This is a genomic window from Bradyrhizobium sp. HKCCYLRH3073 (assembly GCF_051167995.1).
Lineage (GTDB): Bacteria > Pseudomonadota > Alphaproteobacteria > Rhizobiales > Xanthobacteraceae > Bradyrhizobium.
Genome location: NZ_JBNPUD010000011.1, coordinates 168091 through 217147, shown reverse-complemented (window position 1 = coordinate 217147; position 49057 = coordinate 168091). Strand labels below are relative to the sequence as shown.

Annotated in this window: 40 protein-coding genes (1 of these 40 cut by a window edge); 27 read left to right on the top strand and 13 right to left on the bottom strand. The window is 64.8% G+C overall.

Translation table 11 applies throughout. The features are described 5' to 3' along the window. Positions 1–95: 95 nt before the first annotated feature. Entirely contained in the window at positions 96–896 is an 801-nt protein-coding gene (locus ACQR1X_RS24820; protein WP_434899754.1) for a GNAT family N-acetyltransferase, read from the bottom strand. Positions 897–1162: 266 nt separating this feature from the next. On the opposite strand from ACQR1X_RS24820, the gene ACQR1X_RS24815 reads away from it, so the two are divergent. Further along, the gene (locus tag ACQR1X_RS24815; protein WP_434899753.1) at positions 1163–1438 is read left to right on the top strand and encodes a hypothetical protein; all 276 of its coding nucleotides are present in this window, start codon (positions 1163–1165) and stop codon (positions 1436–1438) included. Between the two features lie 115 nt (positions 1439–1553). Here the strand turns inward: ACQR1X_RS24815 and ACQR1X_RS24810 are convergent, their stop codons facing one another. Beyond that, positions 1554–1808: a hypothetical protein gene (locus ACQR1X_RS24810; protein WP_434899752.1), complete on the bottom strand. Its 255-nt coding sequence runs from the start codon at positions 1806–1808 to the stop codon at positions 1554–1556. Positions 1809–2453: 645 nt separating this feature from the next. Between ACQR1X_RS24810 and ACQR1X_RS24805 the strand changes: the two genes are divergently transcribed. After that, positions 2454–3872: an ABC transporter substrate-binding protein gene (locus ACQR1X_RS24805; RefSeq protein WP_434899751.1), complete on the top strand. Its 1419-nt coding sequence runs from the start codon at positions 2454–2456 to the stop codon at positions 3870–3872. 4 nt (positions 3873–3876) lie between these two features. On the opposite strand, the gene ACQR1X_RS24800 is transcribed toward ACQR1X_RS24805, so the two are convergent. Next, positions 3877–4935 carry a LysR family transcriptional regulator gene (locus tag ACQR1X_RS24800; RefSeq protein ID WP_434899750.1) on the bottom strand — a complete coding sequence of 353 codons (1059 nt, stop codon included), beginning with the start codon at positions 4933–4935 and terminating at the stop codon, positions 3877–3879. A 236-nt stretch (positions 4936–5171) separates the two neighbouring features. On the opposite strand from ACQR1X_RS24800, the gene ACQR1X_RS24795 reads away from it, so the two are divergent. Then, positions 5172–5990, top strand: a complete 819-nt coding sequence (locus tag ACQR1X_RS24795; RefSeq protein ID WP_434899749.1) for an alpha/beta fold hydrolase — start codon at positions 5172–5174, stop codon at positions 5988–5990. Between the two features lie 182 nt (positions 5991–6172). On the opposite strand, the gene hyi is transcribed toward ACQR1X_RS24795, so the two are convergent. The 3 genes from hyi to ACQR1X_RS24780 all read right to left on the bottom strand — a co-directional run bounded on the left by hyi (position 6173) and on the right by ACQR1X_RS24780 (position 10756). After that, positions 6173–6964, bottom strand: a complete 792-nt coding sequence (hyi, locus tag ACQR1X_RS24790) for a hydroxypyruvate isomerase (RefSeq protein WP_434899748.1) — start codon at positions 6962–6964, stop codon at positions 6173–6175. A 33-nt stretch (positions 6965–6997) separates the two neighbouring features. Further along, a complete protein-coding gene (gene gcl / locus ACQR1X_RS24785) occupies positions 6998–8785 on the bottom strand; it encodes a glyoxylate carboligase (RefSeq protein WP_434899747.1) in 1788 nt (595 codons plus the stop codon). Positions 8786–8953: 168 nt separating this feature from the next. Next, positions 8954–10756 (bottom strand): adenine deaminase, encoded by a 1803-nt coding sequence (locus tag ACQR1X_RS24780; protein WP_434899746.1) that lies wholly within the window; start codon positions 10754–10756, stop codon positions 8954–8956. Between the two features lie 423 nt (positions 10757–11179). Between ACQR1X_RS24780 and ACQR1X_RS24775 the strand changes: the two genes are divergently transcribed. Then, complete coding sequence (locus ACQR1X_RS24775; RefSeq protein ID WP_316182750.1) at positions 11180–11665, top strand: hypothetical protein; 486 nt, start codon at positions 11180–11182, stop codon at positions 11663–11665. A gap of 120 nt (positions 11666–11785) precedes the next feature. Here ACQR1X_RS24775 and ACQR1X_RS24770 read toward each other — a convergent pair whose 3' ends face one another. Both ACQR1X_RS24770 and ACQR1X_RS24765 read right to left on the bottom strand, forming a co-directional pair. Next, positions 11786–12619 (bottom strand): IclR family transcriptional regulator, encoded by an 834-nt coding sequence (locus ACQR1X_RS24770; protein WP_434899745.1) that lies wholly within the window; start codon positions 12617–12619, stop codon positions 11786–11788. 124 nt (positions 12620–12743) lie between these two features. Next, positions 12744–14885 (bottom strand): acetate--CoA ligase family protein, encoded by a 2142-nt coding sequence (locus ACQR1X_RS24765; RefSeq protein WP_434899744.1) that lies wholly within the window; start codon positions 14883–14885, stop codon positions 12744–12746. A 189-nt stretch (positions 14886–15074) separates the two neighbouring features. Here ACQR1X_RS24765 and ACQR1X_RS24760 point away from each other — a divergent pair, with 189 nt between their 5' ends. The 4 genes from ACQR1X_RS24760 to ACQR1X_RS24745 all read left to right on the top strand — a co-directional run bounded on the left by ACQR1X_RS24760 (position 15075) and on the right by ACQR1X_RS24745 (position 19872). Beyond that, positions 15075–15806: a GntR family transcriptional regulator gene (locus ACQR1X_RS24760; RefSeq protein ID WP_315805168.1), complete on the top strand. Its 732-nt coding sequence runs from the start codon at positions 15075–15077 to the stop codon at positions 15804–15806. 61 nt (positions 15807–15867) lie between these two features. Then, complete coding sequence (oxc, locus tag ACQR1X_RS24755; RefSeq protein WP_434899743.1) at positions 15868–17601, top strand: oxalyl-CoA decarboxylase; 1734 nt, start codon at positions 15868–15870, stop codon at positions 17599–17601. A gap of 65 nt (positions 17602–17666) precedes the next feature. Further along, a complete protein-coding gene (gene frc / locus ACQR1X_RS24750; RefSeq protein ID WP_315805096.1) occupies positions 17667–18944 on the top strand; it encodes a formyl-CoA transferase in 1278 nt (425 codons plus the stop codon). A gap of 592 nt (positions 18945–19536) precedes the next feature. Then, a complete protein-coding gene (locus ACQR1X_RS24745) occupies positions 19537–19872 on the top strand; it encodes a hypothetical protein (protein WP_315805095.1) in 336 nt (111 codons plus the stop codon). Between the two features lie 197 nt (positions 19873–20069). Here the strand turns inward: ACQR1X_RS24745 and ACQR1X_RS24740 are convergent, their stop codons facing one another. Continuing rightward, entirely contained in the window at positions 20070–20546 is a 477-nt protein-coding gene (locus tag ACQR1X_RS24740; protein WP_434899742.1) for a peptidoglycan-binding domain-containing protein, read from the bottom strand. 451 nt (positions 20547–20997) lie between these two features. Between ACQR1X_RS24740 and ACQR1X_RS24735 the strand changes: the two genes are divergently transcribed. From ACQR1X_RS24735 to ACQR1X_RS24700, 8 genes are all read left to right on the top strand, one after another. Further along, complete coding sequence (locus ACQR1X_RS24735; protein WP_315805093.1) at positions 20998–21135, top strand: hypothetical protein; 138 nt, start codon at positions 20998–21000, stop codon at positions 21133–21135. Positions 21136–21523: 388 nt separating this feature from the next. Then, positions 21524–22522 carry a Bug family tripartite tricarboxylate transporter substrate binding protein gene (locus tag ACQR1X_RS24730; RefSeq protein ID WP_434899741.1) on the top strand — a complete coding sequence of 333 codons (999 nt, stop codon included), beginning with the start codon at positions 21524–21526 and terminating at the stop codon, positions 22520–22522. 9 nt (positions 22523–22531) lie between these two features. After that, entirely contained in the window at positions 22532–23026 is a 495-nt protein-coding gene (locus ACQR1X_RS24725) for a tripartite tricarboxylate transporter TctB family protein (protein ID WP_434899740.1), read from the top strand. A gap of 39 nt (positions 23027–23065) precedes the next feature. Next, complete coding sequence (locus ACQR1X_RS24720) at positions 23066–24565, top strand: tripartite tricarboxylate transporter permease (RefSeq protein ID WP_434899739.1); 1500 nt, start codon at positions 23066–23068, stop codon at positions 24563–24565. A 218-nt stretch (positions 24566–24783) separates the two neighbouring features. After that, positions 24784–26070, top strand: coding sequence for an oxalate/formate MFS antiporter (gene oxlT / locus ACQR1X_RS24715; RefSeq protein ID WP_315716169.1), 1287 nt, complete (start codon positions 24784–24786; stop codon positions 26068–26070). 242 nt (positions 26071–26312) lie between these two features. Beyond that, entirely contained in the window at positions 26313–27626 is a 1314-nt protein-coding gene (oxlT, locus tag ACQR1X_RS24710; protein WP_315805089.1) for an oxalate/formate MFS antiporter, read from the top strand. Between the two features lie 211 nt (positions 27627–27837). Further along, entirely contained in the window at positions 27838–28257 is a 420-nt protein-coding gene (locus ACQR1X_RS24705) for a CBS domain-containing protein (protein WP_172114347.1), read from the top strand. Between the two features lie 138 nt (positions 28258–28395). After that, positions 28396–29364, top strand: a complete 969-nt coding sequence (locus ACQR1X_RS24700; protein ID WP_434896322.1) for a zinc-binding dehydrogenase — start codon at positions 28396–28398, stop codon at positions 29362–29364. A gap of 74 nt (positions 29365–29438) precedes the next feature. Here the strand turns inward: ACQR1X_RS24700 and ACQR1X_RS24695 are convergent, their stop codons facing one another. Then, positions 29439–29567: a hypothetical protein gene (locus tag ACQR1X_RS24695; protein ID WP_315716165.1), complete on the bottom strand. Its 129-nt coding sequence runs from the start codon at positions 29565–29567 to the stop codon at positions 29439–29441. Between ACQR1X_RS24695 and ACQR1X_RS24690 the strand changes: the two genes are divergently transcribed. The 6 genes from ACQR1X_RS24690 (at position 29548) to ACQR1X_RS24665 (ending at position 37669) form a co-directional block, all read left to right on the top strand. Continuing rightward, the gene (locus ACQR1X_RS24690; RefSeq protein ID WP_315805086.1) at positions 29548–30861 is read left to right on the top strand and encodes a cation diffusion facilitator family transporter; all 1314 of its coding nucleotides are present in this window, start codon (positions 29548–29550) and stop codon (positions 30859–30861) included. The genes ACQR1X_RS24695 and ACQR1X_RS24690 overlap by 20 nt on opposite strands. A 207-nt stretch (positions 30862–31068) precedes the next feature. Next, positions 31069–33393 carry a sensor histidine kinase gene (locus ACQR1X_RS24685; protein ID WP_315805085.1) on the top strand — a complete coding sequence of 775 codons (2325 nt, stop codon included), beginning with the start codon at positions 31069–31071 and terminating at the stop codon, positions 33391–33393. 1193 nt (positions 33394–34586) lie between these two features. After that, positions 34587–35927, top strand: coding sequence for a hypothetical protein (locus ACQR1X_RS24680; protein ID WP_315805084.1), 1341 nt, complete (start codon positions 34587–34589; stop codon positions 35925–35927). Positions 35928–36026: 99 nt separating this feature from the next. After that, positions 36027–36365 carry an antibiotic biosynthesis monooxygenase gene (locus ACQR1X_RS24675; protein ID WP_315805083.1) on the top strand — a complete coding sequence of 113 codons (339 nt, stop codon included), beginning with the start codon at positions 36027–36029 and terminating at the stop codon, positions 36363–36365. 335 nt (positions 36366–36700) lie between these two features. Further along, entirely contained in the window at positions 36701–37213 is a 513-nt protein-coding gene (locus ACQR1X_RS24670; RefSeq protein WP_434899738.1) for an isoprenylcysteine carboxyl methyltransferase family protein, read from the top strand. Positions 37214–37327: 114 nt separating this feature from the next. Continuing rightward, on the top strand, positions 37328–37669 hold the full coding sequence (locus ACQR1X_RS24665) for an antibiotic biosynthesis monooxygenase (RefSeq protein WP_434899737.1): 342 nt from the start codon (positions 37328–37330) through the stop codon (positions 37667–37669). 57 nt (positions 37670–37726) lie between these two features. On the opposite strand, the gene ACQR1X_RS24660 is transcribed toward ACQR1X_RS24665, so the two are convergent. Then, positions 37727–38620, bottom strand: coding sequence for a LysR family transcriptional regulator (locus tag ACQR1X_RS24660; RefSeq protein ID WP_315805080.1), 894 nt, complete (start codon positions 38618–38620; stop codon positions 37727–37729). A gap of 262 nt (positions 38621–38882) precedes the next feature. Here ACQR1X_RS24660 and ACQR1X_RS24655 point away from each other — a divergent pair, with 262 nt between their 5' ends. The 5 genes from ACQR1X_RS24655 to ACQR1X_RS24635 are packed head-to-tail and all read left to right on the top strand — an operon-like array spanning position 38883 to position 44899. Then, on the top strand, positions 38883–39359 hold the full coding sequence (locus ACQR1X_RS24655; RefSeq protein WP_316182799.1) for a formate dehydrogenase subunit gamma: 477 nt from the start codon (positions 38883–38885) through the stop codon (positions 39357–39359). Continuing rightward, positions 39356–40912 (top strand): formate dehydrogenase beta subunit, encoded by a 1557-nt coding sequence (locus ACQR1X_RS24650; protein ID WP_315805079.1) that lies wholly within the window; start codon positions 39356–39358, stop codon positions 40910–40912. The genes ACQR1X_RS24655 and ACQR1X_RS24650 overlap by 4 nt, the downstream gene beginning before the upstream one ends. A gap of 25 nt (positions 40913–40937) precedes the next feature. Then, positions 40938–43817: a formate dehydrogenase subunit alpha gene (gene fdhF / locus ACQR1X_RS24645; RefSeq protein ID WP_434896064.1), complete on the top strand. Its 2880-nt coding sequence runs from the start codon at positions 40938–40940 to the stop codon at positions 43815–43817. A gap of 1 nt (position 43818) precedes the next feature. Then, a complete protein-coding gene (fdhD, locus tag ACQR1X_RS24640; RefSeq protein WP_434899736.1) occupies positions 43819–44667 on the top strand; it encodes a formate dehydrogenase accessory sulfurtransferase FdhD in 849 nt (282 codons plus the stop codon). After that, the gene (locus ACQR1X_RS24635; RefSeq protein WP_315777578.1) at positions 44657–44899 is read left to right on the top strand and encodes a formate dehydrogenase subunit delta; all 243 of its coding nucleotides are present in this window, start codon (positions 44657–44659) and stop codon (positions 44897–44899) included. Before fdhD ends, ACQR1X_RS24635 begins: the two co-directional genes overlap by 11 nt. Positions 44900–44928: 29 nt before the next feature. Here the strand turns inward: ACQR1X_RS24635 and ACQR1X_RS24630 are convergent, their stop codons facing one another. Both ACQR1X_RS24630 and ACQR1X_RS24625 read right to left on the bottom strand, forming a co-directional pair. Beyond that, complete coding sequence (locus ACQR1X_RS24630; RefSeq protein ID WP_434899735.1) at positions 44929–47886, bottom strand: bifunctional [glutamine synthetase] adenylyltransferase/[glutamine synthetase]-adenylyl-L-tyrosine phosphorylase; 2958 nt, start codon at positions 47884–47886, stop codon at positions 44929–44931. Beyond that, positions 47883–49057, bottom strand: the 3' portion of a protein-coding gene (locus ACQR1X_RS24625) for a sensor histidine kinase (protein ID WP_434888122.1). 286 nt of this gene lie beyond the right edge of the window; the window shows 1175 of its 1461 coding nt (coding positions 287–1461); its start codon lies beyond the right edge, outside the window; the stop codon is at positions 47883–47885. The genes ACQR1X_RS24630 and ACQR1X_RS24625 overlap by 4 nt, the downstream gene beginning before the upstream one ends.

Genomic DNA, 49057 nt, shown 5'->3' with positions numbered 1-49057 from the left:
TAGTCCTGCCAACTAGACGGACTGAATCATCGATCTCTCTGCGTCGCAACTGCCGACTTTTTCAACGGAATCGACCCGTTGCGGACCTTCCGATCTCAACTGCTGTTGGGTAATCTTCGCACCCAGGTTCGGGCAAGCATTACGGGCTTGAAGCCCAGACGAGCGTACAGGTGCTTCGGTTGTTCCGTGGCCAGCGCCCCAAGAAAAATGGTGTGGCAACCACCGGCGCGCAGGCGCTCGGTGAATGCGGCTATGATGGCACTCGCGATGCCCCGCCGCCGTGCAGATTGCAGGGTGAACAGATCCTCGATCATGCCGACGCCATTCGGCGCAGCAGCGTGGGCACCGTACGCAACCGGAACACCGTTCTGCTCCGCAATATGGAAACGGTACGTGCCGCTCTTGGCGCGGTAGCCGGCCACGATGCCGGCACTGACCTCCGGCAGCACGTGAGTGTTGCTAGTGCGCCGCCCCTCGGCATGGTCGGCGAGGACGAGTTGTAGCAATATCTGCCAATCAGCATCGTTAATGACAGGCCGCAACTCGACCGATGTCTCCCGGTTGGCGAGATCGCCTTGTAAGGCCATCTGGATGGTGACGGGACGTTCTTCGAAATCGTCGAGGGCGAGGCGGGCGAGAAACGCATCGGGTGTGAAGCAATCAGTGTGGATCACGCGCCAAGGAGTGTGATTTAGATGTTGATCCATAGCCGCGAAAACCGCGTCGATCCCGGCGTCAGTCTGAGCGGTGACCTCGTCAGCATGATTAGAATCCCACACATCCGGATGTGCTGGATCGGCCACAAGGTGGCAAGCCGGTCCCATGATCTGCGCGTTACCGAGCCGGCGCTGCCACCGGTAAGCGTCGGCGATCCTCTGAGCCAAACCGGTGGTCATATTTTATGTCCTGAAATCGGATTGAATGTTCCGTCTAAGACATTTGGCCTCGAAAGTCAGCAGTTGGCCAGGAACGTAAGTGCCGGACCGCACGGGGCATTTCCGGAGCTGGGGGAAGTCCGGCTGTGTCGTCCGCCTGCCGCCGACAGCCGCCCTTGACCCGCAGCAGACTAGGAGTTGAGAGGGAGCATCGCAAGCTCGCGGATGGACACTTGGCTCAAGGCTGTGCCATATTTGTTGCACAACCGCCGAAATGAGGCCGCTCGATGAATAGCCTGCCGATGGTTCTGAACAATGTTTTGTGGGTTGTACTCGGTCTTATTCCGATCCTTCTTTGGCAAGGACAACCCACCAGCGCAATTCTCTTTTCGTGTTTGCTCGCGTCCGTTCTCTCGACATTGATTATCGTCGGCCGTTTGCGTTGGTTAGGGCTGCCGCTCAATGCAACGCTTGGCGAATGCAATGAACGAGCGACGCTTCTGCGCAATCAAGTGACGCGAATTTCGACCGGTAGTGACGCCTCTTCGGTTAAAGTTCACTAACTGCCTGCGCATCATTTGGGATACTAACGGTCTCTACGATGTCCGGCACTGGCCGGACATGTGTCTCGGGATGCCCGACCGCCGGTTATGACCTTTAGCTGAACAAGAACGACCATTAGTTTGCTGATGCGATTGCCCTAAGCCGCTTTTTGGCAAACCGAGCCAGAAGGAAAGATGCGCCCGTCAAGGCCAACATCAAGATCAGGATGGCCGTCACCCTTGCGTCGAGATTGGACACGTCTCGACTATAGAGGACATATACCCAGGTCAGGCTGGCCCCGATGCCAAAACAGAAACTTAACACCGCCAGAACCAACATCGTTCGGTAGCAAAGCGTCGCCGTCATCCGGTCGCTAAGGATTGCTGTCATCTCATTCTCCAAGGCCGCCTCAGCTCGCAGCGTCTTTCATATTAGGCGAGAAACGGAATGTCGCCTATTGGCCCAAAGCCGACGTCTGGGCCCGACCGACGGATCCGGTCCTGACCCTTGGCTGACCGAATACGACCACGACTGACTTGGGCCTGTGGTACGTTATTTTGCGGATGCGATTGTCCTGAGCCGCCTTCGGGCAAACCGAGCCAGAAGGAAAGACGCGCCCGTCGAAGCCAACATCAAGATCGGGATGGCAGCCACCCTTGAGCCGAGGTCGGGTACCTGTCGACTAGAGAGGACAACTGCCCAAGCCAGGCTGGCACCGATGCCACAACAGAAACCAAACACCGCCAGAACCAACATCGTTCGGTAGCGAAGGGTCGCCGTCATCCGGTAGCTAAGAATTGCTGTCATCTCGTTCTCCAGGACCGCCTCAGCTCGCAGCGTCTTTCATATCAGGCGAAAAACGGAATGTCGGCCAATGACTCAAAGGACCTCGAGGAGCTTTAGGACCGCCCCTGCACAGCCATTCGCCTTTGTGAACTCGCCAAGGGTGGCGGAACATTGCGCGCCGAGATCGGTTCCCCCAAGTTCCCATAGCGCTTGTAACCCTGCAGGCGGTTGCTCTCAGAGGGTCTGCTGATGTCATCGCTCGATCCCGTCAAAAGTGCTCACGATGGTCGTCAACGAAGGTTGCTGATCGTGTTGGCTTTGGGATTTGTTGCGTTTGGCGCCGCCGCGGCGGCCCTCTTCTACGTGTTGCAGCCCGAGACCCTCCGGATCGCCGTTGGACCGGCCGGCAGCGACGACCACCGGGTGGTCCAAGCCATGGCCGACGCTTTCGGCGAGGAAAGCAGGACAGTCAGGCTGTCCCCGATCACGACCGGGGGAGCCGCTGAATCTCTCGCACTCCTGGCCGCCGATAAAACTGACCTCGCGGTCGGCCGCGGCGATCTCAGCATGCCGCCCGATGCGCAGACATTGGCGGTCCTGCGGAAGAACTACGTCGTCCTGTGGTCTCCCTCGGGACGGCGCGGCAGCGATTCCAAGAAGAAGGGTACCGGCACTATCAAAGAGATCGCCGGTCTGGCGGGTCATAAGGTCGGGATTATCGGGAAGACCGGGGCAAATGTCGCAGTCCTCCAGGCCATTCTGGAGGGCTCCGGCGTGCAGCCCGACAAGGTGGCCACGGCTCAATTCGGGACAGATGAGATCCAAAAGCTTGCGCAAGATCCCACCCTCGATGCGTATCTCGCAGTCGGTCCGCTCGACAGCAAGATCACCGCGGACGCAATCACCGCCACCTCCCGAGGGCGCGGAGCTCCCACGTTTCTTCCGATCGATGCATCCGAGGCTATTGCCCTGAAGCACCCGCGCTACGAGGCCGAGGAGATCCCGCCGAGCGTCTTCAGCGCGAGACCGGCCTGGCCGGAGGACAAGATCGACACTGTCAGCGTCAGTCATCTGATCCTGGCAAGAAAGGAACTCTCCGAGGCCAAGGCGGCGGCGTTCTACCGGCAGCTGTTTGCGGTCCGCGACACGATCACGCAAGGCACAGCCGGCGCTTCGCGCATCATGAAGCCCGACACGGAGAAGGAGACCGAACCTTCCGTGCACCGGGGCGCCGCGGCAGTGATCAACGGCACGGAGCGAACCTTTCTGGACAAGTACAGCGACTACTTCTGGTTTGCCTTGCTTGCGCTTTCCGGCATCGGCTCGGCCGCCGCCTGGCTGCGTCGCTATCTGAATCGGGACGAAACGAACGACAGCACCAGTTGCCGCAGCCGCGTTCTCGAGGCCATGTCGGAGGTTCGCAATGCCGGGTCCGAACAGGATCTGCTGACATGGCAACGGGAGGTCGACGCGATCATCGGCGAAACTCTCAAGGGCTATGACGATGGAGCCATCGAGCCAGAGGACCTGTCCGCATTCGGTCTCGCCGTTGAATTGTTCAACCATGCCATTGCCGAAAGGCGAACAGCGCTGCAGGGCGGTGCCACCGATCAACCGCGAACGACAGGTAACCCTCGGCTCTCTTCGATAGGCGCGCCCGGCCAATGAGTCCTCATCGGCGCCTCGGGTTGCAGCGAGCGCTGCAAGTTCCTGCCCCATTGGGCGCCCGATATGTCCGTTCAGGGAGCGAGCGGACGTAAGCGGCCCGACAGCCGAATGGCCGTCCCTGCCGTCCATCGTCCCCGCTATTCGGCTTCAACATAGCGAATGATGCTCTGGTTCTGAACGTTTGCGACCAGCTCGTCGGCGCGCGACAACAGCCGGCGGAGCAAGGGCGATTGGTTTGACCGATTGTATCCCAGGGCCAAATCGACCGTCGGGGTGCCGCCCTCGAGCGCCCGCGCGACGACGTTGGGGGCGAGCATGTTCTGCGCATAGAGCGGAACGAGGCTGTGATGCCGCCGGTCGATGCCACCAGCGACATCGCGGACGATATGTTCTCGCCTGCGTACTTTGCCTCCAGGGTGATGCCGACCCTGGAGGCATAGTCCTGGATGACCTCCTGCAACACGGGGGAGGTTCGCGCCGAACTGACATAGATTTCGCGGGCGAGATCCTGCGGCCGAATCTTCTTGCGCGAGGCCAGACGATGATCGGCGGGCAGCACCGCGATCAACGGCTCCTTCGCCAGCACTTTGAAGACGACACCCTCGTTGTCTTTCTCGGGACGGAGAAAGGCGATGTCCAGCTTCCCTCGCATCAATGCCAGCGCGAGCTCCGGCGAGGATTGCGTGCTGAGCGTGACCTCGACGTCCGGGGCTTCCTCGCGCAGGATGCGCAAGAGTTGCGGCAGCCACATGACCTCCAGCCCGACGAGGAATCCCATCGAAAGGAGAGGCTTTTGCGGGCGAGCCGTCTGCCGGGCCCCCTCGGTCGCCGCCTCGACCTGAAGCAGCGCCAATCGCGCGTGATCGAGAAACACGCGTCCGGCGGAGGTCAGCGCCACGCCGCGGGCCTGGCGCTCCAACAGCGGAACGCCGACTTCGGACTCCAGATCGCGGATCTGCCGGCTCAGGGAAGGCTGTGAAGTGTTGAGGCGCCGCTGGGCAGCGGTCAAAAAGCTACCTTCCTCCGCAACGGCAACGAAATATCGCAAATGCCGAAGTTCCATTCGCCCTCAATATGCTTCCAAGGCATAGATCGAAGCCTACAAGGTATTTGTAGCTGACGGAAGCAAGAATTACCTTCGCAAACGGCAACGCGTTGGCGGACAGGTGTTGCCAAGGCAAGGGCCTGCTTGGGCCTCGGCTCCAAGCTCGGCCAGCGAACCTGAGTAACACGTCGCTCAATGGATCAAATTGATCGGCGTCCTGTGAAAATATCTGACAGCACGGATGGAGCGGCACGATGCCCACGATGACGACTGACGATGGCGTCAACATCTACTACAAGGATTGGGGATCAGGTCAGCCGATCGTCTTCAGCCACGGATGGCCGCTGACCGCGGACGACTGGGATGCCCAGATGATGTTCTTCCTGCAGCAGGGTTTCCGCGTCATCGCGCATGACCGTCGCGGGCACGGACGGTCCGACCAGCCCAGCACCGGCAACGACATGAATACTTGGGCTGCAGACCTTGCGGATCTGACCAAGCACCTCGACCTGCGCGACGCGATCCACATCGGTCACTCCACAGGTTGCGGAGAGGTCGCTCGGTATGTCGCGCGCCACCACGAGCGCGTTGCGAAGGCGGTCCTGGTCGCTTCCCTGACGCCGAACATGTATCGCAGCGACGAAAACCCGTCCGGTCAACCGCCGGAATGGTTCGAAGGGGTTCGTGCAGGCATGCTGGGCAACCGGTCGGAGTTCTATCGGTTCGTCCCGGAGAACCCGTTCTACGGTTACAACCTGAACGGGGCCAAGCCTTCGGAGGCCATCATTGCCAACTGGTGGCGTCAGGGCATGACCGGTGGGGCCCTGGCTCACTACGCAACTGTCGAATCCTGGTTGGAAGACTATACTGAAGACCTGAAAAAGATCACCGTGCCGGTGCTGATCATGCATGGCGAGGCCGATCAAATCGTCCCCTTCGCAAGTACGGTGCCGCGTGCGGTCAACCTGCTCAAGAACGGATCGCTGAAAACCTATCCGGGCTACCCCCATGGCATGCTCACCACGCATGCAGACGTCCTCAACCCCGACCTGCTCTCCTTCATCAGGTCTTGACGGCATATCTCCTTGAATATCGCCTTCCCCCGCACAAAGGAGATGCCGCTCGCAAGGCGGCATCTTCTTCCCATTCAAGACAGCGGCTTCCTATCGTTTCGGACTCTCCCATCTTCAACCGCGATGCCTGCTCTCGGGACGAGCCGGAAGACAGCTGTCGGACCGAGTGGCACCCACGAACCTCAACCCGCCGGAACGACCGCGTAGTCCGCCAGCCACCCCAGCCCGTCAACGGTCCCTGCCCTCGGCTTATATTCGCAGCCGATCCAGCCGGAATAGCCGATGGCGTCGAGGTGGCGGAACAGGAAGGGGTAGTTGATCTCGCCGGAGCCCGGCTCGTGGCGGCCGGGATTGTCGGCGAGCTGGATGTGGGCGATGCGGGCGAGATGCTTCTGCATCGTGCGGGCGAGATCGCCCTCCATGATCTGCATGTGGTAGATGTCGTACTGCACGAACAGATTGTCGGACTCGACATCTGAGATCAGCTGCAGCGCCTGGGCAGTGCGGTTGAGGAAGAAGCCGGGGATGTCGGGCGTGTTGATCGGCTCGATCAGCAGCTTGATGCCCTGCGCCTTCAGCGCTATCGCGGCAAAGCGCAAATTGCGCACCAGCACCTGGTTGAGCTCGCGCGGATCGGCATCGTCGGAAGCGATGCCGACGAGGCAGTTGAGCTGGCGGCAGTCGAGCGCCCGCGCATACTCGATGGCGCGGCGCACGCCGTCGCGGAAATCGTCGACACGATCGGGCAAGATCGCGATGCCGCGCTCGCCGGCCGCCCAGTTGCCGGCGGGCAGATTGTGCAGCACCTGGGTCAGGCCGTGGCGCGCGAGCTGCTCGCGCAGCTCGGCCTTGTCGAACTCGTAGGGGAACAGATATTCGACGCCGCTGAAGCCGGCGGCCTTGGCGGCGGCGAAGCGCTCCATGAACGGCAGCTCGTTGAACAGCATCGTGAGGTTGGCGGCAAAGCGCGGCATGGCGTGATCCTCGATGATCGGAGTGCGCTGAGATCAAGCCGGCAGCAAAGTGCGCGCCGGCTCCGCCGGCGTCTCGTCCACCGGCAGATCGAGCACCTCCTCGAACTCCACGACATTGTCGATCTCGGTACCCATCGCGATGTTGGTGACGCGCTCGAGCACGAACTCGACCACGACGGGCACTTGGTACTCCGCCATCCATTCGCGCGCGGTCGCGAACGCCGCCTGGGCCTGGCGCGGATCGGTGACGCGGATCGCCTTGCAGCCGAGCCCTTGCGCGACCGCGACATGATCGACGCCGTAGCCGCCGACCTCCGGCGCGTTGATGTTCTCGAACGACAGCTGCACCTGGTAGTCCATCGAGAAGCCGCGCTGCGCCTGGCGGATCAGGCCGAGATAGGCGTTGTTCACGACGACGTGGATGTAGGGCAAATTGAACTGGGCGCCGACCGCGAGCTCCTCGATCAGGAACTGGAAGTCGTAGTCGCCCGACAGCGCGACGATCTCGCGCTTGGGATCGGCGGCGCGGACGCCGAGCGCGGCCGGCAGGGTCCAGCCGAGCGGGCCCGCCTGCCCGGCATTGATCCAGTGGCGCGGATGGTTGACGCTGAGGAACTGCGCGCCGCCGATCTGCGACAGGCCGATGACGCTGACATAGCAGGTGTCGCGGCCGAACGCCTTGTTCATCTCGTGATAGACGCGCTGCGGCTTGATCGGCACCTGGTCGAAATCGCTGCGCCGGAGCATCGTGCGCTTGCGGTCCTGGCACGCCGCCGGCCAGGCCTGTCGCTCGCGCAGCTTTCCCGCCTTTCGCCACTCGCGTGCGACCGTGATGAACAGCTCCAGCGCGGCCTTGGCATCGGAGACGATGCCGAGGTCGGGATTGAAGACGCGGCCGATCTGGGTGGGCTCGATGTCGACATGCACGAAGCTGCGGCCCTTGGTGTAGGTCTCGAGCGAACCGGTGTGGCGGTTGGCCCAGCGGTTGCCGATGCCGAGGACGAAATCGGACTCCAGGAAATTGGCATTGCCGTAGCGATGGCTGGTCTGCAGGCCGACCATGCCGGCCATCAGCACATGATCGTCGGGAATGGTGCCCCACCCCATCAGGGTCGGCACGACAGGCACGTTGACGGTCTCGGCGAAGGTGACGAGGAGATCGCTGGCGTCGGCGTTGATGACGCCGCCGCCGGCGACGATCAGCGGGCGCTCGGCGGCGTTGAGCATCTCCAGCGCCTTCTCGATCTGCTTGCGGCTCGCCGCGGGCTTGTAGACCGGCAGCGGCGTATAGGTCTCGTCGTCGAACTCGATCTCGGCGAGTTGCACGTCGAGCGGCAGGTCGATCAGCACCGGTCCCGGCCGGCCCGAGCGCATGATGTGGAAGGCCTGGCTGAACACGCGCGGCACGAGGCCAGGCTCGCGCACCGTCACCGCCCATTTCGTCACGGGCTTGGCGATCTGCTCGATGTCGACAGCCTGGAAATCCTCCTTGTAGAGCCTGGCGCGCGGCGCCTGGCCGGTGATGCAGAGGATCGGAATCGAATCCGCGATCGCCGAATACAGCCCGGTGATCATGTCGGTGCCGGCCGGCCCCGAGGTGCCGATGCACACGCCGATATTGCCGGCCCTGGCGCGGGTGTAGCCCTCGGCCATGTGCGAGGCGCCCTCGACGTGACGGGCGAGAATGTGGCGGATCGAGCCGCGGCGTTGCAGCGCGGAATAAAGCGGATTGATCGCGGCGCCGGGAACGCCGAAGGCGCAGGTGACGCCCTCCTTCTCCAAGATCCGCACCGCAGCATCGATCGCCCGCATCTTCGCCATCTCGCGCCTCCCGCTTGTTTGATGCGCGAGCTTCGCTGCTGACGGATGCGATCTCAATTCAGTCGTCGATTTTTCCCACGATGCGGCACGCTCGGCAAAACACCGGCGGCCTCAATTAGTTAGGACAGAACGACACTGACATGTCCTAACAGGATGAGACGCGAGTAGTTATTCGAACAGCGGCGCCAGTTCCATCTGCGGCACGAGCACGAGGCCCTTGTCGGTGATGCGAATTTCCGGAATGACCGATAGAGGAATCAAATTGAAGCCCATGTAGGGAATGGTGCAGCCGGCTTCCGCCCACTCTTTCTTCAACAGCTTTACCTCCTCGGCGACCTCGGTGACGCGCTTGTCCGACAAGAGTCCCGCGATCGGCAAGGGAACCATCGCCCTCACCTCGCCGTCGGCGACCACGCAGACGCCGCCCTGGTGCTGGCCGATCGCGGCGACCGCGGCCTGCATGTCCGCCTCGTTGGTGCCGGCGACGATGATATTGTGGCTGTCATGGCCGACGCTGGAGGCGACGGCGCCGCGCTTCAGGCCAAAGTCCTTCAACAGGCCATGCGCGACGTTCCCCGCCGACTTGCCGTGGCGCTCGATCACGGCGACGAAGCAGAGACCATGGCGCGCGAACAGCGTCTCCCAATCGTTGGCCGGCTCGATCGCGACCTTGTCGTGGATCAACGTGATGCCCGGCAGCGCCGTCTTGATCGCGTTGACGGTGCAGGCCTTGGTGGGAAGCTGCGGCGTCAGCGTCATCTGCGCCGGCAGCTTCACGGTCGCATAGGCCGCCTTCGGATATTGATAGCGCTGCGACAGCGCCTGATCGAGCCGCGCGGTGATCTTGCCGTTGTCGACGACGAGCTCGCCGCCATACCAGGTCGATTGCGGCTTCAGGCCGTCGTCGAGCAGCACGAGGTCGGCGCGGCGGCCGCCGCCGAGGCCGCCGATCTCGCCGTCCATGGCAAAGCGCGTCGCGCCGTGCAGCGAGCCCATCGACCACGCCTGCTCCGGCGACATCCCCGCCTTGACCGCCTCGCGCACCACCCAGTCCAGGCCGAACAGCATGAGATCGTCGGCATCGCGGTCGTCGGTGCAGACGGCCGTGCGCTTGTGCGACGCGCCGAGCTCGGTGATGGTGCGGATCGCCTGCGGCAGGCTGTGCCACGGCGTGGTCGGTGGCCCACCGCGCAAAAAAATCCAGACGCCGGCATCGAGCAGATCGTCGGCGATGTCGCGGTCGATCGCCTCATGCGTGTCGGTGACGCCGCTCGCGGCATAGGCCGCGACGAACTCGCGGCCATAGACATGGCCCGACACCGGCCGCCCGCGCTGCAAAGCCGCTGCAAGGATGGCGTGGCTGCGCTCGTCGCCCATGCAGACCGGCACGAAATCCATCTTCTCGCCGAGCGCCACCGCCTCCGGCCAGCGGTCGAACAGGCCGGCGATCTTGTCCGGCGTGAGATCGCCGCCGGCGGTTTCCAACGCGGCCGACGTGGCCGGCACCGTCGAGGGCACGGTGAGGAAGATCGACAGCGGCGCCTGCCGCGCATCCTCCAGCATCGCCTCGACGCCGGCGACATCCATCACATTGCCGATCTCGTGGCTGTCGCAGAAGATCGTCGTGGTGCCGTTGAGCAGCGCGGCCTCGGCATAGGCGCAGGCCGTCACCATCGAGGATTCGATGTGGATGTGCGGATCGACCAGCCCCGGCGCGATGATGCCGCCTGCGGCGTCGTAGACCGCAAAGCCGCTGGGAAGTGACTTGTGCGCACCCGCCGGCTTCACAGCCGCGACGCGTCCGCCGGTGATCCAGAGCTCGCGGTTGGGGAGAATGCGCTCCGAATAGGTCGACAGCACCCGCGCGCCTGTGATCACGAGATCGGGCGCGACCCGGCCCGAGGCGACGTCGGCCAGCCGCCGCGTCATGCTGTGCAGAGGAGCGACCGAGAAGCGGGTGAGTTTGGACATGGCACAACTCGCTGGACGTGTTCAGGTGATCCGCCACGATCGTTGCGCGCGATGCAGGCGACGGCAAGCCCAAATAGGGCGGCGCAGCTGACTACGGCTTGGGCAGCGAAGCTGGCTGCCGATCTCCCGCTTCAGCGGCAGCGCGGCGCCACGGTCGCTTTGCAGCCATCCGTCGCAGCGACCGCCTGCGGCAGGTCTGATGACGAGGCGTGCTCGGGCAATCGGACTGCGCGAAAGCTCTCCGCCTGCTGATGCCCATGCAAGCTCGGTCGCCCGCAGGCGCAGGACGATGACCAGGACTGACCTGCAGCGTTCTTCTTCCGGTTGATAGAGATCAAAACCACACTTTGGATTCTAGTGTTATTTTGTCGAGACCAGAGCGCGTTCGGCGACCGCTCGGACGAGCCTGCCGAGGAGGCGTCCATGCGCAACACCATCTTGATCCTGGCCTGTTCCATTCTCGCCGCGAGCGCCACAGGGTCCGCAGCGCGCGCCGGCATGATCGCGCATTACGAATGCACGGTGGTCGGCTTCCCCTTTCCCGAGCCGGTCGGCGATCGACCCGATCACAACCTCCTGACGGTCGAATATTCCTGCCTCGGCACCGACGGCGTGCTGAAGGGCGCTGTGTATACGGCCTCGAACACGGTCGAGTGGGATGGTGCCAAAGGAACGTTCTTGATCGGCGGCGGCGTCCACCGCATCCCCGGCGGGCGCGCGGTGACGCAGGCGACCGAAGGGACCGCATCGCCGGTGATGCGGGACGGCAAGCCGGTGGGCAACGAGACCTCCGGAACAGGCATCATCAAATTCGCATCGGGCTCGCTGGCGGCGTTGGCCGGCAAGACGATCCATTTCGTGACCAAGCCCATCAGCCCGATCCGCTTCACCATCGATTTCACCGACTGACCTGACTGAGTCTCGCTCGGACCACATCGCGATGCGTGGACCGGCCATCCCGCCACAGCGGCTGGTTTCCCCTTGTCGGCTGCTGCGCCGATCTCGCACGCATCTGCCGCTGTTGCTGCATCACTCCGCAAGGTCAGCCGCCGGCTTGGGACCGCCCAGCGCCACCGTCAGCTCCGCCGCAATATCCCGCACCATGCCCCCGACCACAGGCACCCGCTCCTCGGTCAGCCGGCTCGCCAGGCCGGACACCGAAATCGCCGCCAGCGGCTCGCGGCAGGAATCGTGAACGACGGCGGCGATGCAGCGCAGGCCGAGGCGGGCTTCCTCGTCGTCGACGGCGTAGCCCTGGCGGCGGATGGTCTCCAATTCGCGGAACAGGTCGCTGGCGCGGATGATGGATTTCTCGGTCAGGCGCGGCATGCCCTGGCGGTGGATGATGCCGTTGACGTCGTCGTCGGAATAGGTCGCGAGCACCGCCTTGCCCATGCCGGAGGCGACCATGGCGAGGCGGCCGCCGACCTTGGTCAGCGAGCGCATGATCTCGCGGCTGTCGAGCCGCAGCAGCACCATCAGCGATTCATCATCGACGACGGCGAGATTGGCGGTTTCGCGCGACTGATCACGCAAGCGCCGCAGATAGGGAATGGCGAGCGCGACGAAATTGCGCCGGCGGGTGAAGGTCGCGCCGACCGCAAAGCTCTGCGCGCCAACGTGCCATTTCGATTCCATGCGATCGAACTGGACAAAGCGGCGCTTCTCCAAAGTCGTCAGCAGGCGATGGACGGTGGAGGTGGAGAGCCCGGCACGGATGGCGAGATCGCTCAGGCGATAGCCTTCGTCGTCCTCAGCGAGAATTTCCAGAATTTGGAGAGCGCGGCCGACGGATTGCACGCCGCCGTCGCGGGGCTCGGCCGCAGCATCCGCGCGTGGCTCGATCGTCTTGCGACGGATCACGTGGCGCCTCTCTGCACCGCCATCGCAGGCGGCGCCGTTGCAGGACGGACGGATCTTGCTACGTCACGCTATCAAAGAAAGTGCCGCCCCGGCCAGGGCCGGAGCGGCAATCGCGTCAGATCAATCAGAGCAGGCCCGCGCCGCGCGCCCACTTGTACTTGGCGCCGAGCACCTCGACCGGCAGCTCGGTCGAATAGGCATAGGCCGGGATGCCGTTCTGGTAGAGATATTCGGCGGCCTCCTCGACCTCGACGTCGCCGGCGAGCGAGGCGACGATCGGCTTGACGAAGCCCTTGGCCTCCATCTCCTTCTTCACCTCGACCATGTTGCGCGCGAACACCATCGGCGGCGTCACGATCGTGTGCCAGTAGCCGAGGATCAGCGCGTGGATGCGGTCGTCCGACAGGCCGAGCTTGACCGTGTTCACATAGGTGATCGGCGGCTCGCCACCGGTGATGTCGACAGGATTGCCGGCGGCACCGAACGGAGGGATGAACTTGCGGAAGGCGGCATCGAGGTCGGCCGGCATGGCCATCAGCGACATGCCATTGTCGACGACGGAGTCGGACAGCAGCACGCCCGAGCCTCCCGCACCGGTGATGATGACGACGTTCTCACCCTTCGGCGTCGGCAGCACCGGCACGCCGCGGGCGAACTCGAGCAGCTGGCGCAGCGAGCGGGCGCGGATCACGCCGGACTGCTTCAGCACGTCCTCATAGATCTTGTCGTTGCCGGCGAGCGCGCCGGTATGCGACGAGGCGGCCTTGGCGCCGGCCGAGGTGCGGCCGGCCTTGAGCACGATGACCGGCTTCTTCTTGGAGACGCGCTTGGCGGCTTCCGCGAAGGCGCGGCCGTCCTTGAGGTCCTCGCAGTGCTGCGCGATCAGGTTCGTGTTCGGATCCTGCTCGAAGAAGGCGAGCAGATCGTCCTCGTCGATGTCCGACTTGTTGCCGAGGCCGACGATCGCCGACACGCCCATCTTGGCCGAGCGCGAGAAGCCGATGATCGCCATGCCGATGCCGCCCGACTGCGACGACAGCGCGGCGTGGCCCTTGACGTCATAGGCGGTGCAGAAGGTCGCGCAAAGATTGGCCGGCGTGTAGTAGAAGCCGTAGATGTTCGGGCCCATCAGGCGGATGTTGTACTTCTTGCCGACCTCGACGATCTCGGCCTGCAGCTCCGGCGCGCCGGCTTCGGCGAACCCCGACGGGATCAGCACCGCGCCCGGAATCTTCTTCTCGCCGCACTCGGTCAGCGCCGCGGCCACGAACTTCGCGGGGATCGCGAACACGGCGGTGTCGATCACGCCGGGCACGTCCTTGACGCTCTTGTAAGCCTTGTAGCCGAGGATCTCGGAGGCCTTCGGGTGGATCGGATAGATCTCGCCCTTGTAGCCGCCGTTGATCAGGTTCTTCATCACGGAGTTGCCGATCTTGCCGTCCTCGGCGGAGGCGCCGATCACGGCGACCGCGGAAGGCTTCATGATGCGGTTCATCGCCGTGACGATTTCCTCGTTCGAGCGCGGCGCCGGACGCGGCTTGTAGTCGAAATCGACGACGATGCGGACGTCGGCGGCGATGGCGCCGGTCTTGGTCGCGAACACCGGGTTGAGGTCGAGCTCGACGATCTCGGGGAAATCGCTGACCAGCTGCGACACCTTGACGATGACGTCGGACAGCGCCTCGCGGCTGACCGCATCGCCGCCGCGCACGCCCTTGAGCATCTCGTGCGCCTGGATGCCGTCGAGCATCGACAGCGCGTCGTCCTTGGTCGCGGGGGCGAGGCGGAATGTCACATCCTTCAGCACCTCGACCAGCACACCGCCGAGGCCGAAGGCCACCAGCTTGCCGAACGAGCCGTCGGTGATCGAACCGACGATCACCTCGGTACCGCCGGTCAGCATCTGCTGGACCTGGATGCCTTCGATCTTGGCGTCGGCCTTGTACTTCTTCGCATTCGCGAGAATGGTCTCATACGCCTTCTGCGCGTCGTCAGCGGTCTTGACGCCGACGATGACGCCACCGGCTTCCGTCTTGTGCAGAATGTCCGGCGAGACGATTTTCATGACGACCGGAAAACCCATATCGCCCGCGAGCTTGGCCGCCTCGGCGGCTGACTTCGCCAATCCCTCCTTCGGCACCGGAATGCCGTAGGCATCGCAGACGATCTTGCCTTCGGGCGCGGTCAGGCTGGTGCGTTTATCCGCCTTCACACGATCGAGAACGTCTCGGATCGTAGCCTTGGCATTCGGGATGGCGTCAGACATCGGGGCTTCCTCCTGGGGATTGCTCGTCGTTTATGGCATTTGGTATGCCAGAAGCAAACTTTGTCAAGCGCGACGAAGATGTGGAAACGCTGAAAAAGCACGCAGCTTGACAGTCTGGCATCTGGTATGCCAAAAATCTTGGACGCAAAATGCTGTAAACAAGCATCTCCCAAGGAGAGGAGATCGGTCTTGTCTACAGAGAAAACAAACAAGGCATTGCCCATCATGGCCGAGGCCGACATCGCGATCGCTCGCATCGCCCCGGAGACGAGCTTCAAGAATAAGGCCTACGAGGCCTTGAAAGAAGCCATTCTGAAGATGGACATCTACGCCTCGCCCGAGCCCGTGATGCTCGACGAGCGCGCGCTCTCCGAGCGCCTCGGTGTCAGCCGCACGCCGATCCGCGAAGCGATCGCGATGCTCGAGCAGGACGGCTTCGTGAAGACCGTGCCGCGCCGTGGCATCGTCGTCGTCCGCAGGACGAAGAGCGAGATCGTCGACATGATCCGCGCCTGGGCGGCGCTGGAGAGCATGGCCGCGCGGCTCATCACCACGATCGCGCGCAAGAAGGACATCAGCGCGCTGCGCGACTACTTCAAGGACTTCGGCAAGGATCGCCCGCCGCAGGAGCACATCGAGGAATATTCCAAGGCGAACATCGCGTTTCATCAGGCGCTGATCTCGCTGTCGGAATCGCCGGTGCTCGTCGACATGACCAACGACATCCTGCTGCACGTGCGCGGCTATCGCCAGCTCACGATCGGGCGCACCGACCGTATCGCGGCCTCCCTGCCCGAGCATCTCGCGATCATCGAGGCGCTGGAGGAACGCAACACCGAGCTCGCCGAGAAGCGCGCGCGGGATCACACGCTGGGCCTTGCGAGCTATGTCGAGACGCACGGCCAGGAACTATTCAGCTGACGGGTTCAAACAGAAGAAGTCGCCGCAAAGCGCCTTCGTAGACGACCAGGGAGAGAGGCGCATGGCGCAGACTGCTGTTAAGACCGAGGCACCGGACACGCACGAGGAGCTCACGGACGGTTTCCATCTCGTCATCGACGCGATGAAGCTGAACGGGATCGACACGATCTACAACGTGCCGGGCATTCCGATCACCGATCTCGGTCGCATGGCGCAGGCTGAAGGCATCCGCGTGCTCTCCTTCCGTCACGAGCAGAACGCCGGCTACGCCGCAGCGATCGCCGGCTTCCTCACCAAGAAGCCGGGCGTCTGCCTCACCGTCTCCGCTCCCGGCTTTCTGAACGGCCTCACCGCGCTGGCGCATGCGACCACGAACTGCTTCCCGATGATCCTGGTCTCGGGCTCCTCGGAGCGCGAGATCGTCGACCTGCAGCAGGGCGACTACGAGGAGATGGATCAGCTCGCGATCGCCAAGCCGCTGTGCAAGGCGGCGTTCCGCGTGCTGCACGCCCAGGACATCGGCATCGGCTTCGCCCGCGCCATCCGCGCCGCCGTCTCCGGCCGTCCCGGCGGCGTCTATCTCGACCTGCCGGCCAAGCTGTTCGGCCAGGTGATGAACGCGCAGGCAGGCAGCGCCTCGCTGGTCAAGGTGATCGATCCCTCGCCGGCGCAGATCCCCTCGCCCGACTCCGTCAAGCGCGCGCTCGATCTGTTGAAGAACGCGAAACGCCCGCTGATCATCCTCGGCAAGGGCGCGGCCTATGCGCAGGCCGACGAGGCGATCAAGACCTTCGTCGAGAAGAGCGGCGTGCCGTTCCTGCCGATGAGCATGGCCAAGGGATTGCTGCCCGACCTGCATCCGCAATGCGCGGGTGCTGCGCGTTCGACCGTGCTGAAGGACTCCGACGTCGTCATGCTGATCGGCGCCCGCCTCAACTGGCTTTTGTCGCACGGCAAGGGCAAGAGCTGGGGCGATCAACCGAAGAAGTTCATCCAGGTCGATATCGAGCCGAAGGAGATGGACTCCAACGTCGAGATCGCGGCCCCGGTGGTCGGCGACATCGGCTCGGTGGTATCAGCCTTCTCCGAGGCGATGGGTAGCAACTGGGCCAAGGCGCCGGCCGAGTGGCTGAGCGCGGTGCAGAAGAAGCGCGAGGACAACGTCGCCAAGATGGCGCCGCGGCTGATGAACAACAACTCGCCGATGGACTATCACGGCGCGCTCGGCGTGCTCCGCACCATCATCAAGGAGCGTCCGGACGCGATCCTGGTCAACGAGGGCGCCAACACGCTCGACCTCGCCCGCGGCGTGATCGACATGTATCAGCCGCGCAAGCGGCTCGACGTCGGCACCTGGGGCGTGATGGGCATCGGCATGGGCTCGGCGATCGCCGCCGCGGTCGAGACCGGTAAGCCGGTGCTGGCGATCGAGGGCGACAGCGCCTTCGGCTTCTCCGGCATGGAGGTCGAGACCATCTGCCGCTACAATCTGCCGATCTGCGTCGTCATCTTCAACAATGACGGCATCTATCGCGGCACCGACCAGAACTCCGCGGGGTCGGATCCGGCGACCACCGTGTTCGTCAAGGGCGCGCGCTACGACAAGATGATGGAGGCCTTCGGCGGCGTCGGCGTCAACGCGACCTCGCCGGACGAGCTGAAGCGCGCCGTCAACGCGGCGATGGATTCCGGCAAGCCCACCTTGATCAACGCCGTGATTGATCCCGCGGCCGGATCCGAGAGCGGCCGTATCGGCAACCTCAATCCGCAGAGCGTGCTGACGAAGAAGAAGTAAGGCCACCCGCAAGACATCACCTGCCCGCGCCATGCGGGATGACCAATCGTTACGGAGAGCAAGACATGACCAAGGCGCTCGAGGGCGTTCGCATTCTCGACTTCACCCACGTCCAGTCCGGACCGACCTGCACGCAACTGCTGGCCTGGTTCGGCGCCGACGTGATCAAGGTCGAGCGTCCGGGCGTGGGTGACATCACCCGCGGCCAGCTGCAGGACATTCCGAACGTGGACAGCCTCTATTTCACGATGCTGAACCACAACAAGCGGTCGATCACGCTCGACACCAAGAACCCGAAGGGCAAGGAAGTCCTGACCGAGCTGATCAAGAAGTGCGACGTGCTGGTCGAGAATTTCGGCCCCGGCGTGCTCGATCGCATGGGCTTCCCCTGGGAGAAGATCCAGGCGATCAACCCGAAGATGATCGTCGCCTCGATCAAGGGCTTTGGCCCCGGCCCGTACGAGGACTGCAAGGTCTACGAGAACGTCGCGCAGTGCACCGGCGGCGCCGCTTCGACCACCGGCTTCCGTGACGGCCTGCCGCTCGTCACCGGCGCGCAGATCGGCGATTCCGGCACCGGACTTCATCTGGCGCTCGGCATCGTCACCGCGCTCTATCAGCGCACCCACACCGGCCGCGGCCAGCGCGTCACCGCCGCGATGCAGGACGGCGTGCTCAACCTCTGCCGCGTCAAGCTGCGCGACCAGCAGCGGCTCGATCACGGTCCGCTCAAGGAATACAGCCAGTTCGGCGAGGGCGTGCCGTTCGGCGACGCCGTGCCGCGCGCCGGCAACGATTCCGGTGGTGGCCAGCCCGGCCGCATCCTGAAGTGCAAGGGCTGGGAGACCGACCCGAACGCCTACATCTACTTCATCACCCAGGCGCCGGTCTGGGAGAAGATCTGCGACGTGATCGGCGAGCCGACCTGGAAGACCGATCCGAACTACGCCAAGCCCGCCGCCCGCCTGCCGCGCCTGAACGAGATCTTCGGCCGCATCGAGCAGTGGACCATGACCAAGACCAAGTTCGAGGCCATGGACATCCTGAACGAGTTCGACATCCCCTGCGGTCCCATTCTCTCGATGAAGGAGATCGCCGAGGACGAGTCGCTGCGCAAGACCGGCACCTTGGTCGAGGTCGACCACCCGACCCGCGGCAAGTATCTCTCGGTCGGCAACCCGATCAAGCTCTCGGACAGCCCGGCCGACGTGACCCGCTCGCCCCTGCTCGGCGAGCACACCGACGAGGTCCTCCGCCAGGTGCTCGGCTTCAGCGACCACCAAGTCGCCGAGATCCACGACTCCGGCGCGCTGGATCCGCCGCGGAAGGAAGCTGCGGAGTAATCGAGCGCCAGAGACGATCGGCGGCGCGACCGCCGAATGTGAAGCTCCTCGACATCAAGCCGCCGGCATCAGCCGGCGGCTTTTTCATTCTCACGTTCCCGTCTATTTCCCGCGCCCAGCGCACATCGACGATGACCTTGGTCCGGCTACGGCCGGCGATCGCACCTGTCGAGAATGTCTGAAATATGGGATGTACGGAGCAGTTGTCGCCGACCCGATTGCTCGTGCCCCACAGCCTCGATTGCTACGATCTTTGATGTTTTGTCCCGCGGATGATCGAAAATCACGATATGCAGCCAGAGCGGACGTGAACCGCCCCCGAAGAGCACACTGGCATAGCCCTGCCCACTCGCAGACCTCCGAGAAACATTTCGTTTTGATCCAGAGCAAGGTCCTCTCGCGCTTCGATGTGCATTCTGCGAGGGCTCCCGTGGAGGTGTGCAGCGATGCGTCCCAACTTCACACTGCCGGAGCTTGAGAACGCGTTGGAACGCGGCGTATGGCGATTGTGGTGTGATGGAGGGATGTCTTGGTAAGTCCAATCAGGAAGCCGCCGATCCTGGGGCACCCTCCCGTCCAACTCGAAACGTCCGTGCCGAAGGGCGGAACCAAGACCCCAAACATCGTCCACCCGGACGGCCACGACACCGCGTTCTCGATCCCCGCCGGCAAGACATTCGTGGTAACCGATGTCTCCGTTCAGCGGCTGTCCGTCCTTGGTACGGCGATGTTGTTGGAGGTCTCGCTGACGCAGGATATTCCCTCCAGCGGAGGAACGACAAATCGCTGGAGCTTCGTCGGGGAGACGACAGCCAATGTCGAGCGGACCTTCAGCACCGGAATTGCTTTCTCGACGCCGTTCGTGGTGAGAAACGGCAGCCAGAGCGGCGACACGGTTGTGGTTCGACTTTGGGGGTTCTTCCGATAGCGATCGAGCTGGCGCGCGCCAATTCTGGTCCGGAGGTCGCCTCCAGCAGCTCCTGATCCGGCCCCGCTTCGGCCGGGCTTTCATATCGCCGCCGTCGGCAAGCGCAGGGCGTCGAGAAGACGAAGGCCGCTTCAGCGGGCAGGTCCTACGGAAGAAATTGCCTCGAGCGTCTTCCAACTGTTTGAAGATCTGACGACCTACCTGCCGAATATTCCGCCCACCACACGGTGCATCGCGCCGCCGATCGCGCCGATGGGACCTCCGACATTCCGCTGATGTCGCGCGCGCCCTGCGCTGCGGCGGGGTTGACGGTCGGGTTTGGCAGCATCGGTGGCTGCGTCCATCAGGACCTTGTGCTGAGCGGCGTTGAGGAAGCCGGTCGTGGGATAGCCGCGCTCCTCCTGCCAACGGGCGATGACGGCGCGGGTCTGCTCGTCGAACGTCCCGTTGATCCTGGTGCCGAACCCGAGCCTGGTCAGCCCCCGTTGCACGGCCCGACGCTTCGCCTTGGTGAGGCCGATCTGATTCTCGGTCTCCTGATTGGCTTCCTGGGCGGCGATCACCGTATCGGCGGGTGCCGACGCTTCACGCGGTGCGCTGCTCAGACCAGCGTGAGCGACCTGCGCGCTTCCGGCGATCGCCAGGATGGACAGTGCCACGATCAAGGCGCGCATGGCCTTATCCTTCGCCCTCAGGTCTGCCGATGACACGTTTCGAGGAATACAGCGCGACGCACTGAACGATCAACATCCGGCGACGCCACTCCGCTTCGTTGCAGAGTAACTGCGGCCCGGGCAGCACAGTTCCCTCACCTCGGGCCGATCGTTCCGTCGCGTTGCACGCGCGGGATCGGCGCACGGGATGGCAGATGTCGGCAGTCGCCGAGATACCCGGAGTTTGCCGGCTCGGTCCGCCGAGGAGGGATCGAGACCGACCGGCGCCTCGGTTGGGCGGCTCTTTCCATATGAAAATGCCGTTCTCGATAAGAAACCCCAATCGTAACATTCCTGCCGCATCGCAAAATACTCATGCCGCTATGCAATATCGATCGTTGTATCTGGCATCTGGTATACGTAAATTCTCCTCAGTCAGAACGTCATACCGCCTCACTGAAGGAGACAAACCATGGCCAAGACCGTTGCCCTCCCCCTCGTTCAGCCCGTGTCCCTGTTCGGCCGCTTCCTCGCCGCCCTCGACCGCGTGCTGATGATCAGCGCCCGCGCTGCCAACCGCAACGGCGACCTGCCCTATTTCGGTCTCTGAGGCCGAAGGCGCTTCCGGCGCGCAGCCAGCACCGAAGCCCAACCAAGAGCCCCGGACCTCCGGGGCTTTTGCTTTTCGCGACACCCCACCGCCTGCGACAAATTGGCCTGCCAGGCATCCCACCCAATCTCCTCAATTGCGGTCGGTCACCTCTTCATACCAAAATCAAATCGGTCGATTGGCTGCGGATGCACCTCTTGCTGCCTGATCCCGGCTGCCAACACAACTTTTGGCTGCATGGGCATCGCAGGGGAGTACGGAGCTGACGACGGCCTGAAGCGCGGCACGGCGGAAAACGCCACCGGCCGGGCTCGACAGGTCGGTGGTTCGATTGGGCACAGCGGCCGCAAGAAGCCGTGCGTTCCGGGAATGAAGGGGAGAAAGCGTGATGAAGCGTTCCGTGTGCGTGGCCGTTATGGCCGGCATCGCCCTGATGGCAGGGCATATCCCGGCTCTGGCGGGATGGGAGCCCGTCCGGCCGGTCGAGTTCATCGTTCCGGCTGGCACCGGTGGCGGTGCCGATCAGATGGCCCGGACCATCCAGGGCATCGTCACCAAGCACAATTTGATGAAGCAGCCGCTGGTCGTGATCAACAAGTCCGGTGGCGCCGGCGGCGAAGGCTTCCTCGACGTCAAGGCGTCGGCCGGCAACCCGCACAAGATCATCATCACGCTGTCGAACCTGTTCACGACGCCGCTCGCGACCGGCATTCCTTTCAACTGGAAGGACCTCACTCCCGTCGCCATGCTGGCGCTCGACGAGTTCGTGCTATGGGTCAACGCCGAGAAGCCCTACACGAGTGCCAAGGACTACATCGATGCGGTCAAGCAGGCCGGCGGCACCCTCAAGATGGGTGGCACCGGCTCGAAGCAGGAAGACCAGATCATCACGGTGGCCATGGAGAAGGCGACCGGCGCCAAGTTCACCTACATCCCCTACAAGGGCGGCGGCGAAGTGGCCGTGCAACTGGTCGGCAACCACATCGATTCCACCGTGAACAATCCCATCGAGGCCGTGGCGCAATGGCGCGGCGGCAAGGTCAGGCCGCTCTGCGTGTTCGACGCCAAGCCGATGGGCTATGACGAGCCGATCACCGAGGGCAAGGCCTGGAAGGACATCCCGACCTGCAAGTCGCAGGGGCTCGATATCGAGTATTTGATGCTGCGCGGCATCTTCATGTCGCCGCGCGCCACCAAGGACCAGGTCGAATATTATGTCGAGCTGTTCAAGAAGGTGCGGGAGACGCCGGACTGGCAGGAGTTCATGAAGACCGGCGCCTTCAACACCACCTTCATGACCGGCGCCGACTACGCCAAATGGGTCGAGACCGAGGAGAAGCGGCACGAGACCCTGATGAAGGACGCCGGCTTCCTGGCGTCCAACTGAGCCGCACGCATGAGCAGTCAGGGACGTTCCGCCGGCCCGAGCCACAAGGCGGTCGAGCTCGGCGTCACGCTCGCCATCGCGCTGTTCGGGATCATCGTGATCATCGGCAGCGTGAAGGCGGGAATCAACTGGGGCGCCGAGGGGCCGCGCGCCGGCTTCTTCCCGTTCTATGTCGGCCTGTTCATCGTGGCGTCAAGCGCGATGAATGTCCGCAACACGCTGCGCGAGGATGATGGCGGGCTGTTCGCCGAATGGACGCAGCTTCGCCAGGTGATGAGCGTGGTCGTGCCGACCGCGATCTATGTCGGCGCCCTGCCCTTCACCGGGCTCTATCTGGCATCGATAATCTTCATCGCCTGGTTCATGCGCTGGCTCGGCAAATATGGCTGGCTCACCGTCGCGGCGGTCGCGATCGGGATGCCGGTGGTCACATATCTGATCTTCGAGCGCTGGTTCATGGTCCCTTTGCCCAAGGGGCCGGTCGAGGAATGGCTCGGGCTCTGATCCAATAAGAAACGTTGAAGGGTTGCAGGACCAGCCGGCATGGAAGAACTCGCCAATCTGTTTCACGGCTTCGCCGTCGCCCTCCAACCCTTCAACATCATGGTGATGATCCTCGGGATCGTCCTCGGGGTGATCATCGGCGTGCTGCCGGGATTGGGCGGCGCCAACGGCGTCGCGATCCTGCTGCCGCTGACCTTCAGCATGCCGCCGACCTCGGCGATCATCATGCTGTCCTGCATCTACTGGGGCGCGCTGTTCGGCGGCGCGATCACATCCATCTTGTTCAACATTCCCGGCGAGCCATGGTCGGTGGCGACCACGTTCGACGGCTATCCGATGGCGCAGCAGGGCAAGGCCGGCGAGGCGCTGACCGCGGCCTTCACCTCCTCCTTCGTCGGCGCGCTGTTTGCGGTGATGATGATCACCCTGGTCGCGCCGCTGGTCGCGAGCTTCGCGCTGCAATTCGGCCCGGCTGAGAAATTCGCCGTCTACTTCCTCGCCTTTTGCAGCTTCGTCGGATTGAGCAAGGAGCCGCCGTTCAAGACCGTCGCTGCAATGATGATCGGCTTTGCGCTCGCGGCCGTCGGACTCGATTCCATCACCGGCCAGCTCCGGCTCACCTTCGGGATCACCGAGCTGCTCAACGGCTTCGACTTCCTCATCGCCGTGATCGGCCTGTTCGGCATCGGCGAGATCCTGCTGACGATGGAGGAAGGACTGAGCTTCCGCGGCGGCAACGCGCAGATCAATCTGCGCGTGGTGATGCACACCTGGAAGGAGATGCCGGCACACTGGCTCACCGCGCTGCGCTCATGCCTGATCGGCTGCTGGATGGGCATCACCCCCGCCGGCGCCACGCCGGCCTCGTTCATGAGCTACGGCATCGCCAAGCGCCTCTCCAAGCGCGGCAAGAAGTTCGGCCATGGCGAGATCGAGGGCGTCGTCGCGCCGGAGACGGCAGCCCATGCGGCGGGCACGGCGGCGCTGCTGCCGATGCTGTCGCTCGGCGTGCCCGGCTCCCCCACGGCGGCGGTGCTGCTCGGCGGTCTGTTGATCTGGGGCCTGCAGCCGGGGCCGATGCTGTTCGTCGAGCAGAAGGAATTCGTCTGGGGCCTGATCGCCTCGATGTATCTCGGCAACCTCGCCGGCCTGCTCGTCGTGCTGACCTGCGTCCCGGTGTTCGCGGCGATCCTGCGCATTCCCTTCAGCATCATCGCGCCGCTCATCCTCGTGCTCTGTGCCATCGGCGCCTATTCGGTGCACAGCAGCACGTTCGATGTGGTGCTGATGCTGGTGTTCGGCGTGCTCGGCTATCTGTTCAAGAAGTGCGGCTATCCGCTCGCGCCGCTGGTGCTCGCCATCGTGCTCGGCGACAAGGCCGAGGAGGCCTTCCGGCAGTCGCTGCTGGGATCCCAGGGATCGCTCGCGATCTTCTTCTCCAACGGGCTGGTCGGCACCATCATGGCGCTCGGGTTGATCGCGCTGTTCTGGTCGGCGATCCAGCAGGGCTACAACCGGTTGCGGGCGTTCGCCGCATAAACCCGCCCTTACTTCGATAGTTGAGCTACAAAGATCCTCTGCTGCGTCGTATTGTCGCTGCAGCGATTTGCCTTGCTTCTGCAGGCTTTTTTGTCGATCGCTGGTCTACCAGCGCCAACCGGCTCGATGAATCCGCTTGTCTATTGGCATATCATATACCAAACTCCGTATAGCTGTTAGGACAAAAATAGACAGCAAATAGACAGCCTGGAGGAAACATGACGGACTTGGCTCACGCGGGGGCGCCCGCATCTGCAAGAGTAAGCGACGCCTATCGCTGGACGCAGCTCGCGGTTGGCGTCCTGGCGATGGTGATGATCGCCAACTATCAATATGGCTGGACCTTCTTCGTCCCGGATATCGCCAAGACGTTCGGCTGGGATCGCGCCTCGATCCAGTGGGCGTTCACGCTGTTCGTGCTGTTCGAAACCTGGCTCGTGCCGGTCGAGGGCTGGTTCGTCGACAAATACGGCCCGCGCATCGTCGTGCTCGTCGGTGGCGTGCTGTGCGCCATCGGTTGGATGATCAACGCCTACGCCACCTCGCTCAACGGCTACTATCTCGGCATGATCATCGCGGGCATCGGCGCCGGCGGCGTCTACGGCACCTGCGTCGGCAACGCGCTGAAGTGGTTTCCCGACAAGCGCGGCCTCGCGGCCGGCATCACCGCGGCCGGCTTCGGCGCCGGCTCGGCGCTCACCGTCGCACCGATCCAGGCCATGATCCGCGACTCCGGCTTCCAGACCACCTTCCTGTATTTCGGTCTCGGCCAGGGCATCATCATCGTCATCCTCGCCTTCTTCCTGTTCGCGCCCAAGGAAGGCCAGGTGCCCGCTGTCACGCAGAACACCAACCTCGTCCAGAGCCGCCGCAACTACAACCCGACCGAGGTGATCCGCCAGCCGATCTTCTGGCTGATGTACTTCATGTTCGTGATCGTCGGCGCCGGCGGCCTGATGGTGACGGCCAACCTCAAGCCGATCGCCGGCGACTGGAAGGTCGACAACATTCCGGTGACGCTGATCGGCATGACCATGACGGCGGTGACGTTCGCGGCCACCATCGATCGCGTGCTGAACGGCCTGACGCGTCCGTTCTTCGGCTGGATCTCGGACATGATCGGCCGCGAGAACACGATGTTCATCGCGTTCGGCATGGAAGGCATCGGCATCTGGGCGCTGTACATGCTGGGCCACGATCCGGTGTGGTTCGTGATCCTCTCCGGCTTCGTGTTCTTCGCCTGGGGCGAGATCTATTCGCTCTTCCCCTCGACCTGCACCGACACGTTCGGCACCAAGTTCGCCACCACCAATGCCGGCCTGCTCTACACCGCCAAGGGCACGGCAGCGCTGCTGGTGCCGATCGCGAACTACATGCAGCAGTCCTCCGGCAATTGGGACCGCGTCTTCATCATCGCGGCCGGCGCCAACATCCTGGCGTCGATCCTCGCGATCGCGGTGCTCAAGCCCTGGCGGCGGGTCGTGGTGCAGAAATCAACGCTCTGACGCGCCCTTCGCGCTGCAGCAAAAATAAAAAAGAACGCTTCCAGATTGACGACGCTCGGCATTTTGCCGAGCGTTTTCTTTTGCTTGGCGGACGATTTCGGTGTCGCTGCAAAGCAGCATGTCGCACCCTGTGTCGCAGGCCATATTGCAGACTGGAATATGTTATACCAGAATGCCTCGATGCGCAGATGAGGAGCGCGCTCGCAGCCGCATCCTCCAACAGAGCGCGTTTGGGAGGACACATGGTTTCCAGCACAGAGGCAACACCGCCTGTCCAGGCACAGTCCAGCGGCTTCCGCTGGCTCCAGCTCGCGATGGGCATCATCTGCATGGCGATGATCGCCAACCTGCAATATGGCTGGACACTGTTCGTCGATCCGATCGACGCGAAGTTTCACTGGGGTCGCACGGCGATCCAGCTGGCCTTCACGATCTTCGTCGTCACCGAAACCTGGCTTGTGCCGGTCGAGGCCTGGTTCGTCGACAAATACGGCCCGCGCCTCGTCATCATGTTCGGCGCCGTCATGATCTCGCTGGCATGGGTGCTGAACTCCTACGCCGACTCGCTCACCCTGCTCTACGCCGGCGCCGTCATCGGCGGCATCGGCGCCGGTGCGGTGTACGGCACCTGCGTCGGCAATGCGCTGAAATGGTTTCCCGACCGCCGCGGCCTCGCCGCCGGTGCCACCGCCGCGGGCTTCGGCGCCGGTGCGGCGCTGACCGTGGTGCCGATCGCCAGCATGATCGCCTCGAGCGGTTATCAGAGCGCCTTCTTCACCTTCGGCATCGGCCAGGGGCTGGTCGTGTTCGTGCTCGCGATCTTCCTGCGGCCGCCGACGGTTGCGGTGCCGGCCCGCAAGAAGCAGCTCAACCTGCCGCAGACCAAGATCGACTACACGCCGCCGCAGGTGCTGCGCACGCCGATCTTCTGGATCATGTATCTGGTGTTCGTCATGGTGGCCTCCGGCGGCCTGATGACCGCCGCCCAGATCGCCCCGATCGCCCACGATTTCAAGATCGCCAACGAGCCGGTATCGCTCGCCGGCTTCCAGATGGCGGCGCTGACGTTCGCGATCTCGCTCGATCGCATTTTCGACGGCTTCGGCCGCCCCGTGTTCGGCTGGATCTCCGACACGATCGGTCGTGAGCACACCATGTTCATCGCCTTCGGCACGGCCGCTTTGATGCTGCTGACGCTGTCGAGCTACGGGCACAATCCGATCGTGTTCGTGCTCGCCACCGCCGTCTATTTCGGCGTCTTCGGCGAAATCTACAGCCTGTTTCCGGCGACCTCGGGCGATACGTTCGGCAGCAAATACGCCGCGACCAACAACGGCATGCTCTACACTGCGAAGGGCACCGCCTCGCTCTTGGTCCCGCTCGCGAGCATCGTCTCCGCAAAATATGGCTGGCAGGCCGTGTTCGTGATCGGCGTCGCGCTGAACGCGACGGCCGCCTTGATGGCGCTGTTCGTGATCAAGCCGCTGCGCCGGGCCTTCATCCTCGGCAAGGAGCCGGTCACCGAGCCGGTGACGCAGGACGCCAGGATGGCGTGACGCCACGGTTTCCTCCCGCGACTTCAGGAGGCGCACCAGTGGTGCGCCTCTTTTTTTGCGCCGGGGCGGGATGCCCCGGTCATATCCGGCAGTGTCGCTGACGTGTTTTTTCGGTGGCCTCGCGCACGAAAAGCCATCAAACCCGATTGACTTCTGGCATAACGTATACCAGACTTCCTCCCGTTCACTACCAACCAAACGGGAGGGTGCCATGAAGGTCGGAGACATCCTGCGCAACAAGACGGCGCGCGTGATCACGGTGCGAATGAACGAGACCGTCGGCGTCGCGGCGCAGCTGATGCGCGCCAGCAATGTCAGCGCCCTCGTCGTCAAGGATGTCGTCCGCACCGAGGGCAACACCGCGGCCGGCATGTTCACCGAGCGCGATGTCGTGCGCGCCATCGCCGAGCATGGCGCCGCCGGCGTCAACCTGAAGGTCTCGCAATTGATCTCGCCGCAGCGGCTGATCTCCTGCAGCACCGAGGATACGCTCGAACACGTGCGGCACCTGATGAACGTGCACCACATCCGCCACCTCCCGGTCATTGTCGACTTCGCGCTGGCCGGCGTCATCAGCATGCGCGACGTCTCCTCGGCCTTCGACGAAGCGGAAGCTCCAGTCGCCGCCTGACGCATCCAGCCCGGTCAGCGGAACCGGTTCAATCCTGAGAGAACCTTGTCGGAGCTGCGCGCCGCCTGTTAGGCGGTGCGCAGAGAGGAGCGGCACAGTAAGGTCGCCGTTCATGCTGACCCGACAGGATTCCTTGCGATGAAAGCCTATGTCTACGGCGCCCAGGGCGCCGCGATCACCGATATCGCCAAGCCCGCGCCGAAGGGCACGCAGGTGCTGGTGCGCGTGCGCGCCTGCGGCCTCAATCGCGCCGATCTCGGCATGACCAAGGGGCATGTGCATGGCGCCGCCGGCGGCGTCGGCACCGTCCTCGGCATGGAATGGGCCGGCGAGGTCGCCGAGCTCGGGCCCGACGCCAGGGGCGTGAAGATCGGCGACAAGGTCATGGGCTCGGGCAGCGCGGCGTTCGCCGAATACACCCTTGCCGACCATGGCCGGCTGTTCCACGCGCCGTCGAACATGAACTTCGACGAGGCCGCCACGCTGCCGATCGCGCTGACCACGATGCACAACGCCGTCGTCACCAACGGCGCTTTGCAGCCGGGCCAGCGCATGCTGGTGCAGGGTGCGAGCTCCGGCGTCGGGCTGATGGCGATGCAGATCGCCAAGCTCAAGGGCGCCCCGCTCGTGATCGGCTCCTCGACCGATGCGATGCGCCGCGGACGGCTCAAGGAGTTCGGCGCCGATCTCGCCATCGACTCCAGCGATCCTGCCTGGGTCGACCAGGTGCTGCAGGCGACCAACGGCGAGGGCGTCGATCTGATCATCGACCAGGTGTCCGGCAAGGTCGCCAATCAGAACCTCGCCGCAACCAAGGTCCTCGGCCGCATCGTCAATGTCGGCCGGCTCGGCGGCACCCATGCCGACTTCAACTTCGACCTGCACGCGGCGCGCCGCATCACCTATGTCGGCGTCACCTTCCGCACCCGCTCGATCGAGGAGATCCGCGCGATCTTCGCCGAGGTGAAGAAGGACATCTGGGGTGCGGTCGAGCAGCGCACGCTGCGGCTGCCGATCGACCGCGTCTTCGCCTTCGACGACATTGGCGCGGCGTTCGCGCACATGGAGGCGAACAAGCATCTCGGCAAGATCGTGGTGACCTTGTGAACGCAACCTTCTGAGATTTAGAAGCACTCGAAACAGCGCGCGGTCCACGCACATGGACCGCGCGATCCCGGCTTTCATGGTGCGGCCTCGGCTGCTACATCCGCCGCCATGAGAGACGCCGCCTCCCATGTCGATTCCGGGAAAACCCGTGTCGCCGCGATCTCGATCGCGGCGAGCGCCAGCATGGCCGCGGCGAAGTTCATCGTCGGCATCCTGATCGGCAGCCTCGCGCTCGTCTCCGAGGCCCTGCACAGCGCCGTCGACGTCGTCGCCACCGTCATCACGTGGATGGTGGTTCGGGTATCGGACCGGCCGGCCGACGACGAGCATCATTACGGCCACGGCAAGCTGGAGAGCCTGTCGGCGCTTGGCGTCATCGCCCTGCTCTACGTGCTGGCCGGCGGCGTGCTGGTCGAGTCCGTCAGCCGGCTGCGCGAGGCGGCGGCACCGCCGTCGCTGTCGGCGATTCCGTTCGTGGTGCTGCTGATCGACATCGCCGTCAATTTCTGGCGCGCCCGCGCGCTGCACCGGGCCGCGCACGAGACCCACAGCCAGGCGCTCGCCGCCGACGCTCTGCATTTTGCCTCCGACGTGCTCGGCTCGATCGCCGTCATCGCCGGCCTGGTCCTCACCGCGTTCGGGTTCTGGTGGGGGGATTCCGCCGCCGCGGTCGCCGTCGCCCTGATGATCTCGATGCTCGGCCTGCGGCTGGCGCGCTCCACCGTAGAAACACTGCTCGACCGCGCGCCGGAGGGCGCGGCCGAAAAGGCGCGCGCCGCGATCCGTTCGATCAATGGCGTCGTCGATGTCGAGCGGCTGCGGGTGCGGCTCGTCGGCGCGACACATTTTGTCGACGCCACGGTGCAGGTGCCGCGCACCTACCCGATCGACCGCGTGCACGAGATCAAGCGCGATGCGCAGGCCGCGGTCGATGCCAGCCTGTCCGGCGCCGACGTCACCTTCACGACGGTACCGGTCGCGCTCAGCAATGAGAGCGTGCGCGAGCGCATCATGGTGATCGCGCGCAATTCCGGCCTCGCGATCCATCACGTCACCGTCCATGATGTCGGCGGGCGCCTGATCGTCGCGATCGACCTCGAGGTCGACGGCGACATGAGCCTGTTCGCGGCACATGCGATCGCGCACGAGCTGGAACGCTCGATCCGCGACGAATTCGGCGCCGATGTCGAGGTCGACACCCATATCGAGCCGCTCGAGCCCGAGCTGCCATTCGGCGTCGACGCGCCGGCGCAGCGGATCGCCGAGATCGCCGCGGCCCTGCAGCGCCTCGCAGCCGAGACCGACATGTACGACGTGCACAATGTCCGCGTCCGCAACACCGAGGCTGGCGAGATCGTCAACTTCCACTGCCGCGCCGCGCCGTCGATGAGCGTGCTGAAGGTGCACGACAATGTCGACCACATCGAACGCGGGGTGCGTCGCGCCTTCCCGAGCGTCAAGCGCGTCATCAGTCACGCCGAGCCGCCGCACGGCTGAAGCCAAGACGTCATGCTGCGTTCCCGCTTCGGACTCACTTCGCCGGCTTTTCGCCATGGCAAATCCGCATTGGATAAGATTTATTAGCTTTTGCCAAATCGTTGACTCTCGACAGCCCGAGAAATCTGGATTCAAATCAACTTGATTCGGAAGCGGCTGGGGCTCTTTCGAAATTCGGGTATCCAAGAAGTTTCGGGGGTCTACAGCATGACGCGTGCGCATGCCGCGAACGCGTGCGTCCAATCTTCTGATTCCATCAAGGGGTTGGCGCAATCGATCGCGAAACCGGCCTATCAAAGGCTGCTGACTGCTGAGCCGGTATTGCGTCGTGCTGTCCCTACTTTGATCATCGCCTTTCTCGTCACCATCTGCCTCGGCGCTTTCGTCCAGGTGCTCGACCAGAGCCGTCAGAAGCGCGGCGCGACCAAGCGCGACCTGGCCGCGATCTCCGACCTGCTCGCCGACCGCATCGGCAATCTGGCGATGCGCCCGGACCGCATCGCCCATATCGAGCACCTGCAGAGCCTGCTGCCCGACCTGATCCCCGCCTGGGGCGCAGCGCCCGGCCGCCACGTGATCGTGACCGGCGCCGACCACCGCATTCTCGCCCGGGTTCCGGTCGACACCGGACTCGGCGAGAACGACCGTATCCTCGACCTGATCTCCACCGCGCAGCTCCTGGCGACGCCGGGCCTGCAGGGCGCGGTCACCGAGATCACGCTGCCGAACGGCCGTCCGGCCTTCGCGGTGTCGCAGTTGATCAAGGCGCTGCCTGGCCGCGTCGTGGTGATCCAGGAGAAGCTCGAGCCGATCTGGGGCTCGGACGCCGCACTCTCGGTCACGCTGTCGGCGACGACGGGCTTCGTCGTGCTGATCCTCGGCTTCGCCTTCCACTGGCAGTCGACCCGCGCCCGCGAGGGCGACCTGATCAACGACGCCGTGCGGGGCCGCATCGACACCGCGCTCAATCGCGGCCGCTGCGGGCTGTGGGACTGGGACCTGTCGCGCGGCCGCATCTTCTGGTCGAACTCGATGTTCGCGATGCTCGGCCTGGAAAACCGCACCGACCTCCTCACCTTCGGCGAGGTCAACGCGCTGGTGAACTCGGACGACATCGACCTGTTCGAGATCGCCGACCAGCTCGTCGCCGGCGACATCCACCAGATCGATCAGAGCTTCCGGATGCGCCACACCGAGGGTCACTGGATCTGGCTCCGGGTGCGCTGCGAGCTCAGCCAGGGCACCTCCGATTCCGGCCTGCACCTGATCGGCATCGCGGTCGACGTCACCGAGCAGAAGAGCCTGGTCGAGAAGACCGTCGAGGCCGACCTTCGCCTGCGCGACGCGATCGAGACGATCTCGGAAGCCTTCGTGCTGTGGGACGCCAACAACCGGCTGGTGCTGTGCAACTCGCATTTCCAGAAGCTGCACAAGCTGCCGGACTCCGCCGTGATCCCCGGCACCTCCTATGAGACCGTCATCGAGGTCGGCAAGATGCCGGAGATCCGCACGCGGCTGCACGACCACAGCCAGCAGGCGCCGGGCGGCCGCACCTTCGAGGCGCAGCTCGACGACGGCAGCTGGCTGCACATCAGCGAGCGCCGCACCAAGGACGGCGGCTACGTCTCGGTCGGCACCGACATCACCCGCATCAAGGAGCACGAGCAGAAGCTCGTCGACAACGACCTGCGCCTGCGCGCCACCGTGATCGACCTGCAGCGCTCGCAGAGCGCGCTCGAGCGCCAGGCGATCGAGCTCGCCGACCTCGCGGAGAAATACTCGCAGGAGAAGACCCGCGCCGAGGAAGCCAACCAGACCAAGTCGAAATTCCTCGCCAATATGAGCCACGAGCTGCGCACGCCGCTCAACGCCATCATCGGCTTCTCCGAGATCATGGGCAGCGGCATGTTCGGCTCGCTCGGCTCCGAGAAGTACCAGGAATACTGCCACGACATCCTGACCTCCGGTCAGTATCTGCTCGAGGTGATCAACGACATCCTCGACATGTCGAAGATCGAGGCCGGCCGCATGAAGCTCGACATGGAGCCGCTCGACCTCGCCAAGACGCTGGCGGAATCGCTGCGCGTCGTCTCCGGTCGCGCCCTGGACAAGAGCCTCGTCCTCGACGCCGACATCGGAGGCAGCATCCCCGTCGTCGCCGACCGTCGCGCCACCAAGCAGATCATGGTCAACCTGCTGTCGAACGCGGTGAAGTTCACCCCCGAAGGCGGCCGTGTCACGATGCGGAGCCGCGTGTTCGAGGACAAGGTCGTGCTCATCATCGCCGACACCGGCATCGGCATCCCTGCGCAGTCGCTGGCGCGGCTCGGCCGGCCGTTCGAGCAGGTCGAGAGCCAGATGACCAAGACCTATCACGGCTCCGGCCTCGGCCTCGCCATCGCCCGCTCGCTGGCCCAGTTGCACGGCGGCTCGATGCGGCTGCGCTCGCGGCTGGAGTGCGGCACCGTCGTCCGCGTCACCCTGCCCCGCGACGCGTACAAGGCGACGGCGAGCATCTCGGTCGCGGCCTGAGGGGCATGCGCGATGCCGTAGGGTGGGCAAAGGCGCGCCCGTGAAGCTGCGTGTCGAGCAGCGCTTCATCGCGCGCCGTGCCCACCGATGTTCACGACGCAGACGGTGGGCACGCGCCGCCTGACGGCGCCACTTTGCCCACCCTACGGCAGCGCGCCCAACTACGAACTCTGGTCGTACCCTGTCTGCATCAACAACCACCGCCGTCGTCCCGGCCTTGAGCCGGGACCCATAACCCCAGGCAGCCGTTTGAGGCACGCTCGTCAACCATCTCGCATCTCACACCCGCCGCGGAGTATTCGTCCCGGGTCGGCGCCGCAACGTGCTCTCGCGCGACGCGGCTTGCCCGGGACGACACGCGAAAGATCGGATTTACGTCTCATACAGCCATGCATTCGAACACCGTGGACGCTTCGAACATGACACCGCGGTCTCGCGGCACACGATGCCCGAGTGATGCGATCAGTCATGCCCTTCGAATTGCAAAGGGCGCAGGGAAGGCCAGGCGTCGGCTGACGCCTGCGGCCCGCCTGCGAGAAAAAATGCAGGCGGCAGGTACCACAGGTGCAGCCGGACAAACCCGGCCTTCCCTGCGCGATGGTCTTCACGCTTATACGCAGTCGCCCTGGTGCGCCGGCTTGTTGGCCACCATTCCCGCGCGAAGCCAAGCCTCGCTCCGAGTTGGACACCAGCTTCGGGGTGTCAGGCCGCTGCGACTTCACGTCCGCAAGACATCCGTTCGTCCGCGCCATCCTGAGACGACGCTGCGAACGCCCGCGGCCACCGCATCCCCGCCTCGCGTGTCGTGACGATCGCGCGCAACGCCCCTTTGCTTGAGGCGGGATGGACATAGGAAGACACAGGATTTTAATTCTGAAAAGCAGAATATTTTTCACTGGCAATCTTGACAGAGCGTCGCACGTTGATTTCGCTTGCGAATTCTATATCTCGGCGCAGGCCCGCGGGGATACGCGAGACCTGTTCGCAAGGCATCTCGAGGCCTCGTCTCGCTCGACGGGCGACTCACCCCGCGCTCGCGACCGCGTTACGCAATGAGATCCCGCGAACATGACAAGGCGGTGCTACGCCGATGGACTTGATCATCAAGCCCTTAACTCTTTGCCTGCAGATTGGAGGTCTGCAACCGGGAGGCTGGGTCTTCCCATGGCCTGTCGCCAAAGCATGGTGCACCAATGCTTCGCCGCCTTCTTCTGCTTCTGCTCGACGTGGTCCTCTCGGCTGGCATCGTATTCCTCGTATCACTTGCCGAAGCAGCTCTGTTTGCGTCACTCCCGAACAGCCTCGTCTTCGTGGCGATGTTTGCATCGCCGCTTCTTTTGATTCCCCTAGGTCTGGCCTGCGCTCCCTTTTTGGCGATTCCGCTCTATGGGCTCGTAAAGGGCCGCTACGGCTTTCTGTTGGGTCCCATCGTCCTTGCCGGCGCCATTTATCTCCACTCCTCGTGGCGAGTGCAGCAAGATGAAGCTGCACTGGTCGAGATGGCTGTCCCGCGGCAGCAGCCCGACAAGCAGAACCACGCCCTTCTCGCGATCGAAAGCTCGAAGTCCTATGAGGACGCCAGCATTCGCGTGCTCGCCACGTCAGCTCACGAGGTGGCGTTGAAGTCCACCGGCTATGGCCGGATCGATTGGACGCTGTATCGGCCGGCGGATGGCACGGCGTGTCTCGCACCGGAGAATGCCGTCCGCGCGCTCGACTTTCTCCGTCTCGGTTATCCAGGAAAGTGCGCCACGAAAAGTTCGGTCGTCGATTTCGATGATGGCCTCTTCCTTTCGGAGAGAAACCATGACGGCAGATATTGGCTGGCGGCGGACGACCTGCCGATCCGCTTCCACGGCTATGTCTACGAACTTCTGGAACGAAACTCCGGACATAGCCGCGTCCTGGCCCGACGGATCAAGGGGGCCATGGACATGAAGTGGGTTCTTCCACTGGCCCTGTTCGAGAAGCGACCAACCCCTGTGGAGGCTGGTCCGCCGGTCGATGGCGAGGTGCTTCTGGCCGAGTCGATCGGTGTCAGTCGCGATGCCCTCCGACACCCGGTCGATCCGTTTCCCTACGACGAGGTCCTGATCGGGATTGAACAGTATTTCGGTCGACAGCAGTTGGTCGGCTCTGGCGCGAGTACGCTCGAAGCCATGGCCGTCGATCGCTGGAGGAATATCGCGCTTCTGGAATACACGCAATTTCCCGACCGCATCAAGGGGCGCATGCTCGGCCTGTTCGCGAGTCGCGATCCTCTCCGGGTCGCACTGGGTCTCAGCCTGTATCGCGCCGTGACGCCGCTTTCCGCTCCAGGCTGGGCTGGAGCCGACGAGCTCCTGTTCGACCTCATCGGTGTGCCGGTTTCGGGACACGCAGAGGCCGTGCTGCAAGGTCTCCTGGAGCGACAGTTCGCTCCGGAACGCAAAGACATTTCACCTGAGTTGAGGGCCAGCGCCAGGATGCGTTCCAACGACCCTGGCCTCAAATCTTGGCAGCGCGAGTTGTTGGCGAGGATCGGCGGCGCCTGATCCGCACGTGGCAGTCGTCGACGGCGATCAGCAATTATTGCCAAGTTTGGCGGACCTCACTGCGCGAGAGTCGAGATCGCACTGTCGAGGGACAATCTGATGCTAAAGCGTATCTGGTGCGGCTGGAGCACTCCCGCAAATGCCGATGCCTATGAGGACCTGCTGCGCGCGGCGATCTTTCCAGGGATCGAGGCCCGGAACATCGCGGGGTTTTTGAGCATCGAGCTGCTGCGCAGGCCGATCGACGGCGGCGAGTTCGCGACGATCATGACGTTCGCCGATCAGGCGGCGGTGGTGTGCTTCGCCGGTCCGATGCATGAGACAGCCGTGGTGCCACCGGCAGCGCAACGGCTGCTCAGCCGCTATGACGGCCAAGCCGCGCATTATGAGCTAAGGATCACGGGCCAGGCGCAAGCTCAGCATTCGGGGAGCGCATGAGCCCTCGCCGGCCGATGGCACTAGCGAGGCCTACCTGCAGCGCCGACCATCCCTGCGGCGGCAGCCTGGATTGCTTCGCTGCGCTCGCAATGACGGGTGGAGAGAGGCGTATGCTGTCACGACTGATGATGCGTGCCCAGGCACGGACGCGGCGGATGATGCCCAGGAATGCGATCGGCTTGCCCTTCAGAAGGGCAGCGCCGGCGCGGGACGCTGGGGGATGACCGCATCATGAAATCGCTTCGTGCTTGGTAAGCAACATTGGCGAAACGTGGTATTGACGCACCTACGCATGGGCAACTAAGGCAATCGCTCCGAGAACTGGAGTACCGCGTGTGATCATCGCCTTTATCGTTGCCGCCTTCGCCTATCGCTTTGCCATGCTCGGCATCTCGATCCGCAACGAGAAGCGGCTGCGCGCCGAAGGCGCCGTCGAATACGGCGCGTCCGTGTCGCGCTGGCTGGCCATCGCCCATGTCGCTTTCTATCTCGCCGCCACGGCCGAGGGCCTCGTCCGGGATGCGCCGCTCGACGCCGTCAGCATCATCGGATTCATGATCTATCTGTTCGGCGCGGTGATGCTGCTCGTGGTGTCGCAGTTGCTCGGTCGCCTCTGGACCGTCAAGCTGATGCTCGCGCGCGACCACGCGCTGGTGACCCATCCGCTGTTCCGGATCGTGCGACACCCGAACTACTTCCTCAACATCCTGCCCGAGCTGATCGGCTACGCGCTGACCCTGCACGCCTATCTCACGCTGGTGGCCGGCCTGATCATCTATGCCGTGCCGCTGACCTTGCGGATCCGGCAGGAGGAGAAGGTCATGCGGGAGCAATTTGCGGCCTACTGAGCGGAGGCAGCCGCTCCGCGAGTTCGCAGCGCGGGCCGCAACTTTCACCAAGTCCGGCGCCCGACGCCCGTGCAAGGGTTCGATGACCATCATCGGACCCAAGGGAGCATCGCGATGCTGAAGCGGATTTGGCACGGCTGGACCAGGGCGGTGGATGCCGATGCCTATGAGGAGCTGCTGCGGTCGACGATCTTTCCAGCCATCGTCGATCGGGCAATCGAAGGATTTCTAGGCATCGAGCTGCTGCGCAGACCGCTGGAGGCCGAGGTCGAATTCGTGACGATCATGACCTTCGCCGATCAGGCGGCGGTGGTTCGCTTTGCGGGTCCAGCCCATGACGCGGCGGTGGTTCCGCCCGCGGCGCGGAAGCTGCTCAGCCGCTATGACGGCCATGCCGCGCATTACGAGCTCCGGGCCACGCGCCACGCGCAAGGCCGGAGCTCCGCGACCGCATGAGAGCCCGAAGTCTGCCGATGACGCCGGCGAGGTCGGGTGACGGTGCCGACATGCGCCTCACGCCTGCAGGCTGGGCGCGACCTCGCGCGCCACCTGCACCAGGGCCGCGATCAGCGGGGTCATCGGGTCGCGCTGCGGGATGACGAGGCCGATCTGGTAGTTGATGACGGGATCGACGATCGGGATCGAGCGCACCTTGTCGGCGAGGCCGAGCGTCTCGGCAAGCTTGGCCGGCATCACGCTGGCCCAGCGGCCGGTCTTTACATGGGTGTAGAGCACGAGCAGCGAGTTCGAGGTGAGCGTCGGCGTGACGTCGTTGCCGGCGGCGCGCAGCGCGCGGTCGATGATGCGGCGGTTCTGCATATCGGGCGTCAAGAGGCACAGCGGCACCTGCCCGACATCCTTCCAGGTCACCTGCTCGCGATCGCCGAACATGGCGTCGGGCGCCGTCAGCAGGCGGTAGCTCTCGTTGTAGAGCGGGATGGTTCTGACACGGCCGATCGGCTCGTTCTCGATGTAGGTCAGTCCGGCATCGACCTCGAGGTTCTCCAGCAGTCCCAGCACGTCGGCAGAGGTGCACGACATGATGCGGAACCGGACCTCCGGATGCTTGGCGCGGAACGGCGTCGTCAGCGACGCAACCATGCCGAGCACGGTCGGCACCGCCGCGATGCGGATCTCGCCGGACAGCTTGTCCCTGAGGCCATTGATCTCCTGGCGCATCGCCCGGAAGTCGCCGACGATCCGGCGCGCCCAATCCAGTGTTCGCTCGCCTTCGGGCGTGAACCCCTGGAACCGCGAGCCCCGCTGCACCAGCATCACCCCGAGGATCTCCTCGAGCTGCTTGATGCTGGTCGACATGGTCGGCTGGGTAACGCCGCACGCCTCCGCCGCCCGGCCGAAATGACGCTCCTTGGCCAGCGCCAGCAGCAGTTCGAGCTTGTCGATCAAGAGGTCGGCCTTCCAGCGGTTGAACGGCCCGGTTCCACGCGTTTTCGGCGGCTGCCGGCCAGGGTGAAACCTATCACGACGAGGGTGTCGCCGACACGGTAAAACGCGGCCGCAAGCCGGTCGCGCGAAGGCCCGTTTTTCGTCAACTTCTAGCTATCTCTCGATTGCGTTTCGCTATCGCAGCACGGGACTGCTTTATTGATATCTTGAGCAATTCCAATTTGGATGTGCGAAACGCTTGCAACGCAGAATCGGGATCAGGATGACGCCGGTGTACGAAAGTTGGGACGCGGCGCGCGGCGCCGAGATCATCGCCGAACATAGCAAGATGGAGGGAGCAACCTTGCCCATCCTCCATGCGTTGCAGGAGACGTTCGGCCACGTGCCGGAGGATGCCATTCCGATGATCGCATCCGCTTTGAACCTCTCGCGCGCCGAGGTTTACGGCGTGTTCACGTTCTACCATGATTTCCGGGCCAAGAAGGCCGGTCGTCACGTGCTCAAGCTGTGCCGCGCCGAGGCCTGCCAGGCCGCTGGCGGCGACGCCCTCGCGGCCCGCGCCGAAGCCAAGCTCGGCATTGCCATGGGCAACACGACGGCCGATGAGCGCGTCACGCTCGAGCCGATCTACTGCCTCGGCCTGTGCGCCACCGCGCCATCGGCGATGCTCGACGGCCGGCTGGTCGGCCGGCTCGACGAAGCCCGGATCGATGCCCTCGTCTCGGAGGCCCAGCGATGAGCGTGCGTCTTTTTGTCCCGTGTGATGCCGGCGCACTCGCCGTCGGCGCCGATGAGGTCGCCCACGCGCTGCACAAGGCGGCGCTGGAGCGGAAGGTCGATATCGAGATCGTGCGCAACGGCTCGCGTGGGTTGTACTGGCTGGAGCCGCTGGTCGAATTGGAGACGGCGCAGGGCCGGTTCGGCTTCGGACCGGTGACAGCAGACGACGTTCCGTCCCTGCTCGACGCTGTTATCGCCGACAAGTCGCACAAGCTCTCGCTCGGCCTGACCGAGGAGATCCCGTGGCTGAAGCGGCAGACCCGCCTCACCTTCGCCCGCTGCGGCATCATCGATCCGCTGTCGCTCGACGACTACCGCGCCCATGGCGGCTACAAGGGCCTGACGCGCGCCCTGTCGCTGACGCCTGACGCCGTGATTGCCGAGGTCACCACCTCCGGCCTGCGCGGCCGCGGCGGCGCCGGCTTTCCGACCGGCATCAAGTGGAAGACGGTGTCGCAGACGGCAGCCGACCGCAAATACGTCATCTGCAACGCCGACGAAGGCGACAGCGGCACCTTCGCCGACCGCATGCTGATGGAAGGCGACCCCTTCGTCCTGATCGAAGGCATGACGATCTGCGGCATCGCGGTGGGCGCCACCAAGGGCTACATCTACACGCGTTCGGAATATCCGCACGCTATTGCGACCATGGCCAAGGCGATCGACATCGCCAGGAAGGCGGGCCTGCTCGGCGACAAGATCGCGGGCTCGAACTATACGTTCGAGCTGGAGGTCCGCACCGGCGCCGGCGCCTATGTCTGCGGCGAAGAGACCGCGCTGATGGAGAGCCTCGAGGGCAAGCGCGGCATCGTGCGCGCCAAGCCGCCGCTGCCCGCCCATCATGGTTTGTTCGGCAAGCCGACCGTGGTCAACAACCTGCTGTCGTTCGCCGCGATCCCGTTCATCCTCGACGAGGGCGCCAAGGCCTATGCCGATTTCGGCATGGGACGCTCGCGCGGCACGATGCCGATCCAGATCGCCGGCAACGTCAAGTTCGGCGGCCTGTTCGAGACCGCGTTCGGCATCACGCTGGGCGAACTGGTCGACGACATCGGCGGCGGCACCTTCACCGGCCGTCCCGTTCGTGCGGTGCAGGTCGGCGGTCCGCTCGGCGCCTACTTCCCACGCGCCCTGTTCGACACGCCGTTCGACTACGAGGCGTTCACCGCCAAGGACGGCCTGATCGGCCATGGCGGCATCGTCGTGTTCGACGACACCGTCGACATGTCGAAGCAGGCGCGCTTCGCGATGGAGTTCTGCGCCATCGAATCCTGCGGCAAGTGCACGCCCTGCCGCATCGGCTCGACGCGCGGCGCCGAGACCATCGACAAGATCCGCCGCGGCGAGCGCGTCGCCGAGAACATCGCCCTGGTCGAGGACCTCTGCGGCACTATGAAGCTCGGATCGCTCTGTGCACTCGGCGGCTTCACGCCCTACCCTGTGCTCTCGGCGCTGAAGCACTTCCGCGAAGATTTCGGCCCCCAGCAGCCGCGCCTGCAGGCTGCGGAATAAGATATCGGGAACAAGGACACCGACCATGTCGCTCATCCACGAAACCGATTACGGCACGCCGCTCTCCAAGTCCGAAAAGATGGTCACGCTCACCATCGACGGCCAGAGCATCACCGTTCCCGAGGGCACCTCGATCATGCGCGCGGCCATGGAGGCCGGCACGCAGATCCCGAAACTGTGCGCGACCGACATGGTCGACGCATTCGGCTCGTGCCGCCTCTGCCTCGTCGAGGTCGAGGGCCGCGCCGGCACGCCGGCCTCGTGCACCACGCCGGTGGCCGCGGGCCTCGTCGTGCACACCCAGACCGAGCGGCTGAAGAAGCTGCGCAAGGGCGTGATGGAGCTTTACATCTCCGACCATCCGCTCGACTGTCTGACCTGCGCCGCCAATGGCGATTGTGAGCTGCAGGACATGGCCGGCGCGGTCGGCCTGCGTGACGTGCGCTACGGCAACCAGGGTGAGAACCACGTGTTCGCCGACGCCTGCGGCGAGGCCAATCCGGCCTGGCTGCCGAAGGACGAGTCCAACCCCTATTTCACCTACGATCCCTCCAAGTGCATCGTCTGCTCGCGCTGCGTCCGCGCCTGCGAGGAGGTCCAGGGCACGTTCGCGCTGACCATCTCCGGCCGCGGCTTCGACAGCCGGGTCTCGCCGGGCATGAGCGAGAGCTTCCTCGGCTCGGAATGCGTCTCCTGCGGCGCCTGCGTGCAGGCCTGCCCGACCGCGACCCTGACCGAGAAGAGCGTGATCGAGATCGGCCAGCCCGAGCACTCGGCCGTCACCACCTGCGCCTATTGCGGCGTCGGCTGCACCTTCAAGGCCGAGATGCGCGGGGAGGAAGTGGTGCGCATGATGCCGTACAAGGACGGCAAGGCCAATCGCGGCCATTCCTGCGTCAAGGGCCGCTTCGCCTGGGGCTATGCGACCCACAAGGAGCGCATCCTCAAGCCGATGATCCGCGAGAGCATCGACCAGCCCTGGCGCGAGGTCTCCTATGACGAGGCGTTCAAATTCGCCGCCGACAAGATGCGTGGCATCCAGGCGAAGTATGGCCGCGACTCGATCGGCGGCATCACCTCGTCACGCTGCACCAACGAAGAGACCTATCTGGTGCAGAAGCTGATCCGCGCCGGCTTCGGCAACAACAACGTCGACACCTGCGCCCGCGTCTGCCATTCGCCGACCGGCTACGGCCTTGCCACCACCTTCGGCACCTCGGCCGGCACGCAGGACTTCGACTCGGTCGAGGACAGCGACGTCATCATGGTGATCGGCGCCAACCCGACCGACGCGCATCCGGTGTTCGGCTCGCGCATGAAGAAGCGGCTGCGCCAGGGCGCCAAGCTGATCGTTGTCGATCCGCGCAAGATCGACCTCGTGAAGTCGGCGCATGTCAAGGCCGACTATCATCTGCCGCTGCTGCCGGGCACCAACGTCGCGATCCTGACCGCGATGGCGCATGTCATCGTCACCGAGGGCCTCGTCAACGAGACCTTCGTGCGCGAGCGCTGCGACTGGAGCGAGTTCCAGGACTGGGCCGAGTTCGTCGCGCTGGAGAAGAACAGCCCCGAGGCGGTCGCCCAGTTCACCGGCGTCGATGCGGAAGCGATCCGCGGCGCGGCCCGGCTCTACGCCAAGGGCGGCAACGGCGCGATCTACTACGGCCTTGGTGTCACCGAGCACAGCCAGGGCTCGACCACGGTGATCGCGATCGCCAACTTGGCGATGGCGACCGGCAACATCGGCCGCCGCGGCGTCGGCGTGAACCCGCTGCGCGGCCAGAACAACGTGCAGGGCTCCTGCGACATGGGCTCGTTCCCGCACGAGCTGCCGGGCTACCGGCACATCTCCGGCGATGCCGTGCGCGACCAGTTCGAGGCGATGTGGAACGTCAAGCTCAACCCTGAGCCGGGCCTGCGCATTCCGAACATGTTCGACTCCGCGATCGAAGGCACCTTCATGGGCCTCTACGTGCAGGGCGAGGACATCCTGCAGTCCGATCCGAACACCACGCATGTCGTGCAGGCGCTGTCGTCGATGGAATGCGTCATCGTGCAGGACCTGTTCCTGAACGAGACCGCAAACTACGCTCACGTGTTCCTGCCCGGCTCGACCTTCCTGGAGAAGGACGGCACCTTCACCAATGCCGAGCGCCGCATCCAGCGGGTCCGCAAGGTGATGACTCCGCGCAATGGCCTCGCCGACTGGGAGGTGACGATCGGCCTCGGGAAGGCGATGGGCTTCGAGATGACGTACAACCATCCCTCCGAGATCATGGACGAGATCGCGGCGTTGACGCCGACCTTCACCGGCGTCTCCTACCAGAAGCTCGAGGAAATGGGCTCGGTGCAGTGGCCCTGCAACGAGAAGTTCCCCGAGGGCTCGCCGATCATGCATGTCGACGGGTTCGTCCGCGGCAAGGGCAAGTTCGTGGTCACGGAGTATGTCGCGACCGACGAGCGCACCGGGCCGCGCTTTCCGCTGCTGCTCACCACGGGACGCATCCTGTCCCAGTACAATGTCGGCGCCCAGACGCGGCGCACCGAGAACGTGGTGTGGCACGGCGAGGACGTGCTGGAGATCCATCCGCACGATGCCGAGCAGCGCGGCATCCGCGACGGCGACTGGGTGCGGCTGACCAGCCGCGCCGGCGAGACCACGTTGCACGCGCTGATCTCCGAGCGCGTGGCGCCGGGCGTGGTCTACACCACCTTCCACCACCCGCTGACACAGGCCAACGTCATCACCACCGACTATTCGGACTGGGCGACCAATTGTCCGGAGTACAAGGTCACGGCGGTGCAGGTGTCGCAGTCCAACGGTCCGTCGGACTGGCAAAAGGCTTATGACGAGCAGGCCCGCAACTCGCGCCGCATCGCCCCGGTCGTGGAGGCGGCAGAGTAGCATGACCGATGCAGTGCGCATCACGGATCGTCTGGTCTGGCGCGACGGAGCCCTCACCGAGGGCCATCGTCGCGTGCCGGAGGAGACCGCGGTCGCGCTGACCTACAATGGCGGCACCCAGGCTGTCATGATGGCGACGCCGCAGGACCTCCGCGACTTCGCCATCGGCTTCAGCCTGAACGAAGGTCTGGTCACGAGCCGCGACGACATCATCTCGCTGGACGTCGTCGAGCTGGATGACGGCATCGAGCTCAGGATGTGGCTGCCCGACGCTCTCGCCGAACGCCTGGCCGAGCGCCGCCGCAACATCGCCGGCCCCACCGGCTGCGGCCTGTGCGGCATCGATTCCATCAGCGAAGCGGTCCGGCCGGCAGCGCATGTCCCCGACGGCCGGCGTTTCACGCCGCGCGACGTCATGGCGGCCCTGGCGGCGATCGAGCCGCTGCAGAAGCTCAACCACGAGACCCGCGCGGTGCACGCCGCCGCCTTCTGGACGCCGGCGCGCGGCATCGTCGCGCTCCGCGAGGATGTCGGCCGCCACAACGCCCTCGACAAGCTCGCCGGCCACCTCGCGCAAGCGCGCTGTGCGGCGAGCGAGGGCCTCGTGATCCTGACGAGCCGCGTCTCGGTCGAGCTGGTGCAGAAGGCGGCTGCCATGGGCGCACCCATCATGGTCGCGGTGTCAGCGCCGACCGCGCTCGCCATTCGCATGGCGGACGCCGCGGGCATCACGCTCATTGCCGTGGCCCGCAACGACGGCTTCGAAATCTTCACCCATCCCGACCGGATCGTCGCGAGCGCCGAGACTGGCGCGCGACCAACACAGACGGACAACACCCATGTCGCATAACCCCTCCGAGCGCCTCGTCTACATGGCCAACCAGATCGGCAAGTTCTTCCAGAGCCAGGGGCAGGAGAAAGAGGTCGCCGGCGTCGCCGAGCACATCAAGAAGTTCTGGGACCCGCGCATGCTCAAGACGATCTATGCGCACCACGATGCCGGCGGCGCCGGCCTCGACCCGGCGGTGAAGGAAGCGATCGGCCGGCTGAAGCAGGCGGCGGTCGCCAAGGAAAAGGCATAGGCGGCCGTCCGACCGCGCTCCCGGTCAGGTCATCCCTCCACGAGTGCCGTGAACACGCGCCGCACCTCGGTCTGAGTCTCGCGCAACCGCGCCTCGAGCGCCGAGAAATCCGGCGCGTCGCCTGCGCGGGCCATCACCCGCAGCAGGTCCTCGCCGGCCTGATCCGGCTTGAACTTGTCGCTGACGCACAGCCGCACGATCTGCGTCAGATCGTGATACAGCCGCGCAGCCTGGCGCAGGATCACGGCTTCAGCACGCGGCAGCACGCCGAGCCGCTCGGCATTGTCGAGCACCGCAAGCGTGCTGACGTCGAGGATCTCCGGCGTCGTCGCCGCATGCACGAGCTGCAGATATTGCGCGACGAAGTCGATGTCGACCATGCCGCCGGCGGCGTGCTTGAGATCCCACAGATCCGCCTCGCCCTTCTCGGCCGCGATCGCGCGGCGCATGTCGGCGACATCGCGCGCGATCGCACTCCTGTCGCGCACCCGCCGCAGCGCAGCCTGGATGATTTCCTCGATCCGAACCCGAAACGCCGGCGAGGCCGAGATCACCCGTGCCCGCGTCAGCGCCATGTGCTCCCAGGTCCACGCCTCCTGCTCCTGATAATGCGCAAAGGAGTCGATGTGCGAGGCCAGCGGGCCGGCGCGGCCCGACGGCCGCAGCCGCATGTCGATGTCGTAGAGCACGCCGTAATTGGTGCGCGAGGTGAAGGCTGAGATCAGCCGCTGGGTGAAGCGCGCGAAGTAGTGGGCGCCCTGCAGCGAGCGCTCGCCGTCGGAATCCGGGGCGTCGCCGTCGAAATCATAGAGCAGGATCAGGTCGAGATCGGACGAGGCCGTCATCTCGCGCGCGCCGAGCCGTCCCATCGCGACGATCGCGGTCTCCTGGCCCTTGATGCGGCCGTGCTGGGCGGCGAAGCGCTCCGTCACGAGATCATGCACGGTGTGCACGATGCCCTCGGCGACGTCGGCGAACGCGGTGCCGGCCTGCTGCGCCGACACCGTGCCGGAGAGGATGCGCGTGCCGATCAGGAACAGGCTTTCCTGGCCGAACAGCCTGAGACGATCGAGAAACTCCTCATAGGTCCCGGCATCCTGCAGCGTCGAGGCCAGCCGCTCGGACAATTCGCGCCGGTCCGGGATGGCGCCGAAGAAGCGCGGATCGATCAGGCCGTCCATCAGCCGCGGCTGCCGCGCCAGCATGTCGCCGAGCCGCGGCGCAGCGCCTAGCACGAGCGCGACGAGCGCAACGAGATCACGGTTCTGCCCGAGCAGCGTGATCAGGCGGCCGCCGAGCTGCAGCGCCTGCAGGAAGCGGTCGAAGGCCACGACGGCGCGATCCGGCTCGTCGGCATGGGCGAGACCATCGATCAGCGCGGGCAGGAAATCGGTGAACGCGGTGCGCGTCGCATCAGCACGGAACACGCGGTACTCGCCCGCCAGCCATTGCTGCAGGGTCTTGGCGACCATCACCGGATCGCGGAAGCCCAATCCGGCAAGATGCTCCATCAGGCGCGGCTCGTCGGGACCGGCGCCGTAGTTCACCGCGGGCAGGCTGACGGTGCCGGTCGGATCGCCCTCGAACAGCCTGGCGTAGTGCCCCTGCACGATGTCGAGATGGAACAGCAGATCGGCCGCGAACCGCTCGCGGCTCTCATAGCCGAAGAAGCATGCGAATCGGCTCACGCCCTCGACATCGTCGGGCAGGCTGTGGATCTGCTCGTCCGCCATCATCTGCAGGCGGTGCTCGACCCGGCGCAGGAACTCATAGGCCGTGGTGAGCTCGTCGCGCGCCTGCTCCGTGATCCAGTTGCTGGCCGTGAGCACGTCGAGCGCCTGGAGCGTCGGGCGCACGCGCAGCTCGGGATGACGGCCGCCGGCGATCAGCTGCTGGGTCTGGGCGAAGAACTCGATCTCGCGGATGCCGCCGCGGCCGACCTTGACGTTGTGGCCTTCGACCGCGATCTCGCTGTGGCCGCGATAGACCTGCATCTGCCGCTTCATGTCGTGGACGTCGGTCAGCGCCTGGAAGTCGAGATGCTTGCGCCACACGAACGGCGACAGCTCGGCCAGCATCGCCTCGCCCGCGACGACGTCGCCGGCACAGACCCGCGCCTTGATCATCGCGGCGCGCTCCCAGGTGCGGCCCTCGCGCTCGTAGTAGTGCAGCGCCGCCTCGGTCGACATCGCCACCTGCGTCGAGGCCGGATCCGGCCGCAGCCGGAGATCGACGCGGAACACGTAGCCGTCCGCGGTGCGGCTCTGCAGCAGCCGCGCCATCGCCTGGGTCACGCGGACGAAGAACGGCTGCGGCTCGATGTCGCGCGCCAGCGAATTGACCTCGGGATCGAAGAACACGATCAGGTCGATGTCACTCGAATAGTTGAGCTCGCCCGCGCCCATCTTGCCCATCGCGAGCACGAACAGGCCGCTGCCCTGCTCCGGATCGTCGGCATCGACGGGCGCGAGCCGGCCGCGCACCGTCTCCAGGCGCAACAGGTACCGCAGCGCCATCTGCACCGAGGACACCGCGACGTCGGTCAGCCCCGCCGTCACCTGCATCACCGGCCAGACGCCGCCGATGTCGCACAGCGCGATCAAGAGCGCCGCCTCGGATTTCAGCCGGCGCAAAAGGCTCATCACCTCGGCTTCGCTGGAAGCGGCAAACACCTCGCGGCCGGTGCGGGCGATCAGCTCGGAAAGATGCGCCTGCGGCTCGCAGCGCAAGAGACGGTCCAAACGATGGCCGTCGGCGCGGACGAGATCGAACAGATAGGGCGAGCACTCGGCAATCCCGAGCAGGATGGTGCGGGCCCAGCCGCCAGCGAGCAGCACGCGGAGCGAGGCGGCCAAGGACGGCTCGAGCTCGGCGAGCCACTCGTTGAGACGGAGTTCGGCTTTGTCGGGCGCACGGACATGTGGGCCGGCAACGAAACGTTCGGCCAGCATCTGCCCGTCCGCGTTTCCCGGCGCGGATGAGGTCATGCGGCCTTCTGTGGCACATCCTGCGCCGGCGCCGCAAGCTTGGCGGGCTGGCCTGCGCCGGCCGGCAGCACCAGGGTCGCGACCAGGCCCGGCCTGGCATCGCCGAGCCGGAGCTCGCCGCCATGCAGGGTCGCCACCGCGGCGGCGAGGCTGAGGCCGAGGCCCGACCCCGGCAAGGTGCGGGACGCCTCCAGCCGCACGAAACGCTCGACGGCGTGCTTGCGCTCGGCCTCGGGAATGCCCTCGCCATGATCGGTGACGCTGAGCAGCACCTGCCCGCCCTCGCGCCGGGCCTCGATCAGGATCTCGCGGCTGTCAGCGGCGGCGGCGGGATCGAGCGGCAACGCGGCCGGCTTGCCGTATTTGATCGCGTTTTCGACGAGATTGGCGAGCGCCTGGCTGATCAGCTCGCGATTGCCATGCACCGGCGCGGCCGCCGCCTTGACCCGCAAGGTCATCTCATTGTCCTCGGCCAGCGGCTCGTACAATTCGTGGATGCCGCCGGCGACCTCCGCCGCGTCGAACTCGACCATGTCGCCGCGCGCCTGCCCGGACTCCGCCCGCGCGATCATCAGCAGCGCGTTGAAGGTGCGGATCAGGCCGTCGGATTCCTCGATCGTGCGCTCCAGCGCGGCGCGGTACTCGTCCTCGGAGCGCGACTTCGCCAGCGCCTCCTCGGCGCGGTTGCGCAGCCGCGTCAGCGGCGTCTTGAGATCATGCGCGATGTTGTCGGAGACCTCCTTGAGGCCGGTCATCAGCGCCTCGATGCGCTCCAGCATCGCGTTGAGATTTTCCGCCAGGCGATCGAGCTCGTCGCCGCTGCGGCCGACCGGCAGACGGCCGGAGAGATCGCCATCCATGATCCGCCGCGTCGTGCCGGTCATGGCGTCGATCCGGTACAGCACGCGCCGCGCGACGAAGATGCCGCCGCCGATGCCGAGCACCACCACGACCAGCACCGACCATTGCGCCGCCTTGGCGACGATGCCGAACAGGCGGCGGCGCTCCTCGAGATCGCGGCCGATCAAAAGCCGGAAACCGCTGGAGAGCTGGGTGACATAGACCAGCGCGCGGTGGCTGTGCTCGGTGCTGTCGTCGAGCCGCCGGTAGAACGTCTCCGACCAGCCGGACGAGCCCATCACGCCCGGCGCCAGCGAGCCGACATTGCCGG

What these genes read in the sequence shown, in the direction of transcription:
- ACQR1X_RS24820 (WP_434899754.1), bottom strand. Translation starts at nt 896, where the DNA reads ATGACCACCGGTTTGGCTCAGAGGATCGCCGACGCTTACCGGTGGCAG.
- ACQR1X_RS24815 (WP_434899753.1), top strand. Translation starts at nt 1,163, where the DNA reads ATGAATAGCCTGCCGATGGTTCTGAACAATGTTTTGTGGGTTGTACTC.
- ACQR1X_RS24810 (WP_434899752.1), bottom strand. Translation starts at nt 1,808, where the DNA reads ATGACAGCAATCCTTAGCGACCGGATGACGGCGACGCTTTGCTACCGA.
- ACQR1X_RS24805 (WP_434899751.1), top strand. Translation starts at nt 2,454, where the DNA reads ATGTCATCGCTCGATCCCGTCAAAAGTGCTCACGATGGTCGTCAACGA.
- ACQR1X_RS24800 (WP_434899750.1), bottom strand. Translation starts at nt 4,935, where the DNA reads ATGGAACTTCGGCATTTGCGATATTTCGTTGCCGTTGCGGAGGAAGGT.
- ACQR1X_RS24795 (WP_434899749.1), top strand. Translation starts at nt 5,172, where the DNA reads ATGCCCACGATGACGACTGACGATGGCGTCAACATCTACTACAAGGAT.
- hyi (WP_434899748.1), bottom strand. Translation starts at nt 6,964, where the DNA reads ATGCCGCGCTTTGCCGCCAACCTCACGATGCTGTTCAACGAGCTGCCG.
- gcl (WP_434899747.1), bottom strand. Translation starts at nt 8,785, where the DNA reads ATGGCGAAGATGCGGGCGATCGATGCTGCGGTGCGGATCTTGGAGAAG.
- ACQR1X_RS24780 (WP_434899746.1), bottom strand. Translation starts at nt 10,756, where the DNA reads ATGTCCAAACTCACCCGCTTCTCGGTCGCTCCTCTGCACAGCATGACG.
- ACQR1X_RS24775 (WP_316182750.1), top strand. Translation starts at nt 11,180, where the DNA reads ATGCGCAACACCATCTTGATCCTGGCCTGTTCCATTCTCGCCGCGAGC.
- ACQR1X_RS24765 (WP_434899744.1), bottom strand. Translation starts at nt 14,885, where the DNA reads ATGTCTGACGCCATCCCGAATGCCAAGGCTACGATCCGAGACGTTCTC.
- oxc (WP_434899743.1), top strand. Translation starts at nt 15,868, where the DNA reads ATGGCGCAGACTGCTGTTAAGACCGAGGCACCGGACACGCACGAGGAG.
- frc (WP_315805096.1), top strand. Translation starts at nt 17,667, where the DNA reads ATGACCAAGGCGCTCGAGGGCGTTCGCATTCTCGACTTCACCCACGTC.
- ACQR1X_RS24740 (WP_434899742.1), bottom strand. Translation starts at nt 20,546, where the DNA reads ATGCGCGCCTTGATCGTGGCACTGTCCATCCTGGCGATCGCCGGAAGC.
- ACQR1X_RS24735 (WP_315805093.1), top strand. Translation starts at nt 20,998, where the DNA reads ATGGCCAAGACCGTTGCCCTCCCCCTCGTTCAGCCCGTGTCCCTGTTC.
- ACQR1X_RS24730 (WP_434899741.1), top strand. Translation starts at nt 21,524, where the DNA reads ATGAAGCGTTCCGTGTGCGTGGCCGTTATGGCCGGCATCGCCCTGATG.
- ACQR1X_RS24725 (WP_434899740.1), top strand. Translation starts at nt 22,532, where the DNA reads ATGAGCAGTCAGGGACGTTCCGCCGGCCCGAGCCACAAGGCGGTCGAG.
- ACQR1X_RS24720 (WP_434899739.1), top strand. Translation starts at nt 23,066, where the DNA reads ATGGAAGAACTCGCCAATCTGTTTCACGGCTTCGCCGTCGCCCTCCAA.
- oxlT (WP_315716169.1), top strand. Translation starts at nt 24,784, where the DNA reads ATGACGGACTTGGCTCACGCGGGGGCGCCCGCATCTGCAAGAGTAAGC.
- oxlT (WP_315805089.1), top strand. Translation starts at nt 26,313, where the DNA reads ATGGTTTCCAGCACAGAGGCAACACCGCCTGTCCAGGCACAGTCCAGC.
- ACQR1X_RS24705 (WP_172114347.1), top strand. Translation starts at nt 27,838, where the DNA reads ATGAAGGTCGGAGACATCCTGCGCAACAAGACGGCGCGCGTGATCACG.
- ACQR1X_RS24700 (WP_434896322.1), top strand. Translation starts at nt 28,396, where the DNA reads ATGAAAGCCTATGTCTACGGCGCCCAGGGCGCCGCGATCACCGATATC.
- ACQR1X_RS24690 (WP_315805086.1), top strand. Translation starts at nt 29,548, where the DNA reads ATGGCCGCGGCGAAGTTCATCGTCGGCATCCTGATCGGCAGCCTCGCG.
- ACQR1X_RS24695 (WP_315716165.1), bottom strand. Translation starts at nt 29,567, where the DNA reads ATGAACTTCGCCGCGGCCATGCTGGCGCTCGCCGCGATCGAGATCGCG.
- ACQR1X_RS24685 (WP_315805085.1), top strand. Translation starts at nt 31,069, where the DNA reads ATGACGCGTGCGCATGCCGCGAACGCGTGCGTCCAATCTTCTGATTCC.
- ACQR1X_RS24680 (WP_315805084.1), top strand. Translation starts at nt 34,587, where the DNA reads ATGCTTCGCCGCCTTCTTCTGCTTCTGCTCGACGTGGTCCTCTCGGCT.
- ACQR1X_RS24675 (WP_315805083.1), top strand. Translation starts at nt 36,027, where the DNA reads ATGCTAAAGCGTATCTGGTGCGGCTGGAGCACTCCCGCAAATGCCGAT.
- ACQR1X_RS24665 (WP_434899737.1), top strand. Translation starts at nt 37,328, where the DNA reads ATGCTGAAGCGGATTTGGCACGGCTGGACCAGGGCGGTGGATGCCGAT.
- ACQR1X_RS24655 (WP_316182799.1), top strand. Translation starts at nt 38,883, where the DNA reads ATGACGCCGGTGTACGAAAGTTGGGACGCGGCGCGCGGCGCCGAGATC.
- ACQR1X_RS24650 (WP_315805079.1), top strand. Translation starts at nt 39,356, where the DNA reads ATGAGCGTGCGTCTTTTTGTCCCGTGTGATGCCGGCGCACTCGCCGTC.
- fdhF (WP_434896064.1), top strand. Translation starts at nt 40,938, where the DNA reads ATGTCGCTCATCCACGAAACCGATTACGGCACGCCGCTCTCCAAGTCC.
- fdhD (WP_434899736.1), top strand. Translation starts at nt 43,819, where the DNA reads ATGACCGATGCAGTGCGCATCACGGATCGTCTGGTCTGGCGCGACGGA.
- ACQR1X_RS24635 (WP_315777578.1), top strand. Translation starts at nt 44,657, where the DNA reads ATGTCGCATAACCCCTCCGAGCGCCTCGTCTACATGGCCAACCAGATC.
- ACQR1X_RS24630 (WP_434899735.1), bottom strand. Translation starts at nt 47,886, where the DNA reads ATGACCTCATCCGCGCCGGGAAACGCGGACGGGCAGATGCTGGCCGAA.